We start from the raw sequence: 56,273 nt of genomic DNA, 5'->3' as shown, positions 1-56,273 counted from the left end.
GCCATGATGTCGCGGACGATGCCGCCGACGCCCGTCGCCGCACCCTGGTAGGGCTCGACGTAGGACGGGTGGTTGTGGCTCTCCAGCTTGAAGGTCACGGCCCAGCCGTCACCGATGTCGACCACGCCCGCGTTCTCGCCGATGCCGGCGAGCATCTTGGCGCGCATCTCGTCGGTGGTGGTCTCGCCGAAGTACTTCAGGTGGACCTTGGAGGACTTGTAGGAGCAGTGCTCGCTCCACATGACCGAGTACATCGCCAGCTCGGCCTCGGTGGGCCGGCGGCCGAGGATCTCGCGGATCCGCTGGTACTCGTCGTCCTTGAGCCCCAGCTCGCGGTAGGGCTGGTCGACGTCGGGAGACTTCTCGGCCACCCCGACGGAATCGATCTTGTCGGTCACGCTGCCACCAAAGAATCCAGAACGGACAGGAACATGCCGAGGCCGTCGTCGGTGGGCCCGGTCAGCGGGTCGATCGCGTGCTCGGGGTGCGGCATCATGCCGGCGATCCGCCCGCGCGCGTCGGTGATGCCCGCGATGTCGCGCTGCGATCCGTTCGGGTTCTCCCCGGCGTAGCGGAACAGCACGCGGCCCTCGCCCTCCAGCTGGTCGAGGACGGCCTGGTCGGCCATGTAGTTGCCCTCGCCGTGCTTGATCGGGATGAGCAGCTCGGCACCGGCGTCGTAGCGCGTGGTCCAGGCGCTGGAGTTGTTCTCCACCTTCAGCCACTGGTCGCGGCACACGTAGTGCAGGCCCGCGTTGCGGGTCAGCACGCCGGGCAGCAGCCCGGACTCGCACAGGATCTGGAAGCCGTTGCACACGCCCAGCACCGGCATCCCCTTGCCCGCGGCGATGATGACCTCGGTCATCACGGGGGCGAACTTGGCGATCGCGCCGCAGCGCAGGTAGTCGCCGTAGGAGAAGCCGCCGGGGACGACCACGGCGTCGACGCCCTTGAGGTCGTGGTCGGCGTGCCAGAGCGCGACGGCCTCGCCACCGGCGCGGCGCACCGCCCGGGCGGCGTCGACGTCGTCGAGCGTGCCGGGGAAGGTGATGATCCCGATCTTCACTAGTCCGCCTCTCCGCGATACGCAGTGGTGGTTGCGACCCGCCGAACCTCGCGTGTCGAGGTTTCTCGTGGCCGGTTTGCGTCACGTTCCCCTGAGGTGCGGTGGAGCAGGACTCCAGCTGCCCAAACGCCGATCACGCTTCCACCCGCCGAACCTCGAAGTCCTCGATCACGGGGTTGGCCAGCAGGGTCTCGGCGATGTTGGCGAGGGTGGCGTCGTCGACGTCGTCGGCGACCTCCAGCTCGAACCGCTTCCCCTGGCGGACTTCGGTGATCCCGTCGAACCCGAGACGGGGCAGCGCGTTGGCCACCGCCTGTCCCTGCGGGTCGAGGATCTCCTGCTTGGGCATGACGTCGACAACGACTCGGGCCACGGGTGCTGCTCCCGGTTTCCGTGCAGATCCGCCGGTCCGGCGGATGGCCAGCAGTACCCGCGCAGCGTACCTGAGCTGCGGGTTCACCCGTCCGCGCAGGGGCCCGACGTGCGTCGCAGCTCACCCGCCGATGGTGACGTGGGGCACATGTGGCGGCATTGGTCCGAACCTCCCGGCGGCCCGGGCGTCTTCAGGTCAGCAACAACAACGTTGACCGCTGAGGGGTTTCGCCATGCGCCGCTTCACGACCGTCCTCGCCGGGGCCGCTCTCGCCGGCCTCGCGCTGACCACCGCGCCCGTCGCCAACGCCACCACCGGAGTCCCGGACGCCGGAAGCGCACCGATCACCGCCACCGCGGCGCAGGGCGTCCCGCTGACCGTCGACCGACCTGTGGTGCACCCGGGCGAGCAGCTGAGGATCCACGTCGAGCACGGGCAGGAGGCGCTGAGCTGGGTCTCGTCCGGCGCCTTCGTCCGCGACTCCGACCACCCGATGGGCGCCGACGAGGGCGTGGCCCACCTGGTCCGCGCGTCCGACGGGAGCGCCGACCTGATCGCCACCATCGCCGACGTCGCGCCGGGGCAGTACCAGGTGCACGGCCGCGCGGGCGGCGGCCCGGTTCCGGGCGTCGTGATCACCGTCGAGTGACGACCTGGGACCGGCGGGGCTCGGGGGCTCGCCGGTCCTTCGCGTCGCTGCGGGTGGTGGCAGAGTGGGGCGCGGATTTCGCTCGCCGCTGAGGAGGATTCGCGTGCACATCACCCACTTCGGACACGCGTGCGTGCTGCTGGAGACCGGTTCCGGCCGACTGCTGCTCGACCCGGGCGGGTTCTCGTCCGACTTCGAGGACCTGCGCGACCTGGACGCCGTGCTGATCACCCACCAGCACGCGGACCACCTCGACCTCGACCGGCTCCCGGCGCTGCTGGAGGCCAACCCCGGCGCCCGGCTGGTCGTCGACCCGGGCAGCGCGGCCGCCGTCGCCGAGAAGGGCCTGACCGCGACCACCGCGAAGCCCGGCGACGCCCTGGAGCTGGGCGGATCGTCGATCAACGTCGTCGGCGGGGAGCACGCGGTGATCCACCCGGACATCCCGAACATCGACAACGTCGGCTACCTCGTCGACCACGGCGCCTTCTACCACCCGGGCGACTCGTTCCACGTGCCCGAGCAGCGGATCGACGTCCTCGGCCTGCCGACCGGCGCGCCGTGGCTCAAGCTCTCCGAGGCCGTGGACTTCCTCCGCGCGGTCGCCCCGCGCGCCGCCGTCCCGATCCACGAGGCCGTGCTGGCGATGCCCGCGATGCACTACCGCCGCTTCGAGGAGCTCAGCCCCGCGGAGACCGCGGTCGACGTCCTCCCCCGGGCCACCGCCACCGAGATCTAGGCAAGGGACAGTTTTTCCTCGAATTAACCGGGCAAAACGGACTTCGATCATGGGTGATTCGAGGAAGAACTGTCCTCTCACCAAGCTTCGTGCGGAATCCGCGGCGTCGGGATGCGGTCGGTCTCCGCACGCACGGTCGCGAACGACGCGTAGGTGACCGGCTCCGCGCCGTGGTGCAGCGCGAGGTCGATCGCGTCCAGGATCGCGTGCCGCACAGCGGGTTTCGCCAACGTCCGGGCCTCCAGCGCGAGCCGCACCGCGCGTCCCCGGCGGGCCGCGCGGCCCGCTCCGAGCACCAGCGCCCGGCACCACCACGGCTCGGCGGCCTCACCCGGGCCGAGGATCCGGATCCGGGACCGCAGCACCTGGCCGGTGCCCAGGTCGCGCACCCCCATCGCGTCCGCGCACACCGCGAAGCCGCGCCGCTGAGCGGCGAGGACGGTGCCCGGCGAGGCCAGCCAGCGCGGCGGCACGAAGGTGCGGGTGCGCAGGCCCGCCTGCTCCAGCACAGCCGAGGCGGCCACCAGCCGCAGGCCCGCCTCGTGCGCGGGCAGCCGCGCCGCCGGGGCGAGCCGGGAGCGCAGGCCGGGCGAGACGCGGGCGAAGCCGTGCAGGCTGACCGTGTCCTTCCCGCCCAACCGGTCGGCGACCCAGCGCAGCGTCGGTGACCTGCGGTCACGCGCGTCGAGGTCGGTCGGGCGCGGTGAGATCAGCAGGGACAGCGGGACGGACCGCCGGTCGAGCTCCGCGGCGAAATCCGCGCAGCTGTCCAACGACCGGTGCTCCAGCCCCGACAACGACACCACGAGCGGCGTGCTCACAAACACCCATTCGGCCTGGCGCGGGTGACCGTTACCTGAAAGCCAGGTGTCGCCCCGGCGCAAATCCGGCGAACCTCCACACCGCAACCATCAAACGCGCACGCCAGGCCCACCTCCCGACACGCCGCCGGATCCCGCTACCGGGTGAAGCTCCGAATGCCCAGGTCAGGCGCCCGCCGTCAGGAGCCCTGGGGCCAGTCGGCGAAGGAGCGTCCCGTGATGCGCTCGTAGGCCTCGACGTAGCGGTCCCGCGTGGCCGCGACGATGTGGTCCGGCAGCGCGGGCGGCGGGGTGTCGGAGTGCCGGTCCCAGCCGGAGTCCTCCGAGGTCAGCCAGTTGCGGACGAACTGCTTGTCGAACGACGGCTGCACCTTGCCCGCCTCGTAGCCGTCGGCCGGCCAGTAGCGGGACGAGTCCGGGGTCAGCACCTCGTCGCCGAGCACCAGCTCGCCGGCGGCGTTGAGGCCGAACTCGAACTTCGTGTCGGCCAGGATCACGCCGCGCTCGCGGGCGTGCTCGGCCGCGCGGGCGTAGACGCGCAGGGTGAGGTCGCGCAGCTCGGCGGCGCGCTCCGCGCCCTCCTGCGCGGCGACGGCCTCGAAGCTCACGTTCTCGTCGTGCTCGCCGATCTCGGCCTTGGTGGCCGGGGTGAAGATCGGCTCCGGCAGGCGGGAGGACTCCACCAGCCCGTCCGGCAGCGACACGCCGCACACCGCGCCGGTGCGCTGGTAGTCGATCAGCCCGGAACCGGTCAGGTAGCCGCGGGCGACGCACTCCACCGGCACCATCGTCAGCCGCTTCACCAGCAGCGCGCGGCCGCGCACCTCGGCGGGGATGCGCGGGTCGTCGTGGGCGACCAGGTGGTTCGGCAGCTCGTCGGCCAGCAGCTCGAACCAGAACACGCTCATCGCGGTGAGCACCGCGCCCTTGTCCGGGATCGGCGTGTCCAGCACGTGGTCGTAGGCCGAGATCCGGTCCGAGGCGACCAGCAGCAGGTGTTCGTCATCGACGGCGTGCAGCTGGCGAACCTTGCCTGCCGCGATCTGGGGGTAATCGGCGAGTGCAACCACGACGCGCATTGTCTCCCACCGCAGGTTGGGCGCCCGCACGTGGTGGGATGGGGAACGGGAGAAGGAGGAGATCATGACCGACAACTTCACCGACTGGCTGCGCGAGCGCAGCGAACCGGACTGGACCGCGGTCGTGGAGCACCCGTTCACCGACGCGCTGTTCGACGGGTCGATGCCCGACGAGTACATGAGCTCGTACCTGGTGCAGGACTACCAGTTCGTCGACGACTTCCTGGCGCTGCTCGGCGCCGCCGTCGCTCGGGCCGACCGGTACGAGTCGCGGCTGAAGCTGGCCGGCAGCATCGCGGTGGTCACCAGCGAGGAGAACACCTACTTCCAGCGGTCCTTCGAGGCGCTGGGCATCGTCGAGTCCGACCGGGTCGACCCGGAGCTGGACCCGGCGACGGTGGCGTTCCGCGACCTGATGCGCGACACCAGGGACAACGGCGGCTACGCCGAGATCCTCACGGTGCTCACCGTCGCCGAGTGGACCTACCAGGAGTGGGCGGTGCGGGCCCCGGCGAAGCCGGACAACTTCGTGCACGCCGAGTGGATCGACCTGCACGCCAACCCGGACTTCCAGGAGTGGGTGACCTGGTTGCGCTCCGAGCTCGACCGCATCGGCGCCGACCTCGACGAGCGGGACCGGGCCCGCTGCCTGCGGCTCTTCCAGCAGGCCACGAAGTGCGAGATCGACTTCTTCAACGCCCACTGGGACTGAGCCCCTCGGAGACGCACGATTTCAATGGAAGTCGGGTTCCCGATCTCCATTGAAATCGTGCGACCACCTGGGCGTCAGAGGATGTCGCTCGGGGCGTAGGCCGCGGCCTCGGGGTACTGGGTGGCGACCTTCTCGATGGCCGCGACGACGTCGCCGACCTGGGCCGAGGCCGCGCCGGTGAAGGCGAGGCGGTCGGCCAGCAGGGCCTCCAGCTGGTCGCGGTCGAGCGGCAGGCGCTCGTCGGCGGCGAGGCGGTCGAGCAGGTCGTTGCGCTCGGCGCCCTGCTCGCGCATGTCCAGCGCCACCGCGACGGCGTTCTCCTTGATCGCCTCGTGCGCGACCTCCCGGCCCACGCCCGCGCGCACCGCGCCCATCAGCACCTTCGTGGTGGCCAGGAACGGCAGGTAGCGGTCCAGCTCGCGGGAGATGACGGCCGGGAACGCGCCGAACTCGTCGAGCACCGTCAGGAACGTCTCCAGCAGGCCGTCGAAGGCGAAGAACGCGTCCGGCAGCGCCACCCGGCGCACCACCGAGCAGGACACGTCGCCCTCGTTCCACTGGTCACCGGCCAGCTCCCCGCTCATCGACAGGTAGCCGCGCAGGATCACGGCGAGGCCGTTGACGCGCTCGCAGGAGCGGGTGTTCATCTTGTGCGGCATGGCGCTGGAGCCGACCTGGCCGGGCTTGAAGCCCTCGGTGACCAGCTCGTGCCCGGCCATCAGCCGGATCGTCTTGGCGACGCTGGAGGGCGCGGCGGCCAGCTGCGTCAGCAGGCTCAGCACCTCGAAGTCCAGCGAGCGCGGGTAGACCTGGCCGACGCTGGTCAGCGTGTTGCCGAAGCCCAGGTGACCGGCGACGCGGCGCTCCAGCTCGGCGAGCTTGGCGGTGTCGCCGCCGAGCAGGTCGAGCATGTCCTGCGCGGTGCCGACCGGGCCCTTGATGCCGCGCAGCGGGTACCGGTCGAGGAGCTCCTCGAGGCGCCGGAACGCCACCAGCAGCTCGTCGGCGGCGGTGGCGAAGCGCTTGCCCAGCGTCGTGGCCTGCGCGGCGACGTTGTGCGAACGACCGGCCATGACCAGCTCGGCGTTCTCACCCGCGAGCTTGCCCAGGCGCGCGAGCACGGCGACGGTCCGGTCGCGCACGTGCTCCAGGCTGCGGCGGACCTGCAGCTGCTCGACGTTCTCGGTCAGGTCCCGCGAGGTCATGCCCTTGTGGATCTGCTCGTGACCGGCCAGCGCGTTGAACTCCTCGATCCGCGCCTTCACGTCGTGCCTGGTCACGCGCTCGCGCGCGGCGATGGAGTCGAGGTCGACCTGCTCCAGCACCCGCTCGTAGTCGGCCACGGCCTGCTCCGGGACCTCGATGCCGAGGTCGGCCTGGGCGCGCAGCACGGCCAGCCAGAGGCGCCGCTCAAGAACGATCTTGTGCTGCGGGGACCACAGCTCGACCAGCTCCGGAGAGGCATAACGACCGGCGAGAACATTCGGGATGCTGGGCTTCTCAGTCACGGCCCCAGGATAATTGAACCGAAACCTTCACCCGTTCTGCGTAGCGGTGCGGGTGGGGGAACCTGAGCGGCTCCGCGGACTCCGCGCGCCACTCCTGATGCATGCCGATGCACGGCGTCGCGGCGTGCTCGCCGCGACGCCGCTCAGAACCCCCGGCGGTGCGGGCTGCGAGGGTGGTGGAAGAGAAAGCACCTCCGGTGCTCATGCCCTGGTCAGAGCCCCGAGTCCCAGGCCGGGGAGTCCGCGGGGACGAACTCCGGCGAAACCGGGACGAAGTCGGGGTACTTCTGGCCCGCGCCGGTGTTGAAGAGGACGACCCGGTCGGTGTCGGTGACCGCGCCGGTGTCGCGGAGACGCCGCAGCGCGGCCAGGGTCGCCGCACCTTCGGGCGCCGGGTAGATGCCCTCGGAGGCGGCGAGTTCGCGGGTGGCCTCGCGCATCTCGTCCTCGCTCACCGACACCGCCGTGCCGCCGGAATCGCGGACCGCGTCGAGGATCAGGTAGTCACCGACGGCGACCGGGACCCGCAGGCCGCTGGCGTCGGTGGCGGCGTCCTCCCAGCGCGGCGCGTGCCGTTCGCCCTGGTCGTGGGCCCGGACGATCGGGGCGCACCCCTCGGCCTGGACGACGACCATGCGCGGGCGCTTCTCCCCGATCCAGCCGAGCTCGGTCATCTCGGCGAAGGCCTTCCACATGCCGACCAGCCCGGTGCCGCCGCCGGTCGGGTAGATCACCACGTCCGGCAGCTCCCAGCCCAGCTGCTCGGCGAGCTCGTAGCCCAGCGTCTTCTTGCCCTCCACGCGGTAGGGCTCCTTGAGGGTGGAGACGTCGAACCAGCCGCGCGCCTCCGACGTCGTGCGCACCAGGCGACCCGCGTCGTCGATCAGGCCGTCGACCAGCCACGTGTCCGCGCCCGAGACGACGGCCTCGGCCTGGTTGATGCGCGGGCAGTCCTCGGGCATCACCACCCCGGCGGCGAGCCCGGCGCGAGCGGCGTAGGCGGCCAGCGCGCCCCCGGCGTTGCCGGCCGACGGCGCGGCGACGGCCTTCGCACCCAGCTCGCGGGCCCGGGACACGGCGGCGGACATGCCGCGCGCCTTGAAGCTGCCCGTCGGGTTCTGCCCCTCGTCCTTGATCCGCACGTCGCCGAGGCCCAGCCGCGCCGACAGCCGGGGCGCGGGCAGCAGCGGCGTGAAGCCCTCGCCGAGGGTGACGACGTGGTCGGCGTCCCGGATCGGCAGCACCTCCCGGTACCGCCACATCGACGGCTCCCGGGCGAGCAGGTCCGACGGACGCAGCGCGACCTTCGCCAGGTCGTAGCGCGGGTAGAGCACCTTGCCGCAGTCCGCGCACAGCCGGTGCGGCTCGTCGGCGTCGAAGGTCCGCCCGCAGGCGGTGCACTCGAGGTGGGACAGGGTGCTGCCGGTGGGGTTCGCCATGATCGCATCCTGACCCGCCGCACCCGCCCGGTCCAGCCCGGTTCACCCGCTGGAAATTCGGTCGCCGGGAGTGTTGATCATCGCTAACGTCGGTGCTCGTGACCAGGAACGGCGCGGTGCGCTTCCTCGTCGGCCTGCTCGCCCGGCGTCCCGGCCTGGTGTCGCTGGCGGCCGTGTCCGGCGCGCTGTGGATGCTGCCGACGGCGGTGCTGCCGCTCGTCGTCGGCCGAGCCGTCGACGAGGGGATCCGAGCCGGTGACACCGGTGCCCTGCTGCGCTGGGCGCTGGTCGTGCTGGTGCTCGGCCTGGTCCAGATGCTGGCCGCCACGGCGGTGAACTGGGCGTCGCACACGCTGTGGATCCACGGCACCGCCGACGCCCAGCGGTTCGTGCTGGAGCAGGTGATCCGGCTCGGCGGCGCGCTGCCGCGCAAGGTCAAGGCCGGTGAGGTCGTCACGATGGGCGCCTCGGACGTGTTCAAGATCGGCGAGCTGTTCGAGAACCTGGGCCGCGCGGTCGGCGCGCTGCTGGCCTTCGTCGGCGGGACCGCGCTGGTGCTGTGGATCTCGCCGCCGCTGGGCCTGGTGGTGCTGATCGGCGTGCCGCTGGCGGTGCTGGGCATCGGACCGCTGCTGCGGCCGCTGCACCGCCGCGAGCAGGTGCAGCGCGACGAGCTGGGCGAACTCGGCGCGCAGGCCGCCGACATCGTCTCCGGCCTGCGGATCCTGCGCGGCATCGGCGGTGAGCGGAGGTTCTTCGCGCGCTTCGCCGAGACCGGGCAGCGGGTTCGGGAGGCCGGAGTCGCGACCGGGCGGATCGACGCCTGGCTGGGCGGCGCCGAGGTGCTGCTGCCCGGTCTGGTCACGGTGCTGGTGACCTGGCTGGGAGCCCGGATGGCGCTGGCCGGGTCGATCACCGTCGGCGAGCTGGTGACCTTCTACGGGGTCTCCGCGTTCCTGGTGATCCCGGTGCGCACCGCCACCGAGACCGCCTACGCGTTCGCCTCCGCGCGCATCGCCGCCGGACGCGCCACCGCGCTCGGCCGCGTCGAGGTCGAGCCCGCGCCCCCGGCCGACCCCGTTCCGCTGCCGGAGGGCCCGTTGGGGCTGGTCGACGACGAGGTCGAGGTTCCGGCCGGGCAGCTGGTGGTGATCGACGCCGGGGATCGCGGCGAGGCCGTGGCCGAGCGGCTGGCGGGCTCGGCCCTGGCCAGCGGGGTCCGGTTGGCCGACGTCGACCCGGACGAGCGGCACCGCCGCGTCGTGCTCGCCCACAACCAGGACCTGCTGTTCGCCGGGGACGTGCACTACGCCGTCGACCTGGGCGCCGGGGTCGGGTTCGACACCGCCATCCGCGCGGCCGACGCCTCCGACGTGCTCGCCGCGCTCCCGCCGGACGGACTGCTCGACGAGCGCGCCCGGTTGCTCTCCGGCGGCCAGCGGCAGCGGTTGCTGCTGGCCAGGGCGTTGAGCGCGGACGCCGACGTGCTGGTCCTCGACGACCCGACCTCGGCCGTTGACGCGCACACCGAGGCCCGCATCGCCGACCGAGTCCGCGCGCTGCGCGCCGGGCGCACCACCGTCGTGCTCAGCCAGAGCCCGCTGTGGTCGGCCGTCGCCGACCGGCACCTGATCTTGGCGGACCAGTGATCTTGGGGGAACCGTGAAGCTGCCGCTGGCCGACGGCGCCGCGCTGCGCCGCCACCTGCGCGCGACCGCGCGCGCCCACCGACGGCGGTTCCTGATCACCACGGCGCTGTACGTGCTGGCCACCTCCGTCGGACTGCTCGGGCCGCAGCTGCTCGGCGTGCTCGTCGACTCCGTGCAGGCCGGGGCCGAGGTGCTCCGCATCGACCTGCTGGCCGGGGCGTTCCTGCTGGTCCTGATCGTGCAGGCGCTGCTGGCCCGGGCCGCGCGGCTGCGCGCGATGCTGCTCGGCGAACAGCTGCTGGCCGAGGCCAGGGAGGACGTCGTCGAGCACGCCCTGGCGCTGCCGCTGGGCGCGGTGGAGGCCGCGGGCACCGGTGACCTGCTCAGCAGGGCCACCACCGACGTCGACCGGCTCGACTTCACCATCCGCAACGCGCTGCCGGAGATCTCGGCTGCGCTGATCGCCATCGCGCTCACCACGACCGCGATGGTGCTGTCCTCACCCCTGCTGGCCTGCGGGATGCTCGTCGCCGTGCCGCTGCTGGTGCTGAGCACCCGCTGGTACTACCCGCGCTCGCTGCCGGTCGTGCAGGAGGTCATGGAGCGCTGGTCGGACGTGCAGGCGGGCACGCACGAATCGGTGGAGGGAGCCCGCACGATCGCCGCGCTGCGGCTCGGCGGGCGGCGCACCGCGCGCAACGAGCGCGTGCTGGGCGCGGCGGTCGCCGCGGAGGAGCGGCACCGCTCGCTGCTGACGGTGTGGCTGCCGTGCCTGGAGCTGTCCTACGTGCTGCCGGTCGCCGCGATCCTGCTGCTCGGCGGCTGGGCGCACGCCACCGGCGCGGCCGAGCTGGGCACGATCGTCGCGGTCGTGCTCTACGCCCAGTCGCTGTCGGCGCCGCTGGACGAGCTGTTCATGTGGCTGGAGGAGCTGCAGGTCGGCGGCACGGCGCTGCAACGGGTCCTGGGCGTCTCGCAGGTCCCGGTGGATCGGCCGCGCGACCCGGCACCGCCGTCCGACGGCCGCGACCTGGTGGTGCGCGACCTGCGGTTCTCCTACCGGCCGGAGCGCGAGGTGCTGCACGGCATCGACCTGGTCGTGCCCGCCGGGCAGCGGCTGGCGATCGTGGGCCCGTCCGGCGCGGGCAAGTCCACGCTGGGCCGGTTGATCGCCGGGACCGGCCGCCCGGACTCGGGGTCGGTGGCCTTCGGCGGCACCGAGGTCTCGGCGCTGCCCACCGAGGCGCTGCGCCGCGAGGTGGTGCTGCTGACCCAGGAGCAGCACGTCTTCGCCTGCTCCCTGCGCGACAACCTCGCGCTGCTGGACCGGGACACCGGCGACGCGGAGCTGCTCGACGCGCTCGCCGCCGTCGGCCTGCGCGACTGGGTGCGCGGCCTCGACGAGGGGCTGGACACGCGGCTCGGCGCCGGTGGGCTCGCGGTGCCCGCTGCCCGCGCGCAGCAGCTGGCGCTGGCCCGGGTGCTGCTCGCCGACCCGCACGCGGTGGTGCTCGACGAGGCGACGTCGCTGCTGGACAACAGCACCTCGCGGGATCTGGAGCGCGCGCTGGCCGGGCTGCTGGCGGGCCGCACGGTCATCGCCATCGCGCACCGGTTGCACACCGCGCGCACGGCCGAGCGGATCGCGGTGCTGGACGAGGGCCGGATCGTGGAGCTGGGCGATCACGACGAGCTGATGGCGGCGGGCGGTTCGTACGCGGAGTTGTACCGGGCCGCCCAGATCTGAACCGCCCAGAACCGATCCCATCAGGATCGAACTCGAATGTCGAGGTCAATCGCTCATTCGGCGAATTCGCCTTTTGCGCTCGATCAGGTGTGGGAATCTGGACTGATACAACGGCGCGACCATATCGTTGGCCCAAGCATTCGCGGCTTGTGCACAGGAACGGGAGCGGATGAGCATCAACAGGTTCGCCGAGGACCGGCAGGACGCTTTCTGGATAGTCGGCACTGGTCAGACCCTTCGGCACGCGACGACGATGCGACCAGGCGCGGTATATTCCGGCCAGGTGGTACCGGCGCTCTGCGAGCACGAGGTCAAAATCCCGCAACCCACTCCGCTCGGACGGGAACCGCAGACGAAGAACATCGCCGAGAAATGTCTCGACTGCGAACAACTGATCGCCGACGGGAATTTCGCGGAAATCACCTGGGACTTCTGACGCGAAAGCACGGTCGCGGTTCGCGCGGCGTCCGGTTCAGCGTTCTTGCACGCGCATCAGGACGGCTGGGGATCAGGACAGCTGGGCGCGCAACATCCTGCGCGCGGCGCCCCGCGGGTCCGGGTCCGATTCGATGAGCGCGTTGACCACCGCGCCGTCCACCAGCGCGACCAGCTCGGTGAGCCGCTCCGCTGGGACCTCCATGTCGCTGCGGCGGAAGATCTCCGCGAGCAGCTGCTGCAGCTCGGCGGCCATCTCCCGCATCAGCGGCGTGAGGTACGGGCGGCGCGGCGAACCCACCAGGCGCTCGTAGCGCAGCAGCACCGGTTCGACGCCGCCGTCGCGGGAGTCGACGCCGAGCAGCAGGTCCAGCAGCAGCTCGATCACGGTGTCGGTGCTGCGCGGCTGCGCGGAGAGGTCGGCGAGCCGGGCGTGCCCGGCGGCCAGCTCCTCCCGGCCGTTGTGCTCGACGGCCGCGCTGATCAGGTCTTCCAGCGAGGAGAAGTAGTAGGTCGTCGAGGCCAGCGGGAGCCCGGCGCGCTCGGCCACGGCCCGGTGCCGGACCGCGTCGAACCCGCCCTCGACGAGCAGCTGCGCCGCAGCCGTCACCAACGCCTGCCGCCGCCGCTCTCCCTTGGGTGTGCTGGCCGCTGTCATGACACGCGATCCTATGCCGAGTCCGCATTGTCGCCTTGGCTGCCGCCGCCGCGGATGAGCACGACCCCGGTGACCAGTCAGAACCGGGCGGCGAGGTCGCCCGCGACGTGCGCCAGCCTGGTGCCGAACGGCGCCGCCGGCGAGCCCGCCTCGGGTTCGCTGACCACCACGACGAGCTTGCCGCTGCGCGCCTTGCGCACCGACTGCTGCGCCCCGTCGGAACGCTGCACGTCACCCGGCGCGGACTGGCCCGCCTGCGCGGTGCCCGCCGGGCTGACCAGCACCGTCACCCGGCCCGCCGCGGAACCGTCGCGCAGCGCGAACGCCGCCGCCTTGGCCCCGGTCGGGCACGACAGCACCGAGGTCGGCGTGGTGCCGCCCGCCTCGGGCAACGTCACCTCGACGGCCTCGACCAGACCCGGGTCGGGCTTGCAGCCCCCCGAACGCGGCGTGATCCCGGTGGACTCGATCTGCGGCCCCGGCGCCGCCGTCAGCGGTGCCGCCGTTGGCGGGCTCGCCGCGGTGTCCGTCGACGACGTGAACCAGCCGGAGCCCACGCCGATCCCGCCGACCAGCACGGCGGCGGCCACCGCCGTACCGCCGACGGTGGCGGTCACCCGGCGCCGGGCCGTGATCCGGCGCGACGCGGTCGCGACATCACCTTCGTCGAACGACGCCGGCGGAACGGTTCGCACCGAGTCACGGAAAAGCTCTTCGAGCTTGCGCTCGTCCAACCCGCACCCCCTTCACGCGGACCTCAGATCCCCGAGCTCGTCTCCCAGCGCCTCCCGCAACGTCGCCAACCCCCGGGCGCACTGACTCTTCACGGTTCCTTCGCTGCAGCGCATGACGGCCGCGACCCCTGCCACGTCCAGCCCCTCCAGGAAGCGCAGGACCAGCACGGCGCGCTGCTTCGGCGGCACCTGGCGCAGACCGGCTATCAGGGTCTGCCTGGTGGACACCGAGTCGTCCACGTCCGGGTCGTCGACCGGACTGTCGGGCAGAGTCTCGGCGGCCCTCTCCCGTCGCCAGGGCCGCCGCGACTCGTCGATCACCGCGCGGGTGAGGGTCCGGCGCACGTAGGCGTCGAGCGCGCCCTTGTCCCGGACCTTCCGCCAGTGACGGTGCAGGGCGATGAACGCGGTCTGGGCGAGATCGTCCGCGCGGTGCCAGTCGCCGCACATCATGTACGCCATCCGACGCACCGCCTCCCGCCGAGCCACGAAGTACTCCGCGAACTCCTGCTCTTCGCGCTGGTCCACGCGGAACTCTCCGCTCGTTCGTTGCCTGCACTGCTATGACGGGATCGCGTGCCCCGACCGTTGCACGCCCGCGGGGACGGATCCACCTGTGATTGATACCGCAGCGGTGAATTCACGTCTCACAGGGCCATTGCCCAGACCCCCCGCAGGTGTGATGTGATCGGTTCGTGACCACTCCGGCGCCCATCGACCTCCGCTCCGACACGGTGACTCGTCCCGACGAGCAGATGCTGGCCGCCATGGCCACCGCCGACGTCGGCGATGACGTACTCGACCACGATCCCACCATGCGCGCGCTCGAGGAACGGGTGGCCCAGCTGCTCGGCACGTCGTCGGCGCTGTGGGTCCCCAGCGGGACGATGGGCAACCTGATCGCGCTGATGCTGCACCTCAAGCGGGGCGACCGGTTCCTGGCGCCGCGCGGTGCGCACGTGCTCAACCACGAGCTGGGCTCGGCGGCCTGGCTGGCCGGGGGCATGCCGGACCCGCTGGACTGGGATGCCGGACCGGGCAGGCCGACCGCCGAGGCGGTCCGCGCCCAGGCCAACCTGACGATGGCCTACGACGCCCTGCACACCACGCTGCTGTGCCTGGAGAACACGCACAACGGCGCGGGTGGCGCGGTCGTCCCGCCGCACGAGCACGCCCGGCTGGCGGCCGCGGCGAAGGAGCTCGGGCTCAAGGTGCACCTCGACGGCGCCCGGCTGTGGAACGCCTCGGTGGCGCTCGGCGTGCCGCCCGCGGCCCTGACGGTGGGCGTGGACAGCGTGCAGGTGTGCCTGAGCAAGGGGCTGGGCGCGCCGGTCGGATCGGTGCTGGCCGGTGAGGCGGAGTTCATCAAGGCCGGGCGGCGGATCCGCAAGATGCTCGGCGGCGGTGTCCGGCAGGGCGGCGTGCTGGCGGCGGCCGGGCTGGTCGCGCTGGACCGGCTCGACGCGCTGGGGGATGATCACGACAACGCCCGGCTCCTCGCCGACGGCCTCGTCGAGCAGGGCTGGCAGGTCACGACCCCGCAGACGAACATGCTGCTGGCGGCGGTGCCGGACGTGCAGTTGACGTTGCAGCGACTGCGTTCGGTGGGTGTGCTGGCGGTGCCGATGAACGGCCAGGTCCGGTTCGTCACGCACCGGAACGTGTCGAAGTCGGACGTGGAAGAGGCGTTGCGCCGGATCGCCGGCACCGGGGCCTGACCCGGTCGGGATCGGGCGTCCGAGCAGCGGAGGTGCCCGTGCTGCGGTGGATCGTGTTCGACTACGGCGAGGTGATCAGCCGCCGCATCACGGCGCTGCCCCAGCTGGCCGCGCTGCTGAGCAGCACCCCGGAAGCCTTCGAGCCGGCCTACTGGAGCGAACGCGGCGCCTACGACGCCGGGCTGTCGGACGCCGACTACTGGCGCGCGGTGGCCGCCCGGCTGGACCGCGAGGTCGACGACTCGCTGATCCAGCGGCTGACCAGCGTCGACGTCGACGGCTGGATGTCCACCGACCCGGAGACGCTGGCGCTGCTGGAGGACCTGCACCGGCGCGGCGCGCACCTGGCGCTGCTGTCCAACGCCTCCACCACGTTCGCCCGCGCCGCGGAGAGCAAGCCGTGGGCGCGGTACTTCGAGCACCTGCTGTTCTCCGGCGACCTGCGGGTCATCAAGCCCGACGCGGAGATCTGGCGGATCCTGCTGGACACCCTCGGAGCGCGCCCCGAGGAGTGCCTGTTCTTCGACGACCGCGAGGAGAACATCGCGGGCGCCCGCCGCGCGGGCCTGCACGCCGAGCGCTGGACCTCGGCCGTCCGCGCGCGAGACCTCCTCCAGGACCAGCTGGCCGCCTGAGCCGAGGGGGCGTTCCAGGTTCGGGGCTCAGCCCGCACCGCCGCGCGGAGCCACCACGACGGCCGGCTTCAGGGCTTGATCTGCTTCTTGTCCTTGGACCAGCCGATGGCCGCGGTGGCGAGGAACAGGACGCCGCCGATCACGGCGAGCCAGAACAGGCCCTTGATCAGGAATCCGGCCACGGACATCACCAGCCACAGGGCCAGCAGCCCGCCGAGGATCTTCCACCACATCGCGACCACCTCTCGCCGGGACCTTCCCGCAGCTCCAGCCTGCCAGACAGAACCCCTGAAACGGCAGGTCGCGAGACCCGGACCCGGGAAACATCAGGGTCTCCCCGAGTCCCGCCCGCCCCGTGCCCGACCCGATTTCAGTGGAAGTCGGGTTCCTGATCTCCGTTGAAATCGGGTCACCGCGTCGGGACCCGAGGTCTACAGCCAGGCGCCCAGGCGCTGCACCGCCTCGGTGATGACCCCCGGGTCGCCCGCGAAGGAGAGGCGCAGGTAGTGGTGGCCGCGCTGCGGGTCGAAGTCCACGCCCGGGACGAGCGCGACCCCGGTGTCGTCGAGGAGGCGGCGGCAGAACGACGTCGCGTCGTCGGTGTGCTCGCCGATGTCCGCCCACGCGTAGAACGCGCCGTCGGCCGGGGCGACCTCGGTGATGCCCGCCTTCGCCAGTCCGTCGAGCAGCAGCGCCCGGTTCTCCCGGTAGCGCTCCACGTGCGCCTCGACCTCGTCGTAGGCCTCCGGGCTGAACGCCGCGACGGACGCCTGCTGCGACAGCGCGGGCGGGCACAGGGTGAAGTTGCCGGTCAGCGAGTCGACGGCGCGCAGCAGCCGCGGCGGCACCAGCATCCAGCCGAGCCGCCAGCCGGTCATCGACCAGAACTTGGAGAAGCTGTTCACCACGATCGCCTCGGCGGAGAACTCGCGCGCCGTGTGCAGCGGTTCGCCGTAGCTGAGCCCGTGGTAGATCTCGTCGCTGATCAGCTGCACCCCGTTGGCCTCGCACCAGCCCGCGAGCTCGGCGAGCTCGTCGCGGGAGAGCACGGTGCCGGTCGGGTTGTTGGGGCTGGCCACGATGAGCCCGCGCACCGGCTCGTCGAGGTCCTCCAGCATCGCCACCGTCGGCTGGAACCGGGTGGAGGCGTCGCAGGGCAGCTCCACGACCTCGCAGCCCAGCGCGGACAGGATGTTGCGGTAGGCGGGGTAGCCGGGGCTGGCCAGCGCGACCCGGTCACCGGCGTCGAAGGCGCTGAGGAACGCGAGCAGGAACGCGCCCGACGCACCCGTGGTGACCACGACCTCGTCCACCGGAACCGAGCGGCCGTAGGCCTTCTCGCAGTGCCCGGCGATGGCCTCCCGCAGCTCCAGGACGCCCAGCTGCTCGGTGTAGCCCAGCGCGTTGCCCTCCAGGGCGCGCGCGGCGGCCTCCCGCACGGCCTTCGGTGCCGGGGTGGACGGCTGCCCGGCGGCCAGGGACACGACGTCACCGAGCTCCCGCTGCCGCTTCGCAGCAGCCGAGAGAACCTCCATGACCTGGAACGGAGCCACATCGGCTCGCGCCGCGACGGCGAGCGCGGGGTGCTGACCACTCATGGGTGCAAGCCTGCCAGGGCGAACGCGTCAGGTCAGGCGCGGGGGACGGTGATCTCGCCGTCGGCGGCGCGGCGGGCGATGTCGGTGCGCCAGTGCGCGCCGGGCAGGTGCACCCGCTCGACCCGCTTGTAGACCTCGTCGCGCGCGGCCGTCAGGTCGGGACCGGTGGCCACCACCGAGAGGACGCGACCGCCCGAGGACAGCACCGCGCCGTCCTCGCGGCGCCGGGTGCCCGAGTGCAGCACTCCCTGCATGTCCGAGCCCTGGATGACGTCGTCGACGCGCGGACGGCCCGGGTAGCCCTCGGCGGCCAGCACGACCGTCACCGCCGAACCCGGCTCCCACTCCAGCGGCGGCTGGTCGGCGAGCTCGCCGTTGGCGACGGCGTGGAACAGCCGCGCCAGCGGGGTGTGCAGCAGGGCCAGCACGGCCTGGGTCTCGGGGTCGCCGAAGCGGCAGTTGAACTCGATGACCTGCGGGCCGTTCGAGGTCAGCGCCAGACCCGCGTAGAGCAGGCCGGAGAACGGGGTGCCTCGGCGGTCGAGCTCGTCGACGGTGGGCTGCACGACCGTGCGCACCACCTCGTCGACCAGTCCGTCCGGGGCCCACGGCAGCGGCGCGTAGGCGCCCATGCCGCCGGTGTTGGGCCCGGCGTCCTCGTCACCGACGCGCTTGAAGTCCTGCGCGGGCAGCAGCGGGACCACGGTGGTGCCGTCGACCAGGCAGAACAGCGAGGCCTCGGGGCCGTCGAGGAACGACTCCAGCAGCACCGGGTGGCCGCCGTCGAGCAGCTTCATGGCGTGCGCGCGGGCCGCGTCGAAGTCGCTGGTGACCAGCACGCCCTTGCCTGCCGCCAGACCGTCGTCCTTGACCACCCAGGTGGGTCCGAAACCGGACAGCGCGGCGTCGAGCTTGGCGGGGTTGTCCACGATCTCGCTGCGCGCGGTGGGCACGCCCGCCGACACCATGACGTCCTTGGCGAATGCCTTGGAACCCTCGATGCGGGCCGCCGCCTTGGACGGGCCGAAGCACGGGATGCCCGCCGCGCGAACCGCGTCGGAGGCGCCCGCGACCAGCGGGGTCTCCGGGCCGAAGACGACCAGGTCGGCCTTCCAGCGGGTGGCCAGCGCGGCCACCTCGTCGGGCTTGGCGACGTCGACGGCGTAGGACTCGGCGAGCGCAGCGGTACCGGCGTTGCCGGGCGCGCAGGCGAGTGCCGTCACGGAGGGGTCACGGGAGAGGGCCAGCACGATCGCGTGCTCCCGGCCGCCACCGCCGATCACGAGGATTCGCACAAACCGCAGCGTAGAGCGTGCGGTGAGCCACTCGCCCGCTGCCCCCGGGAAGTGCTGCGTCCGGATGGCGCACCGCAGGTCGCGCGGGGTTGGTCCGTCGGTCGGCGTTCACCCTCCGGTCGCACAGGTGTGCCTCGCGCGTCGGTTGCGGCAAGTTGAGTGGGCCCGCCACAGTCACAGCGAGGAGTGCACATGACGATTCGGGGACGGTTGATCGCGTTGTCCGTCGCGGGAGCTGCCGCACTGGGGGTGATCGCCACCGGTCCGGCCACCACCGCCGAGTCGGCGCCGGGAGCGGAGCAGATCGAGGTGTTCGGCCACCGCGGCGCGTCCGGCTACCGGCCGGAGCACACGCTGGCCTCCTACGAGCTGGCCGCCCGGATGGGCGCCGACTTCATCGAGCCGGACCTGGTGCCCACCAAGGACGGCGTGCTCGTCGCCCGGCACGAGCCGGAGATCGGCGGCACCACCGACGTCGCCGAGCACCCGGAGTTCGCCTCCCGCAAGACCACCAAGGTCATCGACGGCACCGAGATGACCGGCTGGTTCACCGAGGACTTCACCCTCGCGGAGCTCAAGACGCTGCGCGCGAAGGAGCGCATCCCGGAGATCCGGCAGCACAACACGGTCTACGACGGCCTCTACGAGGTGCCGACGTTCCAGGAGGTGCTGGACCTGCGGGCCCGGCTGTCGGAGGAGCTCGGCCGCGACATCGGCGTGGCCCCGGAGACCAAGCACCCCAGCTACTTCCGGCAGATCGGCCTGCCGGTCGAGCCGGGCCTGGTCGAGACGCTCGACGGCAACGGGCTCAACGAGGAGGACTCGAAGGTCGTCGTCCAGTCCTTCGAGGTCGGCAACCTCAAGGAGCTGCGCGACGAGCTCCGGGTGCGGCTGGTGCAGCTGATCAGCAACACGGGCGCCCCGCAGGACTTCATCGAGGCCGGCGACCCGCGCACCTACGCCGACATGGTCACGCCGGAGGGCTTGAAGGAGATCGCCACCTACGCCGACGTCATCGGCCCCGACACGAAGGTGATCCTCCCGGTCGACGGCTCCAACCACCTCACCGAGCCGACCGCGGTCGTCGCCGACGCCCACGCCGCCGGCCTCCAGGTCGTCCCCTACACGGTCCGCGCCGAGAACACCTTCCTCCCGGCGGACTTCCAGTCCTCCGCGGACCCGGCTCAGTGGGGCGACGTCCTCGCCTTCTTCCACGCCCTCTACGCCCAGAACGTCGACGGCATCTTCAGCGACATGCCCGACCTCGCCCTCACCGCCCGCGACCAGCACTGACCCGCCGGGGGTGACCCGATTTCAATGGAAGTCGGGAACCCGATTTCCATTGAGATCGGAACCCTGAGTTCCATTGAAATCGGGTTCCCCGCGAGGTGAGTGAGACCGTCGTCCCCTTTCGGGGGCGGCGGTTTCGTCGTTTCGGGTGATCGGCGGAGTGCGCACCTAAGGTGTCCACCGTGGACGGAGGTGTGCGGTGGTTCAGCTGATCCTGGTGCTGATCGGGGCGTTGCTCGTCACGGCGCTGGCTCGGAGCCGGGAGATCGCCTCGCCGCTGCTGCTGGTCGCCGTCGGGATGGCCGTGTCGCTGGTGCCCGGCCTCGACCCGCTGCGGATCGAGCCGGAACTGCTGCTCACCGCGGTCCTCCCACCGCTGCTGTACGCGGCGGCGCTGGACAGCTCGTTCACCAACTTCCGGGCGCGGATCCGCCCGATCGTGCACCACGGCGTGCTGCAGGTGATCGTCACGTCGTTCGTGCTCGGCTGGATCGCGTTCACGCTGATCCCGGACCTGCCGCTGGCCTCGGCGATCGTGCTGGGCGCGGTGATCGCGCCGCCGGACGCGGTGACGGCGGCGGCGATCGGCCGCCAGCTGAAGCTGCCGCGCGGCGTGATGACGGTGCTCGGCGGTGAGAGCCTGATCAACGACGCGGCGGCGCTGACGATCTACCGGATGGCGATCACCGCCGTCGTGGGCACGACGCCGTCGCTCGCCCACGGGCTCGGCGTGTTCGCGCTGGCCGTGGTGGTCGGCGTGGTGCTGGGGCTGGGCTTCGGGATGCTCGCCCAGCTGGCCCGCCAGCACGTCCCGGACGTGCAGGTGGCGACGCTGCTGGGCGTGCTGGTGCCGTTCATCGCCTACCTGACCGCCGAGGAGCTGCAGGGCTCCGGTGTTCTCGCGGTGGTCACCGCCGGGCTGTACGTGGGGCACAACCTGCCGCGGGCGCGCGCCGCCGGGCGGCTGCAGGAGCACACGGTGTGGGGTGCGATCAACCTGCTGCTGGAGAGCCTGGTGTTCGCCTACATCGGTCTGCAGCTGAAGTCGGTGGTCGGCGACGTCGTGGGGTCCGGCCGCCCGGTGAGCGGGATCCTGCTGGCCACGCTGCTGATCCTGGCGTCGGCGATCGCGTTCCGGGTGCTGTGGATGTTCGCCTCGAACTACCTGCCCGGCGTGTCACACCTGATCATGAGCGGGCGGCGCGGCGGCCGGTGGCGCCGGACCGCGGTGCTGTCCTGGGCGGGGATGCGCGGGGTGGTGACGCTGGCGGCGGCGGGCGCGATCCCGTTCACCACCGAGGCCGGTGCTCCGCTGCCCGGTCGCGAGGTGATCCAGTTCGTCGCCGCGGTGGTCACGGTCGCCACGATCTTGATCCAGGGCACCACGCTGCCGCCGCTGATCCGCCGTCTGGGCGTCACCGACCCGGAGGAGGCGCGCAGCGACGACCAGGCCGAGGCGGAGGCGCGGCGGATCGCCACGAACGCGGCGCTGGCCTACCTGGACGGGCTCACCCCGGGCGAGGCGCGCTGCGAGCGCTCGGCGCTGAACCGGATGGTGAGCCGGATGCGGGACGTGGTCGAGCACCAGGGCTTGGCGGCGGCCGAGCAGGTGGGGCGCACTCCCGCCGAGCGCGCCGACACGGCGACGCGGACGTTCGCGGAGCTGCGCCGCGGCACCATCGAGGTGCAGCGCTCGGCCATCGCCGACGAACGCGACGCGGGCCACCTCGACGACGAGGTCCTCCGCCGCGTTTTCAGGGAGCTCGACCTGCAGGAAGCAGCGGTCGAGGGCTCCTGGCGGAACCGCTGACACCTCGGTTCCTGGGAGGGCGCAGTTTTCATGAAAACTTCCCTCCACCCAATCGGGAACCGAGGGATCCGAGGGAACCGACGTCCCGTGGGTGGTGGGGAAGTTTTCATGAAAACTTCCCCACCACCGAAAGGATCACGCCATGGTGTGACGCACGATCGTCTGGTCGCGGCCGGGGCCGACGCCGATCGCCGAGACGCGGGCTCCGGAGAGCTCCTCGATGCGCTCGATGTAGGCGCGGGCGTTGGCCGGCAGGTCCTCGAAGGTGCGGCAGTCGCTGAGGTCCTCCCACCAGCCAGGCATCTCCTCGTACACCGGAACCGCGTGGTGCACGCCGGTCTGCGTCATCGGCATCTCCTCGACCCGCTCGCCGTCGACGTCGTAGGCGACGCAGATCGGGATGGTCTCCAGGCCGGAGAGCACGTCGAGCTTGGTCAGGAAGTAGTCGGTGATGCCGTTGACGCGGGTCGCGTAGCGGGCGATCACCGCGTCGAACCAGCCGGTCCGCCGCGAGCGACCGGTGGTGACGCCGAACTCGCCGCCCTGCTTGCGCAGGTTCTCGCCGGCCTCGTCGGTCAGCTCGGTCGGGAACGGGCCCGCGCCGACCCGCGTCGTGTAGGCCTTGAGGATGCCGATCACGGCGCTGATCTTGGTCGGGCCGACGCCGGAACCGGCCGAAGCACCACCGGAGGTCGGGTTCGACGAGGTCACGAACGGGTAGGTGCCGTGGTCGACGTCGAGCAGGGTGCCCTGCGAACCCTCCAGCAGCACCGTCTCGCCGCGCTCCAGCGCCTGGTTGATCTTCAGCTTGGTGTCGGAGATGCGGTTGGCGAACTTCTCCGCCTGCTCCAGCACCGTGTCGACGACCTCTTCGGCGTCGATCGCCCGCCGGTTGTAGACCTTGACCAGGATCTGGTTCTTGATGTCGAGGGCGGCCTCGACCTTCTGGCGCAGGATCTTCTCGTCGAGCAGGTCCTGCATCCGCACCCCGACGCGAGCGATCTTGTCCTGGTAGCAGGGGCCGATGCCGCGGCCGGTGGTGCCGATCTGCTTCTTGCCCAGGTACCGCTCGGTGACGCGGTCGATGGCCACGTGGTACGGCATGATCAGGTGCGCGTCGGCGGACAGCAGCAGCCGCGAGGTGTCGACCCCGCGCTCCTCCAGCCCCGCGAGCTCCTCCAGCAGGACTCCCGGGTCGACGACGACGCCGTTGCCGATCACGTTCGTCACGCCGGGGGTGAGGATCCCCGACGGGATGAGGTGCAGCGCGAAGTCCTGCCCGTCCGGGAGCACGACGGTGTGTCCCGCGTTGTTGCCGCCCTGGTAACGCACGACCCACTGCGCCTGCTCGCCGAGCAGGTCGGTCGCCTTACCCTTGCCTTCGTCGCCCCACTGGGCGCCGATCAGCACGATCGCCGGCATGTGAAACTCCAACCTGGACTGGGTGGTCGCCAGCGTGACCGCACGCTTCGCCCGCTCCCACCACGGGGTATGCCGGTCGATCAGGGTAAACCAGGAGCGAAACGTGAGTACCACCGCATTGTCCTGCGGAAACGTTGGTGGCGCAGTGCGTCCGTCCGGTGACGGTGCGCAATGGCACGAGGTTTCGGCCGCGCCGGGCCGCAACGAGGTCGATCCGCTGCTGGCGGAAGCCACCGATCGTGTGGTGGTGCGCGGCACGGACATGGACCTGGCGGCGGTCGTGCTGCGGCTGCTGCGCAAGGAGCGGCTCACCGAGCTGACCGTCGGCTACGTGCCGGTCGCCGACTCGCCGGTGGCCCGGCTGTGGGGGCTGGCCGTCGACGACGTCGAGCGGGCGCTGACCGCCGAGCCGCGCCCGGTGCCGCTGATCAGGGACGACTCGGGCGGGGTGCTGCTGGGCGAGGGCGTGATCGCGCCGATCACCGGGCAGGCCTACTGCGACGACGAGCAGGTCCTCAACGGTCCCGCGCAGAGCCTGGTGGTCTCGCCGGACCCGGACGCCGAGCCGCTGCCGGACCCGACGGCCGATCCGATGAACCACACGATCGATCCCCCGATGGACGGCCTGCGGGTCACCGTCGCCCGGCGCGGGTTGCTGCGCCGCAAGGAGCACGTGGCGCGCGGACGGGCGTTCCAGGCGTCGTTCCGGTCGGCGACCGTGCGGCACGACGGGACCGATCACCCGCGTCCGATGGAGAAGTGGGTCTGGTACCGGCACACCGAGGACCTGAACCTGGCCCGCTGATCATCGGGTGTGTGGAATTCACATTTGCGCCCCCTGATCGGTGGCGACTTCACGCCATGTCACCTTCCGGTCACTCCGCGGCATTGAATCGTCCACTCACGTGGGCAATCGTCATCCCCGAGCAGGCGATGCACGCCCACCGCGGAGGAAGCCATGACACGTTCACTGCGCACCACCCTCGCCGCGCTGCCCCTGGCCGGCCTGATCGGGCTCGGACTGGCCGTGCCGGCCGGAGCCGAGCCGCCGGGCATCCCGGACCCGGCCACCGCCCAGACCCAGCTCGGCGAGCTGACCGTCGCCGCCGAGGGCTCGATGGACGGCTACGACCGGGAGAAGTTCCCGCACTGGAACGAGGGTTCCGACGGCTGCAGCACCCGCGAGTCGGTGCTCAAGCGCGACGGTGACGGCGTCGAGGTCGGCTCCGACTGCTACCCGACCTCGGGCAGCTGGGTGAGCCCCTACGACGGCGAGACCTGGACCCAGCCGTCCGACCTGGACATCGACCACGTGGTGCCGCTGGCCGCCGCGTGGCGCTCCGGCGCTGCCGAGTGGACGCAGGAGCAGCGCCAGGCCTTCGCCAACGACCTGGAGGGCCCGCAGCTCATCGCGGTCACCGACAACGTCAACCAGGAGAAGGGCGACCAGACCCCGGACGCCTGGATGCCGCCGTCGACCGACTACCACTGCACCTACGCCTCGATGTGGGTCGGCACCAAGCACAAGTACCAGCTGACCGTCACCGAGGCCGAGAAGGGCGCGCTGCAGGCCGCCCTGGACGGCTGCTGAAGCGGCGCAGCCGCTTTCCCTCGCACCACTTGAGCGACCGGCACCGCTGCGGGTTCTGAGGTGGTTCTCCGGTGAGGACGCGTCGGCATGCACGAGTCGGCGCGCCCGGAGCAGGAGGACCACCTCGGGTTCCGCCACCGGCACCGCCGAGCAAGGCGACCGCGGACGACTCCGAGAAGGCATACTGCGCGCATGGCTGAGTTGCGCACGACGGTGACGGCGCCTCCGGGTGGGGTGATGACCGACGAGGTCGGCGTGATCACCGGCGACCTGGAGCTGGCGACGGCCTGCGAGGACGGCGCCGTGAAGGTGTGGATCCGCTACGACGGCGCCGAGGAGTGGTACCGCCTCTCCGCCGCCGACTGCGACCTGCACGACCCGCGCGACCACGAGCCGCTGCACGCCTCCCTGGCGGCGGTGCTGAACCGGCCCTAGTCCTCGTCCGGGTGCAGGGTCGGGAGGGCCGCCACGGCCTCGTTGCGGGTGAGGCCGGACGCCTGCAGCAGGTCGACGGCGATGGAGCGGACCTGCAGGACCACGACCTGCATCGAGAAGTCGCCCTCGCCCAGCAGTTCCACGGTGGACTTCTTGGCCACCGAGCGCGCGGCCTCCCTGGCCTGCAGCGGGTCCTTGCCGCTGGCGAGCTCGTCGCGCAGCAGCACGACGGTTCCGGCGAGCTCTTCGAGCATGCCCGGCAGCGGGCGCGGGACGGGTTCGCCGTCGCGCAGCGCCGCCAGGGCGCGCCGGGCCAGCACGCGGGTGTTGCGCAGCGCTCGGTCGACGGGCGTGGCCGCGGTTTCGTAGCGTTCGAGGTCGCGACGCCTGCGCCAGCGGATGGGCGCGAACCGGGCGATCTCGGCCCCGGCCTCCAGTGCGGTGCGGAGCTCCTCGACGGACTTGTGGCTCTTGCGGGCCTTGGCCAGCACGTCGGCGGCCATCGAGACGTCCCGGTGCGCGACCGCGCTGGCGACCCCGCGCAGCGCGTCGGCCAGCTCGCCGAGCACGACGCGCCCGTTGCGGTGCGCCACCGACAGCGGGTTGGCGGGCAGCAGCGCGGCGACGGCGAAGCCGACGAGACCGCCGACGACGGCGTCGAGCATCCGCGTCAGCCCGCCGGAGGTTGCGGGCGGCAGCAACGTCGCGACCAGCACCGATGAGGACGCCGCTTGCAGGACGATCACGCCGCCGCTGTCCAGCAGGACCGCCGTGGACATCGCCAGCGCCACGACCAGCGCGATCTGCCAGGGGCCGGAGCCGATCACCGAGATCAGCACGTCGCCGACGCCGATGCCGATGCTCACGCCGACGACGAGCTCCAGCGCCCGCCGCATCCGCTGGCCGAGCGACACGCCCAGCGAGATCACCGCGGCGATGGGCGCGAAGAACGGCGCGGCGTGCCCGACCAGGTCGTGCGCCAGGAACCACGCCACCCCGGCCGCCACCGCGCACTGCACGATCGGCACCCCGGTCCGCAACAACCGCCGGAGCCGCCGGCTCAACTCCTCACGCACACGCCCCACGGCACCATCCTCCGCCACCGAACACCCGGGCACGCACCAGACCCGACCCCCACCCCGATCACTGCCGTACTCGGTCACCGGATCACGGCGGTGTTCGGTCACCGGATCACGGCCGCAACCCGCGCACCCGAGTCCCGGCCGGGGCCGGGGCCAGGGCCGGGGACCGGAATACGGCAGTAATCCGTCCCCCGAATACCGCCGTAATCCGTCCCCCGAATACCGCCGTAATCCGGGTCCCCGTGGAGGACGGCTGCGGCCGGAGACGGAATACCGCCGTAATCCGTTGCCTGAATACCGCCGTAATCGGGGGACCGAATACTGCCGTAATCGGGTCCCCCGATGTCGGGGAGTGGTGGAGGGGTGGGGCGTCAGGCCAGGTCGTTGGCTTCGAGGGAGGCGGGGTCGCTGTCCTCCAGGAGCTGGCGGCAGCGGTCGAACTCCTCGGTCTCGCCGATGGCGCGGGCGGCCTTGGCCAGGGCGGCGACCGAGCGGAGGACGCCGCGGTTGGGCTCGTGGTGCCACGGGACCGGGCCGAAGCCCTTCCAGCCCGCGCGGCGCAGGGCGTCGAGGCCCCGGTGGTAGCCGGTGCGGGCGTAGGCGTAGGCGGCGATGTTCTCGCCGGCGTTCAGCGCGTTGTCGGCGAGCGCGGCCCAGGCGGCGCTGAACGCGGGGTGCTGCGCGGCGACCTCGGCGGGGTCGGTGCCGGCGTCGAGGGCGCCCTGCGCCTCGGGGCTCTCCGGCAGCAGCGTCTCCGGCGGCTCCAACAGATTCCTCGTCATGCCCCAATCCTCGCACTACCGCCTCGACGACGATGGCCCGTCCACCCAGCGGGCGGACGGGCCATCGACACTCTCAAGCGGACCACGTCGGCGACGGACTAGCGGCGCAGCCGCTTTCTCCTGCACCACCCGAGCAGCTCGCACCGCCGCGGGTCCAGACGGCGTGTCAGGTTCCGCTACCCGCACCGCCGAGCAGCGCGAGCACCGAAAATGTTCTGTCAGCCGGCGATCATGCGGCCGGTCGACTTGAGGACCTCGCAGCCCTGGGCGACCCGGGCGGCCATGGCCTGCTCGGCGACCTTGAGGTAGCTGCGGGGGTCGTAGGTCTTCTTGTTGCCGACCTCGCCGTCGATCTTCAGCACACCGTCGTAGTTCTTCATCATGTGGTCGGCGATGGGCCGGGTGAAGGCGTACTGGGTGTCGGTGTCGATGTTCATCTTGATCACGCCGTAGGAGACCGCCTCGTGGATCTCCTCCAGCAGCGAACCGGAACCACCGTGGAAGACCAGGTCGAACGGCTTCGAGCCGGCGGGCAGGCCCAGCTTCTCGGAGACGACGTCCTGACCCTGCTTGAGGATCTCCGGGCGGAGCTTGACGTTGCCCGGCTTGTAGACGCCGTGCACGTTGCCGAAGGTCGCGGCCAGCAGGTAGCGGCCCTTCTCGCCGGTGCCCAGCGCGTCGACGGTCTTGATGTAGTCGCCGGGAGCGGTGTAGAGCTTGTCGTTGATGTCGTTGGCGACGCCGTCCTCCTCGCCGCCGACGACGCCGACCTCCAGCTCCAGGACGATCTTGGCCTTGGCCGACAGCTCCAGCAGCTCCTGCGCGATCTGCAGGTTCTCGTCGAGGTCGATCGCCGAGCCGTCCCACATGTGCGACTGGAACAGCGGGTTCTCGCCGCGGTTGACGCGCTCCTGGCTGATCTGGATCAGCGGCTTGACGTAGCCGTCGAGCTTGTCCTTCGGGCAGTGGTCGGTGTGCAGCGCGATGTTCACCGGGTACTTGGCGGCGACGACGTGCGCGTACTCGGCGAGCGCGGTGGCGCCCGTGACCATGTCCTTGACCTTGGTGCCGGAGGCGAACTCGGCGCCACCGGTCGACACCTGGATGATGCCGTCACTCTCGGCCTCGGCGAACCCGCGCAGCGCCGCGTTGAGCGTCTCCGACGAGGTCACGTTGATCGCTGGGTAGGCGAACTCACCGGTCTTCGCCCGGTCCAGCATCTCCGTGTAGACCTCGGGGGTCGCGATGGGCATCGGTCATCCTCCTCAGATGGAGTTCGGTCGTCAGTGACGCGAGAATCGCGCAGCATCCTAAGAACCCGCGAGCGCCCTCAACGGCGCGTCGGGGCAGGTACCACTCTTTCGCGCGTCACAGTGCCCCAGCGGTGTGGTTTTGAAAAGTTGGTGCAAGGATTCAGAAAACGATCCTGTGCACATAGTCACACGCCGGGGCACTCGCCGACTACACCCAAGCGCCGGTGACGACCTCCCACTGGCGGATGGTGGTCGAGGCGATCACGCCGGCCTCGGTGTACGGGTCGGCGGCCAGGACCTCGTTCAGCTCGGCCTCGTCGGCGACCTCGTAGATGATCTGCGCGCCCTTGCCGTCGGTGTAGGGCCCGCCCGCCAGCAGCACGCCCTTGTCGGCCAGGCCCCGCGAGTACTCGCGGTGATCCGGCCGGACGGCCAGCCGCTTGTCCTCGTCCGGGCCGTAGACCAGCTCGACAACGAACCTCGCCATGTCGTCCTCCATCGCGGCGAATTCAACGATCGCGATGACGCTAACCCGAACCCGCCCCGCGAACCCATCCTCGCCCGGTAAGTTCTTCGATCATGGGCGGTGATTCGGAAGGGATCGAGCGGAGCGTCGAGAAGACGTTCGGCACGTTGCGCAAGCTCGACGGCGCCCACCGCGAGACGCAGCAGCCGCTCTCCCTGGAGGACATCTACAAGCAGCAGCGGATGCGCATGGTCCGCTTGGCGATCCTGCTGGTCGACGACATCAGCAGCGCCGAGGACGTGGTGCAGGAGGCGTTCACCGGCCTCTACCGCAACTGGGCGAACCTGCGCGACGCCAACGCCGCGGTCGGCTACCTGCGGACCGCGGTGGTCAACGGGTCCCGCTCGATGCTGCGCCGCCGGAAGACGGCCCGCGAGTACCAGCCGCCGCACCAGGCCAACGCGCGCTCCGCGGAGTCGCTGGCGATGCTCACCGCCGAGCACCAGGCCGTGGTGGACGCGCTGAGCAAGCTGCCGCGCCGCCAGCGCGAGGTGCTGGTGCTGCGCTACTACGGCAACCTGTCGGAAGCGGAGATCGCCGAGGCCACCGGGGTGTCCAAGGGGACGGTGAAGTCGACGGCGAGCCGGGCCCTGGAGGCGCTGCAGAAGCACATCGACGGCTGACGGCCCGAGCGTGGACGGCCCGCGTCCGGGGGACTGAGCCGCACACCACCGATTTTGGTGTAGACCACTGCTCTCGTTTGGCGGAGGATCGTAAGCGTGAACACTGCCGAGCAGATCCTCACCGGCGCGCGGGTCGTCACCCCGGGCGGAGTCGCACAACCGGGCTGGGTGCGGGTGTCCGGGGGCACGATCGCCGCCGTCGGCGACGGCGCCGTGGGCGACCGGGCCGGGGCCGAGCGGGCCGTTCCGCGGGGACCGGCGATCGAGCTGTCCGGGAGCTGGCTGGTCCCCGGCTTCGTGGACATCCACTGCCACGGCGGGGGCGGCGGCTCGTTCACCTCCCTCGACCCCGATCAGACGCAGGCCGCCGTCGGTCACCACCGCGCGCACGGCACCACGACGATGCTGGCCAGCCTGGTGTCCGCGCCGATCCCCGAGCTGGTCAAGCAGATCACCGCGCTCACCGAGCTCACCGCCGAAGGACTCCTGGCCGGGGTGCACCTGGAGGGGCCGTTCCTGTCGCACGCGCGCTGCGGCGCGCACGCGCCCGAGGCGCTGCGGGCGCCGGAGCGCGACGACGTGCGGCAGCTGCTCGAAGCCGGGCGCGGCGCGGTCCGGATGGTCACCCTCGCGCCCGAGCTGCCCGGCGCGCAGGAGGCGGTCCGGCAGCTGGTCGACGGCGGCGCGATCGCGGCCGTCGGGCACACCGACGCCGACGCCGATCAGGTGCTGGCGGCCGTGGACGCCGGGGCGACCGTGGCCACGCACCTGTTCAACGGCATGCGTCCGCTGCACCACCGCGAACCAGGACCGGTCGGGGCGCTGCTGGACGACGGGCGGGTCGACGTCGAGCTGATCTGCGACCTCGTGCACCTGCACCCGACGATCGCCCGGATCGCGGCCACCCACGCCGGTGCGGACCGGACGATCCTGGTCACCGACGCGATCAGCGCCACCGGCGCGGGCGACGGCACCTACGAGCTGGGGGCGCTGCCGGTGACCGTGGTCGACGGTGAGCCGCGGCTCGCGGACGGGTCGCTGGCCGGCAGCACGCTCACGATGGACGCCGCGTTCCGCAACCTGGTCCGCGACTGCGGGCTGTCCGTGCCCGCGGCGGTCGCGGCCACCTCGACGAACCCGGCGCGGCGGCTCGGCCTGACCGAGGTGGGCGAGATCCGGCCGGGCGCGGCCGCCGACCTGGTCGTGCTCGACGACGACCTGGTGGTCCAGGGCGTCATGCGGCGCGGCCGGTGGCTCGCCGATCCCCGCTGACCTGGTCTTTCCCCGATCCACCCCGATCCGGGCGACCGGCTGGTTAAGGTCGGGGCATGACAGGCCGGAACACCGAGGACGCGCTGTCCGCCGCGCTGCGGGCGCGGGCGGTCGGCCGTTCCGGTCCACCGCAGCGCAACCGGCGTCCGGGGCCCGGTGGAGTGCTGCTCTTCGTGATCGTTTTGGGACTCCTCGCGGGGCTGCTCGCGGCGGGCGTCACAGTCCTTTACCCGATCGGGTGATCGCGGGTGTGCGCTGCGTGTATGTCCGGTTGCTCTCCCGGAATCCGGACAGCGCGGCGCCACGGTACCGTTGGCAAGCGTGACGTCCGAATTCGCCGCCGCGGCACAGCCCGCGCTCGCTCTGCTTCCGGATTGGCTGAATCCGGAGAACATCGTCTCTGGTCTGGGCCCGTTCGCGCTGATCGGCGTCTGCCTGATCATCTTCGCCGAATGCGGTCTGCTCATCGGCTTCTTCCTGCCCGGTGACTCGCTGCTGTTCGTGACCGGCATGTTCGTGGCCATCGGCGCGATCAACACGCCGATCTGGCTGACCTGCGTGCTGCTCGCGGTGTGCGCCTTCGTCGGCAACGTGACCGGGTACTGGATCGGCCGCAAGGTCGGTCCGGCCATGTTCAACAAGCCCGACTCGAAGCTGTTCAAGCGCGAGCACGTCGACAAGACGCACGCGTTCTTCGAGAAGTACGGCGCCCGCGCGATCATCCTGGCCCGCTTCGTGCCGATCGTCCGCACGTTCATCACGGCGGTCGCCGGCATCGGTCAGATGGACCAGAAGAAGTTCTTCAGCTACTCGGCCATCGGCGGCATCGCCTGGACCCTGAGCATGACGCTGCTCGGGTACTTCCTCGGCAACATCCCGTGGATCCGGAACAACATCGAGGCCATGGCCATCGTCATCGTCGTGATCTCGATCGTCCCGATCATCATCGAGTACATCAAGGGCCGCCGCGAGAAGGCCCGCGAAGCGGCCTGACGCAGTCCCCCCGCGAAGAGCCGGAGCCCGCTCGGGTTCCGGCTCTTCGCTTGCGAGGGGACGGTTCTAGCCATAATCACCCATGATCAATGTCCGTTTTGCCCGGACGATTATGGCTAGAACCGTCCCCTGCCTCACCACGCCCGCATGAGGTCGGCGTGCTGCTGGACCCAGGTGTGCATGACGATGCCCGCAGCGACGCCGGCGTTGATGGACCGGGTGGAGCCGAACTGCGCGATGGAGACCACCAGGTCCGCCTCGCGGCGGGACTCCTCGTGCAACCCCGGGCCCTCCTGGCCGAAGAGCAGGACGCAGCGGCGCGGCAGCTCCGCGCGCTCCACCGGAACCGCTCCCGGCGTGTTGTCCACCGCCACCACCGCCAGGCCCTCGTCCCGCGCCCACGCGGTCAACGAGCCCACGTCCGGGTGGTGGTGAACGTGCTGGTAGCGGTCGGTGACCATCGCGCCGCGCCGGTTCCAGCGGCGACGACCCACTACGTGCACGCCGCGCGCCAGGAACGCGTTGGCCGTGCGCACCACCGTGCCGATGTTGTGGTCGTGCTGGAAGTTCTCGATGGCCACGTGGAAGTCGTGCCGCCGCAGGTCCAGGTCGGCGACGATCGCCTCCCGCCGCCAGTAGCGGTAGTGGTCGACGACGTTGCGCCGGTCACCGTGCTCCAGCAGCTCGGGGTCGTAGCGCTCGTCCTCGGGCCACGGGCCCTCCCACGGACCGACGCCGACGCTGGTGCCCCACTCGGTGGGCCCGACGTCCTCGCTCACGCCAGCCCGAGGTCGGCCAGCCCCAGCAGCGTGCGGTAGGGCAGGCCCGCTTCCTCGATGGCCTCCCGCGCGCCGGTGTCCCGGTCGACCACGGTGGCCACGCCGACGACCTCGGCCCCGACCTGGCGCAGCGCCTCGACCGCGGTGAGCACGCTGCCGCCGGTCGTGGAGGTGTCCTCCACCGCGAGCACCCGCTTGCCGACGACGTCCGGCCCCTCGATCTGCCGCTGCATGCCGTGGGCCTTGGCGGACTTGCGCACCACGAAGCTGTCCAGCGCGGGACCGTCGGCGTGCATCATGGCCGCCGCGACCGGGTCCGCGCCCAGGGTGAGACCGCCGACGGCGGTGTAGTCCCAGTCAGCGGTGATCTGCCGGAGCAGACTCCCGATCAGCGGAGCCGCCTGGTGCTGCAGGGTCGCCCGGCGCAGGTCCACGTAGTAGTCGGCCTCCTTGCCGGAGGACAACGTGACCTTGCCGTGCACCACCGCGAGGTCGGTGACCAGACGGGCCAGTTCGGAGCGCTGCTTCTCGTTCACCACGAGGTCTGAGGATAGTTCTCAGGTCCGGCCGGGAACGGTTCGGGTGACCACCATGCGCTGCAGCTTCTTCGGGATGAGCCGCCCGACCGCGACCAGCGCCTTGTACTGGGCGCCCGGGATGGACACCGCCTTGCCCGCGCGCAGGTCAGTCAGCGACTCGTGCACGACCTGGTCGGCCTGCAGCCAGAACGCGCGCGGCAGCCTGCTCATCTCCAGGCCCGCGCGCTCGTGGAACTCGGTCTGGGTGAAGCCGGGGCACAGCGCCATGACCCGCACGCCGGTGCCCGCCAGCGAGGTCGCCAGGCCCTCGGAGAGGGCGATCACGTAGGCCTTGGTGGCCGCGTAGGTGGAACCGGAGACGGTGAAGAACCCGGCGACGCTGCCGACGTTGATCACATCGCCGCGCCCGCGCTCGCGCATCCCGCGGACCGCGGCGTGGGTGAGCTCCAGGACCGCCGCGACGTTGACGTCGAGCTGCTCGCGCAACACGTCGCCGGGCAGGTCCCAGAAGGCGCCGCCGGTGCCGAACCCGGCGTTGTTGACCAGCACGTCGACCGGCTTGGCCGCGTCGCCGACGCGCGCGGCGACCTCGGCCCGCTGCGCGGCGTCGGCCAGGTCGGCGGTGAGCACCTCGACCCGCACGTTGTGCCGCGTCTGCAACCGGTCGGCGAGCTCCTCCAGCCGAGCCGTGTCGCGCGCGACCAGGACCATGTCGTGACCTTCGGCGGCCAGCCGGCGAGCGTAAGCGCGGCCGATGCCCGCGGTGGCACCGGTGACGAGTGCGGTAGGCATATCCCGAACCTACCGGTCTCGGAAAACTGAGGGTGTTGTGGTCACCCTGCTCAGCGGCGCCGGTAGCGGAACCCGAGGCGGTCCTCCTGCTACGGGCGCGCCGACTCGTGCATGCCGACGCGTCCTCACCGGAGAACCACCTCAGAACCCGCAGCGGTGCCAGTTGCTCAGGTGGTGGAAGGCTACGCCTCTCGTCGACCTACTGAAGGTGCTCCGAGGGCTCCTCGACCTGTTCTTCGGCGTCGTCCTCGGTGCTGTTGGGGTCCTTGGTCGTGTTGGGGTCGCTGTCGAACGGGTCGACCAGGTCGGCGAGGTCGCCGAGGTCGCGGAGCAGCCGCTCCAGGCGCGCCGGGTCGGCGTCGGCCGGGTGCATGGCGGCCAGCACCCAGTCGTTCTCCAGCCACACCACGGTGACGTCCTGGCCGATCTCCTCGGTGGCGTCCACCAGGTCCTCGGTCACCAGCGGGCGAGCCGCGGCGACCTCGGTGACGAAGGCGTAGCGCGAGCCGACCGGGCCCAGCAGGTCCAGGCCCGAGTCCTGCGGCACCGGCACGTCCGGCAGCCACAGCTCGATGGTGGCCGGGGCGGTGCGGCGGCAGCGGATGCCGACCAGCACGGCGACGTTCTTGCCCCCGGCCTCCAGGTCCAGCACGTAGACCTGGCGGCGGCCGTCGGCGGTGAAGGTCGAGCCCGCCACCACGTCGACCGCGGTCGTCGCGCCGTACTGCGCGAGCACGCCGCGCTCCCACCGCGTCGGCAGGACGCGATCCGCTTCGGCGAACTGCCAACCCCGCAGCGCCGCCCAGCGGCGCCGCTCCCGGTTGTTGGAGGTGCGCTGCGATCGGTCGGAGATCAGCAGCGCGACGCCGGCGACGATCGCGACGACGGCGACGAGGAACCAGAGCCACGCAGGTATGCCCACACGGGGCAGGGTAGTCCGAACATCGCGGATCTCGAAGATCACCTGGGCATCCGAATCCGAACCCCTCGATCGACTGATCTTGACGTGCGAAAACGCCGGAACGCCGGGCCTGTCGGGCGGGTCAGGCCTCGACCCCTCGGGCTTCGACCCCTCAGGCTTCGACGTTGTCGCAGAGGGCGCGCCACTCGGCCGTGTCGGGGGCCGGGCCGCGCAGGGCCGAGCCCTCCGAGCGCATGCCCTCCAGGACCAGGCCGAGGTAGCGGGCCCGGAGCTCGGCGCGGCGGTGCTCGCCGGTCGGCAGCGTCGGGTTGAGGTGCTTGAACAGCAGCAGGACGTCGGTCCAGTCGATGTCGGCGCGCAGCTCGCCCGCCAACTTGGCGTCCTCGACGAGCGCCTCGATCACCTCGGCCACCTGCTGCTGCAGGATGCGGAACTCCGCCGAGAACGCGTGGTGCTTCTCCAGCGGCGGCAGCACCGTGCCGATGCCGGAGCCCTCGCGCAGGCAGCGGTGCATGAAGCGGCTCAACGCCCGCCACGGGTCGGACTCCTCGGCGCGCGCCGCCTGCGCCTCGGCGATGACCAGCCGGAACCCGGCGATGCGGACCTGCTCGACGAGCTCGGCCTTGCTCGGGTACCGGCGGTAGATGCTGGCCACGCCGACACCGGCGCGCTTGGCCACCTCCGCCATCGGGGCCGACATGCCCTGCTCGGCGAAGACCTCCCGCGCGGCGCGGATCACCGCGTCGTCGTGCTCGGCCGTCGCTGCTGTGGTCATGCGCACAGCCTACGCCCGCGCGGAATGGTCCGTTCCGCTCAGAGGTTGTCGTGCACCGGACCCGCCCACCGACTCGAAGAGGAAGCGCATGACCACCGAACTGGTCCGGCCCCGCGTCCAGCCCGCACGGGGCCTGTCGCGTTCCGGCTCGTTCTGGTTCATCGGCGGCATCTACGCCCTGTTCCTGATGGCCTCCACGGCCCCGTCCCCGATGTACTCGCTCTACCAGCAGCGATGGGGCTTCACCAACACCGTGCTGACCGAGGTGTTCGCCTCCTACTCGGTGGCGATCCTGCTGGCGCTGCTGCTGTGCGGATCGCTGTCGGACCACATCGGGCGGCGTCCGGTGCTCGTGGGAGCGCTGGTGCTGGAGATCGCGGCCGTGCTGGTGCTGGCGCTGGCGCCCGGCGTCGGCTGGCTGTTCGCGGGCCGCGTCCTGCAGGGCCTGGCCACCGGTGCCGCCACCAGCGCGATCAGCGGTGCGCTGCTGGACTTCCAGCGGCCCGGTTCCAATCGGGGTTCGCTGGTCAACGGGGTTGCCGCAGCGCTGGGCATGGCGGGCGGTTCGCTGCTGGCGGGCGTGCTGGTGCAGTTCCTGCCCGGCCCGACGCTGACCACCTTCCTGCTGCTGGCGGCCGGTTTCGCGGTCGCGATCCCGGTCGTGCTGGCGATGCCCGAACCGGTCACGCAGCTCAGCCCGCTGCGCGAGGCGCTGCGGCCCCGGCGGCCGATCGTGCCCGCCGGGCAGGGCGGCCGGTTCGCGCTGATGTCGACGATGGTGCTGGCCTCGTGGACCGTCGGGGGCATGTTCATGTCGCTGGCCCCGTCGGTGGTCAAGGGCATGGTGCACAGCTACCCGAGCCTGATCAGCGGCCTGCCGGTGGCGGTGCTCGCCGGGCTCGGCGGGCTCACGCAGCTGGTGCTGTCCCGCTGGGCGGCGACCCGCGCGGTGCGCGTCGGCGCGGTGCTGATGATCTCGGCCCTGACCGGGGTCGCGGCGGCCGAGCTCGACGCCTCCCCGGTGGTGTTCTTCCTGGCAGCGGCCGTGCTCGGGGTGGGGTGGGGCCTGATGTTCATGGGCGCGTTCCGGATGCTCACCGGGCTCGCCGCCCCGCACCAGCGCGCGGGCACCGCAGCGATGATCTACGTCGTCGCCTACCTCTCGGCCACGGTCCCGAGCGTCGCCCTCGGCTACCTCAGCACCCTCACCGACCTGCGCACGGCCACCCTCGCCTTCACCGCGGCAGCGGCCGTCTTCGCCGCCCTCGCGGCCCTCTCCACCCTCCGCCCCCAACCCTGACCCCAGTCCGTTCCGTGGTGGGTGGGGGGAAGTTTTCATGAAAACCTCCCCCCACCCTCGACCGCGAAGTTTTCATGAAAACTTCCCCCTCTACACACGACGGACATTCCTCCGGAACCTCGTGACCTGGGAACGGTTGGTGTTCTCGGGGGAACTCGCGTGGGTGGGTGGTGGGGGAGGTTTTCATGAAAACTTCCCCCACCATCCGCACGATGGGGTTGTTTTCGGGAGTGGGGGACGAAACCCCGTTCGGGGAACGGGGTTTCGCTGTGGTCGGTCAGTTCTGCGGGGCCACGGTGAGGGACTCGTTGTCGTCGGTGACGTCGATGCGGACCTTGTCGCCCTCGCGGATATCGCCCGCCAGCAGCTTGCGGGCCAGCTGGTCGCCGATGGCCGACTGGACCAGGCGGCGGAGCGGGCGGGCGCCGTAGACCGGGTCGAAACCGTTGAGCGCCAACCAGTCCCGGGCCGCGGGCTGCACGTCGAGGGTGAGCCGCCGCTGCGCGAGGCGCTTGGCCAGCCGGTCCACCTGGATGTCCACGATGGACGTGAGCTCCTCGGTGCTGAGCTGGTGGAACACCACGACGTCGTCGAGCCGGTTGAGGAACTCGGGCTTGAAGTGCCCGCGCACCACCGACATCACGGCCTCGTCCCGGCCCCGCTCGTCGAGCGTGGGGTCGGCGATGGCCTGCGAACCCAGGTTGGAGGTCAGCACCAGGATGGTGTTGCGGAAGTCGACCGTGCGTCCCTGGCCGTCGGTGAGCCGCCCGTCGTCGAGGACCTGCAGCAGCACGTCGAAGACGTCCGAGTGGGCCTTCTCGACCTCGTCGAACAGCACCACCGAGTAGGGCCGCCGCCGCACCGACTCGGTGAGCTGCCCGCCCTGGTCGTGGCCGACGTAGCCGGGCGGGGCGCCGACGAGCCGGGCCACCGAGTGCTTCTCGGAGTACTCGCTCATGTCGATGCGGATCATCGACCGCTCGTCGTCGAACAGGAACCCGGCCAGCGCCTTGGCCAGCTCGGTCTTGCCGACACCGGTCGGCCCGAGGAACAGGAACGAGCCGGTCGGCCGGTCCGGGTCGGCCACGCCGGCGCGGGTGCGCCGGACGGCGTCGGAGACCGCGCGCACCGCCTCCTCCTGGCCGACGACCTGGGCGCCCAGCGCCTCCTCCATGCGCAGCAGCTTGGCGGTCTCGCCCTCCATCAGGCGTCCGGCGGGGATGCCGGTCCAGGCGCTGACCACCCCGGCGACGTCGTCGGCGGTGACCTCCTCCTGCAGCATCGCCTTGCGCTCGCTCTGCGCCTGGGTGGCCGCCTCCAGCTCCTTCTCCAGCGCGGGGATCCGGCCGTAGCGGAGCTCGGCGGCCTTGCCGAGGTCGCCGTCGCGCTCGGCCCGCTCGGACTCGCCGCGCACCTGCTCCAGCTGGGTCTTGAGGTCGCGGACCTTGTCGATGGACTCCTTCTCCTGCTGCCAGCGCGCGGTGAGCTCGGAGAGCTTCTCGCGCTTGTCGGCGAGCTCGGCGCGCAGCGCGGCGAGCCGCTCGACGGAGGCCGGGTCGGACTCCTTGGCCAGCGCCATCTCCTCGATCTCCAGCCGCCGCACGGCGCGCTCGACCTCGTCGATCTCCACCGGCCGCGAGTCGATCTCCATGCGGAGCCGGGACGCGGCCTCGTCGACCAGGTCGATCGCCTTGTCCGGCAGGAACCGGGCGGTGATGTAGCGGTCGGACAGCGTCGCGGCGGCCACCAGCGCGCCGTCGGTGATGCGGACGCCGTGGTGGACCTCGTAGCGCTCCTTGAGGCCGCGCAGGATCGCCACCGCGTCCTCCGTGCTCGGCTCGCCGACCAGCACCTGCTGGAAGCGGCGTTCCAGCGCGGCGTCGGTCTCGATGTGCTCGCGGTACTCGTCGAGCGTGGTCGCGCCGACCATGCGCAGCTCGCCGCGCGCCAGCATCGGCTTGATCATGTTGCCCGCGTCCATCGCCCCCTCGCCGGCGGCCCCGGCGCCGACGATGGTGTGCAGCTCGTCGATGAAGGTGATCACCTGACCCGCGGAGTCGGTGATCTCCTTGAGCACGGCCTTGAGCCGCTCCTCGAACTCGCCGCGGTACTTGGCGCCCGCGACCATCGAGCCGAGGTCGAGCGCGACGACCCGCTTGCCGCGCAGCGATTCGGGCACGTCGCCGGCGATGATGCGCTGGGCGAGGCCCTCGACGATGGCGGTCTTGCCGACGCCGGGCTCGCCGATGAGCACCGGGTTGTTCTTGGTCCGCCGGGACAGCACCTGCACGACGCGGCGGATCTCGGCGTCGCGGCCGATGACCGGGTCGAGCTCGCCCGCCCTCGCGCGCTCGGTGAGGTCCTGGCCGTACTTCTCCAGCGCCTGGTAGGTGCCCTCGGGATCGGGGCTGGTCACGCGCGCGGAGCCGCGCACCTTGCCGAATGCCTCGCGCAGCGCGTCGGGGGTGCCGCCGTGCCTGCGCAGCAGGTCGGCGACGCGGCCGCCCTCGGCGGCCAGGCCGACCAGCAGGTGTTCGGTGGAGACGTACTCGTCGCCCATCTCGGTGGCCAGCCGCTGCGCGCTGGTGAGGGCCTTGACGGCGGCACCGGAGAGCTGCGGAGCTCCGACGGTGCTGCCGGTGGCGGCGGGCAGCGAGTTCATCAGGGATTCGAGTTCGCGGCGCACGTCGGCGACCTCGGCGCCAACGGCGGTGAGCAGCGGGGCGGTCAGCCCGTCCCCCTGGGCGAGCAGGGCGCCGAGCAGGTGCGCGGGTCCGACGTCCGGGTTGCCCGCCACGGTGGCGGCCTGCACCGCGGAGGAGATCGCCTGCTGGGTCTTCGTCGTCGGGTTGAACGCGTCCATTCCCTCACCTCGTGCCGGATTCGTGCTGCGTGCCGGATCGTTCCTGGTCATCCCGGTTGTCGGCGACCGGACTTCACACTTCCAACGTAACAAAGGTTGAGCGTGTTCCGCTCAAGTCCAGTTTCACACTAATTTTCTTTTTTCACAGCGCGTAAACAATAGGTCTGACCAATCGGACCAACCTTCTGCAGATTGTTACGCACAGTGCTTGTGTTCGGGGTTTTCGCCCGCTTTGCTATTGCGCCATGACCTACACCTTGGCGACCGCCTCCTTGGCGACCGAGCCGCCGGACGGCGAACTCGTCCTGGCGGCCGACGCCGGTCCACTCGCCGGCATCGAGGACACCATCAACAACGTCTTCACGCCGATCTCGGAGGGCTTCTCCGGGTTCGTGTTCGGTGAGATCACCGTCTTCGGCGTGACCTTCCCGTGGATCGTGGCCTGGCTCGTGATCGCCGCGACGGTGTTCACCCTGGTCTTCGGCTTCGTGCAGATCCGGAACTTCAAGCTCGCCACCGACCTGGTGCGCGGCAAGTACACCAGTTCCGACGAACCGGGCGAGATCAACCACTTCCAAGCGCTCGCCTCGGCGCTGTCCGGAACCGTCGGCCTCGGCAACATCGCCGGTGTCGGCGTCGCGGTGACGGTCGGCGGCGCGGGCGCCACCTTCTGGATGATCCTGTGCGGCCTGCTCGGCATGGCCACCAAGTTCGTCGAGTGCACGCTGGGCGTGAAGTACCGCGAGATCGACGCCAACGGCAACGTGCACGGCGGCCCGATGCACTACCTGCGCAAGGGCATCGCCGAGCGCATCCCGAACGCCTTCGGACGCGGCCTGGGCAAGACGCTGGCCGTGCTGGCCGCGATCATGATCCTGCTGTTCGGCGTCGGCGGCGGCAACATGTTCCAGGCCAACCAGACCTTCGCGCAGCTGCGCGACGTCACCGGTGGCGACGAGGGCCTGCTCGGCTCGGACGGTGCCGCGCTGATCTTCGGCATCATCCTGGCGATCATCGTCGGTTCGGTGGTCGTCGGCGGCATCAAGTCCATCGGCGCGGTGACCAGCAAGCTCGTCCCGGCGATGGCGATCATCTACGTCGTGGCGTCGCTGACGGTCATCGGCGTCAACATCACCGCCGTGCCGGACGCGGCCGTCGCCATCATCAAGGGCGCGTTCACCCCGGAGGCCGGTTTCGGCGGTCTCATCGGTGTGCTCATCGTCGGCTTCCAGCGCGCCGCGTTCTCCAACGAGGCCGGTCTGGGATCGGCGCCGATCGCGCACTCCGCGGTCCGCACCGAGCACCCCGCCACCGAGGGACTGGTGGCGCTGCTGGAGCCGTTCATCGACACCGTCATCATCTGCACCATGACCGCGCTGACCATCGTCATCGCGCAGCCGCAGCTGTGGATCGAGGGGCAGAAGGCGGTCCTGGCAGGCGGTGAGGAGCCGGACGGCGTCACCGTCACCTCGCAGGCGTTCGCCGAGGTCCTGCCCTGGTTCCCGTACGTGCTGACCGTGGCGGTCGTGCTCTTCGCCGTCTCCACGATCATCACCTGGGGCTACTACGGCCAGCGGGCGTGGCTGTTCCTTTTCGGCAACACCTCGGTGAGCCGCAACATCTACAACGTGGTGTTCTGCCTGTTCGTGATCGTCGGCTCGGTGCTGAGCCTGAGCAGCGTCATGGACTTCACCGACGCGGTGCTGTTCCTGCTGGCCCTGTTCAACATCATCGGCCTGTACATCATGATCCCGGTGGTCAAGAAGGAGCTGGCCGAGTACAAGGCCAAGATCCGCTCCGGCGAGATCCGCAAGATCGACAAGAAGAAGGCCGACGCCTGACGACGAGCCGACGGAGTGCGGCCGCGATCGGGCCCCGGCCACGGCCGCACTCCCGTCCACCGGCATCGGAACCCGGAATACCGCCGTAATCGGCTGACGGAATACCGCCGTAATCGGGTTCCGGAATACCGGAGTAATCCGGGACCCGAATACCGCCGGAATCCGTCCGCGAACGCGAAGGAGCCGTGCGCACCCCCGACGTGCGCACGGCTCCTTCTTCGGCGGAGCGGTCGAGCCAGCCACAGCGAACCGCTCCTGGTCTACCCCTCTTCCAGCACCGCCTGGATGTCGATCTGGACGCGCAGGGTCATGCCGACCGCGGCGATGCCGGAGGCCAGCGACTGGCTGAAGCGCACCGCGAAGTCGTCGCGGCGCAGCTGCGCGACCGCCGAGGCCGAGGCGCGGGTGCCGCCCCACTGGTCGGGTCCGACGCCGTCGAAGCGGGTGTCGAGCAGGACGGGCTTGGTCACGCCGAGCATGGTGAGCTCGCCCTGCAGGTCCCACTTGTCGCCGCCGCGCGGGCGCAGCCCGGTGGAGCGGAACGCGATCTCCGGGAACCGGTCGACGTTGAGGAAGTCCTCGGTGCGCAGGTGGTCGTCGCGCATCGTGTTGCCGGTGTCGATGGTGCGGGCGTTGATCCGGGCCTCCACCAGCGACTGCTCGATCGGGGCGCCGATGCGCACCTCGCCGGAGAACTCGTTGAACCGGCCGTGGATGCTGCTCAGGCCCAGGTGCTTGGCGGTGACCTGGATGGAGGAGTGCACGGGGTCGATCCGCCACAGCCCGGGGGCCGGCAGGTCGGCACCGCCGATGCGGCGGACCTCCACACCGCCGAGGTTGGCGGTGGCGCCCTCGTGCACGAGGGTGGTGCGGGCGACCGGCTCGTGGCCGATCGCGGTGATGATCGCGGTGTAGGCGCCGGCGGCGAGCCCGGAGGCGAGCACCGAGCCCTTGCCGTCGCCCTGAGCTCGGGCGACCTGCGCGCCGCCGGAGTCGATGAGGGTCAGCACCGCCTCCGGCACCGGCCAGCCGTCGCTGCCGAGCACCGACGCGGTCACCGCTCCGGAACCGGGAGCGGAACCGGTCTGACCGTTGCCCGACGCGGCCTGCGGTTGGCCGAGATCCATGGTGAAAACACTCCTTTGAAGAGCTCGATCATGATCCTGCTGTGCGGGCGGGCCCGGAGTCCAGCCGAACCCGCCCGCCGCAGCGCGACCGTGACCTGCGGGTGGTGCGAGCGCGACCGTCAGGCTTCCGGGTAGCCCAGGTCGACGTCGTGCGACGACTCCTGGCCCGTCAGCCGCAGCGAGCTGGCCACCGGCGGGTACCCGCTGGCGATGACCGTGTACTCACCGTCGGGCAGGTCGGTGAAGTGGTAGTTGCCGTCGATGTCGGTGGTGCCCGCGGCGACCACCGCGCCCGAGGCGTCGAGCAGCGTCACCCGCGCGTCGGGCACCGGCACGCCGAGGTTGGCCGAGCGGATCACGCCGTGCAGCTGCGCCCCGGTCTGCAGGGCGACGTCGAGCCGCACCCGCTCCCCGTCGGTGACCACGATCGGGTGCGCGACCGGGCGGTAGCCGTCCGCGGTGACGGTCAGCGCGTACGAGCCACCGACCAGGTCGGAGAAGCCGTACTCGCCGTCGCCGTCGGTGGCGTTGGTGGCCACGACCTCGCCGCGCACGTCGGTGAGCACCACCATCGCTCCCGGGACGCCTACCCCGCCGACGTGCACCAGACCGCTGAGCTCACCGGCGCCGAGCAGCTGCACGTCGTGCCGCACCGGCCGGTCGGAGACCACGACCATCGAGGCGGTCGGCTGGTAGCTGCCGCCGGAGGCGATCAGCACGAAGGTGCCGTCGTTGTCGACGTCGAAGTGGAACCGCCCGTCGTTGTCGGTGCGGGCCCGCTCCACCTGGCGCCCGTTGGCGTCGGTCAGCGTCAGGACGACGCCGGAGACCGGGGTGCCGATGGAGTCGTGGACGACGCCGTGCACGGAACGCCGCTGGAGCTCGTGGCCCTCGGCGAACCGGCCGGTCAGCGCCGCGCCGTTGGAGGCGAAGGACGGGATCGACGGCTCGGTCCACGGGTTGGAGCGCTCGGAGTTCACCTGCGCACCGTTGGTCCTGCCGCTGTCGAGGCCCTCGTCGTGTGCCGACACTGAAGCCGTCTCCCTTTCCTCGTTGCTCTCGATCGTCGTCCGCAACGGCTTCTCGCGGATGAACAGCACCGCGATGAAGGTGACCACGGAGATGCAGGCCGAGATGAGGAAGATGTCGCCGATGGCATCCCCGTAGGCCGCGCGGACGATGGTCTGGATCGGCCCGGGCAGGTGTCCCACGTCCAGCGATCCGGTGCCGCCGCCTGCGGCCGCGGCCTGCGCCGCGCCGGGGATCTTCGCCAGGCCTTCCACGATGTAGTCCTGCACGCGGGTGGCCAGCACCGCACCGAGCACCGACACGCCAGCCGAACCTCCCAGGGTGCGGAAGAAGGTGACGACGGAGGTCGTCGAGCCCATGTCCTTGGCGCTGGTGGCGTTCTGCACGGCCAGCACCAGGTTCTGCATGAGCATGCCCACTCCGCTTCCCATCAGGAAGAGGTAGACCCCCATGAGCACCAGGTTCGTTTCGTGATCGACGGTGCTCAGTAGCCCCATCGCAACCATCATCACGATCGAGCCGATGATCAGGAACGGTTTGGTCTTGCCGGTGACCCGGGAGATGATCTGGCCGCTGACGGTGGAGGAGATGAACAGCCCGCCGACCATCGGCAGCGTCATCAGGCCCGCGATGGTCGGGCTGAAGCTGCGCGCGATCTGGAAGTACTGGCCGAGGAACACCGCGCCGCCGAACATCGCGGTGCCGACCGCGACGGTGCCGATGGTGGCCAGCGTGACCGTGGGGTTGCGGAACATCCGCAGCGGCACGATCGGTTCGCTGTGGTTGGCCTCGATGATCACGGCGATGATCAGCGCGAGGACGCCGCCGCCGACGAAGTAGCCCGTCTCGGGCGAGAGCCAGTCGAAGTTCTTGCCGGCCAGCGAGACCCAGATCAGCAGCAGCGAAACGCCGCCGACCAGGAACAGCGCCCCGAACCAGTCGATCTTGACCTCGCGCTTGACGACCGGCAGCTTGAGCACCCGGCCGAGCACGATGAAGGCGATGACGGCGATCGGCACGGTGACCCAGAAGCACCAGCGCCACCCCAGCCACGGGGTGTCGACGATGACGCCGCCGACGAGCGGGCCGCTGACGGTGGCCACCGCGAAGGTGGCACCGATGTATCCGCTGTAGCGGCCCCGTTCGCGCGGCGAGACCATCGCCGCGATCACGACCTGGATCAGCGCCTGCAGACCGCCCATGCCGATGCCCTGCAGCGCGCGGAACCCGATCAGGGTCTCCATCGACTGCGCGAAACCACCGGCCACGGAGCCGACGGTGAAGATGGTGATGGCGATCTGGTACAGCAGCTTCTTGCTGAACAGGTCGGAGAGCTTGCCCCACAGCGGGGTGGAGGCGGTGGAGGTCAGCAGCATCGCCGTGACGACCCAGGTGTACTGGCCCTGGGTTCCGTGCAGGTCGGCGATGATCCTCGGCAGCGCGTTCGACACGATGGTCGAGCTGAGGATGGCGACCAACAGCGCCAACATCAGGCCGGACATGGCCTCCAGGATCTGGCGGTGCGACATCGCCGGTTCCTGAGCCGACTCGTGCGGCGCGCTCGGTTGAGTCGACACCTCGGGCGCCGTCTCCGTCGAGCTGGTCATCGAGTTCCTTCCCTCATCCGGGGGGCCGAGAGGTCCCCCTGGTCAATCGTGTGCCCGTGGTCGGGCGCATGACCGTCGTCGATCGTGTGGCGGCGGATGTCGGACATCGCGTCGCCGAGCAACCGGGCCAGCTCGCGGACCTTGCCGTCGTCCCAGTCGACCAGCGCCTCGCTGATCCACTCCTGCTTCTTGCGTTCGAGGTCGGTGACGACCTGCTCACCGTCGGCGGTGGCGCGGAGCAGCGACACCCGCCGGTCGGCGGGGTCGGGGCGGCGCGTGATCAGTTCGGCCTGTTCGAGCTGGTTCACCTGACGGCTCACCACGGACGCATCGACGATGCGGTGGTGGGCGAGGTCGGAGACCCGGCTTTCGCCGCGGTGCACGAGCTCGGTGAGCAGTCCGGCCGCCGCGTAGGGAACCTGGTCGGAGAGCTGCAATCCCCGTTGCAGCGCGACCTGCTTGAGGCCCATCAAGGCGCGGAGTGGGCGGAGCAGCTCACCACAGGTCTCGGGTGTTGGTCCCATGTGAGCCCATCCTTTTAGTTGCTAAAGGCAACAATACGACCACTTGGTTGCAGCACGCAACTGAAATGGGGGTGACGCGCGACACCGGCCGATTTTGGCCGTTTTGCCTGATAGGCGACGATTCAGCCGGGGGACGTTCCAGCTGGGGACGATCCAGCCGGGGCGGGGTCAGCTGGTCTGGTTCAGCTTGCCCAGCAGGCGGGCGAGATCCGCGAGGTCCTGGGTGCTCCAGCTGGCGAACTGGCCGTGCAGGTGCTTGCGCCGCTCGGCGCGCACCCGCTCCAGCCGCTCGGAGCCGAGGTCGGAGAGCTGGATGCGGCGAGCGCGGCCGTCGTCCGGGTCGGGGGCGCGCTCCAGCAGGCCGAGGTCGACGAGGGTCGCGATCTGCCGGGAGACGGTCGACTTGTCCAGGCCGGTCCGGCCGGCCAGGTCCATGCCGCGCAGCGGTCCCTCGTTGGCGACCATGAGCAGCAGCGTGTACGAGGCGGGGTCGAGGTCCGGGTGGACCAGCGCGGCGACGTGGGTCGAGAGGTTCCGGGCGTTGCGGAACATCATCACGAGCTCGCGTTCGACCTCCTCGGCGGCCTCCCGGCGCGCGGGGTCCTCCACGAACTCGGCGTCCTGCTCGCTCACTTCGCTCCCTGCGTTCCGACCGTTTCGCCCCACTCTAGGGACGCCCACTCTAGGGAGCGCACCTGAGCGGCGGTGCACCAGGCCGGAACTCGGCAGGTCAGCCGCCCGCGGTCACCTCGTGCCAGGGGCGCGGCATGCCCTTGGCCCCGAAGTAGTCGCCGCCCTTGCGCTTGACGTCGTCGGTGCCCCAGGTCCGCTCCCGCAGCACCGGCATCATCCGGGGGATGTGCTTGCGGCAGTGGATGTAGGCCTCCTCGACCTGCACCACCACCCACCGCTCGGGCGTGCGGCCGCGGTCGAACTCCGAGGGCAGCGCCGGGTAGATGCCGCGCAGGTCGGCGTCCTCGACGATGCGGGCCTTGCCGTTGACGTGCAGGCCGATCAGGTCGGTCACGAAGTCCACCAGCAGGATCCCGACGTGCGGGTTCTCGCTGATGTTGCCGAGGCTCGCCATCACGCCGTTGCCCCGGTACTCCGGGTAGCAGACGTGCTGGTCGTCGAGGACCTCGATGAAGCCGGGCGGACCCGCCCGGAGGCTGGAGTCGCACTCGCCGCGCGCGTCGGAGGTGGCCACGAAGGCCAGCTCCATGCGCCCGATGAACTCCTTCATCTCGGCGTTGAGGCGGTCCAGCACCTGGTCGTCGTAGAAGCGGCGGGCCCGCTTCTCGGTGCCGTAGGCGCTCTGCAGGAGGTGCTCGCCCGCCGAGCCCGGCAGAGTCGGGGATTCCTGCCGGAACGGGTCGTTGAGCTGGGACTCCACCAGAGCGGAGATCGGGGTCGGGATCGGGACGGGGGGTGCTGCCGGGTCGGATAACTCGAGGTCCAGCATGGCTTCGGGAGCCACGCCGACCGGGTTGATGTGATCGGGGGTCACAGCGGGCCACAGTGTCACGTCGCCCCCTTCGGTAACAGGTTGCCCACTAGCTTTCCCCCGACCGATTGATGGATTATCTACGCGAGGTAGTTAAAAAGCACTCAAAAGTGCCATCAAGGCAGACGTCCTTGCGATCAGCGGTTAGGGTCGCCCCTGATGTCGGGGGACGTTTGCAGGTAGCGGTTGCGCCCGCCCCAGGTGACTGCCGCCAACGTGGAGAAGACTGCGCCCGAAACGATGACGAACGCCGTACTGAGCCCCGGTCCGCCCCCGAACAACGAGCCGTCCAACTCCGGCGTGAGCAAGATGGTTCGACTCATCCGCGAGAGCTTCGCGGTGGTCGAGCCGCACTCAGACGAGGTGGCCAAGTTCTTCTACGGCACCTTGTTCAGCATCGCGCCGCAAACCCGCGAGCTGTTCGCCGCCAACATGGAGGTGCAGCGAAGCCGCCTGCTGAGGGCGCTCGTGCACGTCATCCAGATGGTCGACAAGCCCGACGAGCTGCTGCCCTTCCTGCAGCAGCTGGGCCGCGACCACCGCAAGTTCGGCGTCGTGACGCAGCACTACGAAGCGGTCGGCACCGCGCTGCTGGCCTCCATCAAGCGCTTCGCCGGTGACGCCTGGACCGACCAGGTCGAGCGCGCCTGGGCGGAGGCCTACACCGTCATGGCCTCGGCGATGACCGAGGCGGCGGCCGCCGACGACGGTCCCGCCTGGTACACCGGCCAGGTCCTGCACCACGAGCGGCTGAGCTGGGATCTCGCGGTGATCCGGGTGCAGACCGACCACCCGGTGCCCTACCAGCCCGGTCAGTACGTCAGCGTCGAGGTCCCGCAGCGGCCGCGGCTGTGGCGCTACCTGTCCCCGGCCAACGCGCCCAGCGAGGACGGCGTCATGGAGTTCCACGTCCGCTCCGTCGAGGGCGGCTGGGTCAGCCGCGCGCTGGTCGGGCACGCCCGGCCCGGCGACCAGTGGCGGATCGGCTCGCCGATGGGGCGGCTGACCGTGGACCGGGAGAACTCGCCGGACATCCTCATGATCGGCGGCGGCACCGGTGTCACGCCGCTGCGCGCGATCATCGACGACCTCGCCCAGTACGGCGAGAACCCGCGCGTCCAGCTCTTCTACGGCGGGCGCACCCGCGACGACCTCTACGACCTGGACAACCTGCGCCGCATCGCGATGCAGAACCCGTGGCTCACGGTCACCGGCGTGCTGGAGAACGACCCGAACGTCGACGGGGTCGAGCACGGCACCATCGCCGACGTCGTCTCCCGCTACGGCGCCTGGGAGGACTGGGACGTCCTGGTCTCCGGCTCCCCGGCCATGATCCGAGCCACCGTCTCGAAGATGCTGGTCGCGGGCACCACCCTCGACCACATCCGCTACGACCCCTTTACGTTGGACTGAGGTTCGTCCGTCACCCGCGGACAGTTTTAGTGAGAACTGTCCGGACAAAACGGACCTTGATCATGCGTGATTCGAGGAAAAACCGTCCCCGGCCATGACGAAGGGCGCCTCCCCGAAGTCGGGAAGGCGCCCTTCGCGCTGAGACTCTTCGCGGCTGAGGACCTTCGCTGAGGTCAGCGCTTGCGGTTGGGCTTCCAGACCACCAGCGCGGTCTCCTGGCGGACCGGGACGAGGTCCCGGCGGTAGGAGGCGTGGACCTGCGCCGCCGCCGACTCCGCCGCGGCGTAGGCCGCCGCGACCTCCTCGGTCAGCTCGGCGACCTTGGACTGCAGCGCGTCCACCTGGTTCTCCAGGTCGATGATGCGCTTGATCCCGGCCAGGTTGACGCCCTCCTCCTGGGAGAGCCGCTGGACCTCGCGCAGCAGCGCGATGTCGCGCAGCGAGTAGCGCCGGCCGCCGGCCGCGGTGCGCCCCGGCGAGACCAGGCCAAGCCGGTCGTAGCTGCGCAGCGTCTGCGCGTGCAGACCGGACAGCTGCGCCGCCACCGAGATCACGAACATCGGGGTGTCCTCGTTGGAACCGGGCGGGAACGCGAATCCCATCTCCGGTCCGATCCCTCCGGGACCCGTCATGCGGCCGGCCATGCCTACCTCCCGAGCAACTCGTTCAGCTCGCTGCGCGGGTCGTGGTCAGCCGTGGCCTCGGCGTACTCCTGCAACGCCCGCGTCGCCGCGTCGTCGAGCTTCGACGGCACCGCGACCTGCAGCGTCACCAGGAGATCCCCGTTGCCACCGGCCTTCTTGCCCACGCCCTTGCCACGCACCCGGAAGGTCCGCCCGCTGCTGGTCCCCTCGGGAACCTTCAGCGAGACCTTCCCGTCCAGGGTCGGCACCGTCAACGTAGTGCCCAGCGCGAGTTCCGGGAAGGTGACCGGAACCGTGATCGTCAGATCATCACCGGATCGTCCGAACACCTTGTTCGCGTTGACGTGCACGACGACGAAGAGATCACCCGCGGTCGCTCCCTGGCGGCCCGGCTCGCCCTGCCCGGCCAGCCTGATCCGCTGCCCGTCGTCCACACCCGGGGGGATGCGCACGGTCAGCGTCCGGCTGCGGGTGCTGACGCCCTCGCCCGCGCAGTCCTCGCACGGCGTGTCGATGATCTGGCCGCGGCCGCGGCAGTCCGGGCACGGCTCGCTGAACGCGAACGCGCCCTGGTTGCGGGTGACCAGGCCGGATCCACCGCAGGTGGAGCAGCCGCGCGGCCGGGTCCCGGGCTTGGCGCCCGAACCCCGGCAGGTCTGGCAGGTCGCCGGGCTCGACAGCCGCAGCGGCACCGTGGCACCGCGCACCGCCTCGTAGAAATCGATGCGCACCTCGGTCTCGACGTCGGCGCCGCGGCGCGGCCGGTTGGCCGTGCCCGCGCCCGCTCCGGCGCCGCTGCCGGGACGCCGGTTGCCGAACAACCCGCCGAACAGGTCGCCCAGGCCACCGGCCCCCTGCTGACCGCCGAAGAGGTCGCCGAGGTCGAAGCCGCCACCGGCACCACCCGGTCCGCCGAAACCGCCCGGGGCGCCGAAACCGCCGCCCCCGCCGCCGAAGCCGCCGGATCCGAAGAGCCGGCGGGCCTCGTCGTACTGCTTGCGCTTGTCGGGATCGGACAGCACCCCGTAGGCCTCGGAGACCGCCTTGAACTTGGCCTCCGCCCGGGAGTTGCCGGGGTTGGCGTCGGGGTGGTTCTCCCGCGCCAACTTCCGGTACGCCTTCTTGATGTCGTCCGACGAAGCATCGGAGGAAACGCCCAGTTCAGCGTAGAAATCCTTGTCGAGCCATTCCCTGGCACTCACCGGACGCTCCTCCTTCCGCTCCTGATCACTCTTGTTCGCTGGACTCGGCGGCCTCGGCGGGACTCTCGTCCGCCTCGTAGTCGGTCACCGCGACCATCGCCGGGCGCAGCACCCGCTCACCGAACCGGTAACCCCGACGCATCACCGTGGTGACGGTCGGCCCGGACACCTCCGAGGAGGTGGTGTGCTGGACGGCCTCGTGCACCGACGGGTCGAACTCGTCGCCCTCGGCACCGAACGCCTCCAGACCCGCGGAGTTCAGCGCGCCGACGAGCTTGTCGGCCACCGACTTGAACGCGCCGTTGAGGTCGCCGTGCGCCTCGGCCCGCTCCAGGTCGTCGAGCACGGTCAGCAGGTCGCCCGCGACCGACGCCTTGGCGGCGGCGATCACCGACTCGCGGTCGCGTTCCACCCGCTTGCGGTAGTTCGCGTACTCGGCGGTGACCCGCTTGAGGTCCGCGGTGAGCTCGTCGACCTGCTTCTGCAGGCCACCGGACTCCCCGGCCTCCGGGGCAGCACCGTCGACGGACTGCTCGGTCTGCTCGTCGGCCTGGCCGAGCTCCTCGTCGAGGGTGCCGGAGATGCTTTCGGACACCTGAGCCTCGTCTCCGTTCGGAGCGGGGGTCCGGCGCTCGCCGGTCTCGGGGTCGATGCGACGCCGATCCCGGACGATCACCGGCTCCTGCTCGCCTTCGTTGCGCGACATCTCGGGGCTGTCCGAAGTCACTTCTTCTTCTCGTCCTCGTCGTCGACGATCTCGGCGTCCACCACGTCGTCGTCCTTGGCCGACGAACCGGCACCGGCCTCGCCCGCGGCGTCACCGGCACCCGCGTCGCCCGCGGCGGCGGCACCGGCGTCGGCGTAGAGGGCCTGGCCCAGCGCCTGCGACTCGGTGGCCAGCTTCTCGACGGCGCTGGAGATGGCGTCGACGTCCTCGCCCTTCAGGGCCTCGTTGACCTCGTCGATCGCGCCCTTGACCTTGGTCTTGGTCTCCTCGGGCAGCTTCTCGTCGTTCTCCTTGAGGACCTTCTCGGTCTGGTAGACGAGGGTCTCGGCCTGGTTGCGGGCCTCGGCCTCCTCGCGACGCTTCTTGTCCTCGTCGGCGTGGGCCTCGGCGTCGGAGACCATCCGCTCGATGTCCTCCTTCGGCAGCGCCGAGCCGCCGGTGATGGTCATCGACTGCTCCTTGCCGGTGCCGAGGTCCTTGGCGGAGACGTGCACGATGCCGTTGGCGTCGATGTCGAAGGTGACCTCGATCTGCGGGACGCCGCGCGGCGCCGGCGGCAGGCCGGTCAGCTCGAACATGCCGAGCTTCTTGTTGTGCGCGGCGATCTCGCGCTCGCCCTGGAAGACCTGGATCTGCACCGACGGCTGGTTGTCGTCGGCGGTGGTGAAGGTCTCGGAGCGCTTGGTCGGGATCGTGGTGTTGCGCTCGATCAGCTTGGTCATGATGCCGCCCTTGGTCTCGATGCCCAGGGACAGCGGGGTGACGTCGAGCAGCAGGACGTCCTTGACCTCACCGCGCAGCACACCGGCCTGCAGGCTGGCGCCGACGGCGACGACCTCGTCCGGGTTCACGCCCTTGTTCGGCTCGCGACCACCGGTCAGGTCCTTGACCAGCTCGGACACGGCCGGCATGCGGGTGGAACCACCCACGAGCACGACGTGGTCGATCTCGGAGAGCTTGATGCCGGCGTCGCGGATGACGGCCTCGAACGGCTTGCGGCAGCGCTCCAGCAGGTCGGAGGTGATGCGCTGGAACTCGGCTCGCGACAGCGTCTCGTCGAGGAACAGCGGGTTCTTGTCGCCGTCGACGGTGATGTAGGGCAGGTTGATGCCCGCGGTCGAGGAGGACGACAGCTCGATCTTGGCCTTCTCGGCGGCTTCCTTGATCCGCTGCATGGCCATGCGGTCCTTGGTCAGGTCGATCCCGTTGGACGACTTGAACTTCTCGACCAGCCACTCGACGATGCGCTCGTCCCAGTCGTCACCACCGAGGTGGTTGTCACCGGAGGTGGCGCGGACCTCGACGACGCCCTCGCCGATCTCCAGCAGCGAGACGTCGAAGGTGCCGCCACCGAGGTCGAAGACGAGGATCGTCTGCTCGGACTCGCCCTTGTCGAGGCCGTAGGCCAGGGCCGCGGCGGTCGGCTCGTTGACGATGCGCAGCACGTTGAGGCCGGCGATCTGGCCGGCTTCCTTGGTGGCCTGGCGCTGGGCGTCCTCGAAGTAGGCGGGGACGGTGATGACCGCGTCGGTCACGTCCTCGCCCAGGTACGCCTCGGCGTCGCGCTTGAGCTTCATCAGGACTCGCGCTGAGATCTCCTGCGGCGTGTAGTCCTTGTCGTCGATGCCGACCTTCCAGTCGGTGCCCATGTGCCGCTTGACCGACCGGATGGTGCGGTCCACGTTGGTGACGGCCTGGTTCTTCGCGGGCTGACCGGTGAGGATCTCGCCGTTCTTCGCGAAGGCCACGATGGACGGCGTGGTCCGCGAGCCCTCGGAGTTGGCGATCACCGTCGCTTCACCGCCCTCCAGGACGGAAACGACGGAGTTGGTCGTCCCCAGGTCGATGCCGACCGCTCGCGCCATGGGTGGTTCCTCCAGTACTTAGTCCAGTCCGCCCAAGCGCCGTCGCGGGCCCTTGAGCCTTGCTAGCTCAAGTTTTACCCACGGTCCCAACGCACGTCAAACGGGTTGAGCAAGGCTCACTCAAGCTTTCTGCCTGCCCAACGCCCCACCAGCGCTTTCAGTTCCCGACCACCCCACCAGGTGACCCACCCGACACGCCGGACCGGCCACCACCGGACGCGGGTCGACCCGATTTCGATGGAAGTCGGGCGCCCGATCTCCCTTGAGATCGTGGATCCGACTTCCATCGAAGTCCGGTCGACCCCGCCTCCGGCCGCAGCGGACGAGGTCATGCCGGGGAAGAGGGCACACCCAGGTAGTCGTAGGGATGCATCAGGAAGCGGAGGACGGGTTCGAGGTCGTCGACCGACGGGGGTTCGTCGGCGATGAGCGCCTGGATGAGGAGGCCGTCCATGCCCGCGATGAAGGCGCTGATGACCGGGTCCCCGCCGTCGTCGCCGTCGTTGATGTTGCCGCGGATGAGGTCGAGCCAGCGGCGGGCGGCGGGCCGGAGGGCGGGACGCCGGGCGGCGAGGAGGTAGAGCTCGTACTCGCCGATGGTGCGCTCGCGCTGCTCGGTGATCATGCGGACGAGCAGTTCTGCGATGGCGCGCGGCCACTGGGTGTTGTCGGTGACCTCCTCGCGCACGGCGGTGATCTGCTCGACCAGCGCTTCGCACCCGTCGAGCAGGCTGGCGACCAGCAGGTCGTCGATGCCGTCGAAGTAGTAGGCGATCGACGCGGGCGGCACGCCGGCCTCGCGCGCGACGTTGCGGTGGCTGACCGCCCCGACGCCCTCGCGGGCCACGACCCGCAGCGCCGCGTCGACGATCGCCCGGCGGCGACGCTCGCCCTTGAGCCGTCGCCCGTCGGTCACCTCGGCCCCCGAGCCCGAGGTCAATGCGGTTCCCGAGGTCAATGCGCGCCTCCCAGTTCCAGTGCCACGACCCCGCCGATGATGAGCGCGATGCCGCCGATCTGCACCGCGGTGATCGACTCGCCGAGGAACACCGCCCCGATGATGGCGACCAGCGCGACCCCGGCCCCGGCCCAGATGGCGTAGACGACGCCGACCGGCAGGCCGAGCTTGAGCACCGCGCTCATGGCGGTGAACGCGACCGCGTAGGCCACCACGACCACCACCGACGGCGCAAGCTTGCTGAAGCCCTCGGACAGCTTCAGCGAGACGGTTCCGACGACTTCGCTGCAGATCGCCAGCACCAGCAGCACGTAGGCCACGAAATCCCTCCTGAGAATCATGGGCGATCGCCCAACTTTGTTTGGACACGTCCGCCCGGGCCAGGAGGACGCGAGAGGTCAGTCGCGCTTCTTCTTCCCCGACCCCTCGATCGAGGTCGCGAGGATCACGGCCGCCCAGATCACGAGCGGGATGGCGGGCCAGAACGCGATCAGATCACCGGAGACGACCGAGGTCACGCCCCAGATCGCGATCATGATGACCGCGCCGCCCGCCCAGTCCCGCCACTCCTTGGCCATCTTCGCCCTGTGCTCCTCGCGCTCGGCGAGCTCGGCGGAGGGCTTCGACTCCGGCAGATCGCGGGTCAGCGGTTCGAGCTCGCCGAACGTCGTGGCGGCGAAGGCCTGCTGTAGCCGCTCGTCGTACTCGGCGACGGTCAGCCGCCCCTCGTCGAGCGCCACCCGCAGCCGCTGCGCGACCTGCTCGCGGTCGGCGTCGGACGCCCGCATACCGCCGTCGCTGGGATCCACCATCGCCCTTACCCCCAGGTGTGGATTGACCGAACGCGAGGCTCACTCGATCAATTACGTGGCGAAAATCGCACATCTACTCGTCAGTTTGCCTTGATCGACACCGCCCCGGTGGTGAACCGGCGAGATGTTCTCCGCACGCCTCGGGCGTTCAGCAGCGACAACTCCCGAAACACCCGTTACCCCCGGACACCGATCGGCGGTCGTGCCCACTGCGAAAATACCAGAAAACTGAACGACCGCCCAAGTAGTTTTTCGACCTGGGGTCTCGCAGAATCACCGACTGTTCCCGAATTCACGCCCCAGCCCCCGTGGTTACCAGCGGGTAACAGGGCGTACGCTCCCCAAACGGACAACCCCCGAAACAGGAGGCCACGAGCATGGGTGCTGTGCAGATCACGCTTGGCGCGATCTCAGTCGCGCTCGGCGTCGTCGCGTGGAGCATGTTCGCCATGACCATCGCCCGATTCGTGCGGATCATCCGCCTCGGGCAACCCGACGGCACCCGGAACGGTCCGGCTCTGGCACGTCTGGCCACGCTGGTCAAGGAGTTCGCCGCGCACACCCGGATGAACAAGTTCCGCCACGTCGGCGTGTGGCACTGGCTGGTCATGTGGGGCTTCCTGCTCGGCTCCCTTGCCCTGTTCGAGGCCTACGGCGAGGTCTTCGTCCCTACCTGGGGCTGGCCGATCCTCGACGACCTGGCGATCTTCCACTTCCTCATGGAGGTCCTGGGCGTCGGCACGATCGTCGGCATCCTGGTGCTGATGGCGATCCGCCAGGCCAACCACCCGCGTCGCGCGGGCCGCGTCTCGCGGTTCCAGGGCTCCAACTTCGCCTGGGCCTACTTCATCGAGGCCGTCGTGCTGGTCGAGGGCATCGGCATCATCGGTGTCCGCGCCGCCAAGACCGCGCTGGGCGTGCACGAGATGCCGCTGTGGGCGGAGTTCGTCTCCGGCCCGATCGGTCACCTGCTGCCCGCCAGCGAGAACCTGGTCTCGGTGTTCGCCTTCATCAAGCTGATGAGCGCCACCGTCTGGCTGATCGTCGTCGCCCGCACCATGACGATGGGTGTGGCCTGGCACCGGTTCTCGGCGTTCTTCAACATCTACTTCAAGC

The 56,273-nt window shown here is 70.7% G+C and carries 56 protein-coding genes and 1 pseudogene (1 of these 57 running past the window's edge); 21 read left to right on the top strand and 36 right to left on the bottom strand.

Annotated elements, in window-relative coordinates:
- From purL to purS, 3 genes are all read right to left on the bottom strand, one after another.
- Nucleotides 1-398 carry the 5' end (the start) of a phosphoribosylformylglycinamidine synthase subunit PurL gene (purL, locus tag QFW96_RS27385; protein WP_281458620.1) on the bottom strand. It extends 1,885 nt beyond the left edge of the window, so the window shows 398 of its 2,283 coding nt (coding positions 1-398); its start codon is at nt 396-398; its stop codon lies off the left edge, out of view.
- Entirely contained in the window at nt 395-1,066 is a 672-nt protein-coding gene (gene purQ / locus QFW96_RS27380) for a phosphoribosylformylglycinamidine synthase subunit PurQ (protein ID WP_281458619.1), read from the bottom strand. The genes purL and purQ overlap by 4 nt, the downstream gene beginning before the upstream one ends.
- Nucleotides 1,067-1,199: 133 nt before the next feature.
- Nucleotides 1,200-1,439: a phosphoribosylformylglycinamidine synthase subunit PurS gene (gene purS / locus QFW96_RS27375; RefSeq protein WP_093419957.1), complete on the bottom strand. Its 240-nt coding sequence runs from the start codon at nt 1,437-1,439 to the stop codon at nt 1,200-1,202.
- A 232-nt stretch (nt 1,440-1,671) separates the two neighbouring features.
- On the opposite strand from purS, the gene QFW96_RS27370 reads away from it, so the two are divergent.
- The gene (locus QFW96_RS27370; RefSeq protein ID WP_281458618.1) at nt 1,672-2,088 is read left to right on the top strand and encodes a hypothetical protein; all 417 of its coding nucleotides are present in this window, start codon (nt 1,672-1,674) and stop codon (nt 2,086-2,088) included.
- A gap of 103 nt (nt 2,089-2,191) precedes the next feature.
- Nucleotides 2,192-2,827, top strand: a complete 636-nt coding sequence (locus tag QFW96_RS27365) for an MBL fold metallo-hydrolase (protein ID WP_281458617.1) — start codon at nt 2,192-2,194, stop codon at nt 2,825-2,827.
- Between the two features lie 77 nt (nt 2,828-2,904).
- On the opposite strand, the gene QFW96_RS27360 is transcribed toward QFW96_RS27365, so the two are convergent.
- The gene (locus QFW96_RS27360) at nt 2,905-3,648 is read right to left on the bottom strand and encodes a DUF2334 domain-containing protein (protein WP_281458616.1); all 744 of its coding nucleotides are present in this window, start codon (nt 3,646-3,648) and stop codon (nt 2,905-2,907) included.
- A gap of 179 nt (nt 3,649-3,827) precedes the next feature.
- Nucleotides 3,828-4,718: a phosphoribosylaminoimidazolesuccinocarboxamide synthase gene (locus QFW96_RS27355; RefSeq protein WP_281458615.1), complete on the bottom strand. Its 891-nt coding sequence runs from the start codon at nt 4,716-4,718 to the stop codon at nt 3,828-3,830.
- A 73-nt stretch (nt 4,719-4,791) separates the two neighbouring features.
- Here QFW96_RS27355 and QFW96_RS27350 point away from each other — a divergent pair, with 73 nt between their 5' ends.
- Nucleotides 4,792-5,439, top strand: coding sequence for a TenA family protein (locus QFW96_RS27350; protein WP_281458614.1), 648 nt, complete (start codon nt 4,792-4,794; stop codon nt 5,437-5,439).
- Between the two features lie 74 nt (nt 5,440-5,513).
- Here QFW96_RS27350 and purB read toward each other — a convergent pair whose 3' ends face one another.
- Both purB and QFW96_RS27340 read right to left on the bottom strand, forming a co-directional pair.
- Nucleotides 5,514-6,947, bottom strand: coding sequence for an adenylosuccinate lyase (purB, locus tag QFW96_RS27345; RefSeq protein ID WP_281458613.1), 1,434 nt, complete (start codon nt 6,945-6,947; stop codon nt 5,514-5,516).
- A 212-nt stretch (nt 6,948-7,159) separates the two neighbouring features.
- Nucleotides 7,160-8,386, bottom strand: a complete 1,227-nt coding sequence (locus QFW96_RS27340) for a threonine synthase (RefSeq protein WP_281458612.1) — start codon at nt 8,384-8,386, stop codon at nt 7,160-7,162.
- 98 nt (nt 8,387-8,484) lie between these two features.
- On the opposite strand from QFW96_RS27340, the gene QFW96_RS27335 reads away from it, so the two are divergent.
- The 3 genes from QFW96_RS27335 (at nt 8,485) to QFW96_RS27325 (ending at nt 12,218) form a co-directional block, all read left to right on the top strand.
- Nucleotides 8,485-10,035, top strand: a complete 1,551-nt coding sequence (locus tag QFW96_RS27335; protein WP_281458611.1) for an ABC transporter transmembrane domain-containing protein — start codon at nt 8,485-8,487, stop codon at nt 10,033-10,035.
- A gap of 13 nt (nt 10,036-10,048) precedes the next feature.
- Nucleotides 10,049-11,782: an ABC transporter ATP-binding protein gene (locus QFW96_RS27330; RefSeq protein ID WP_281458610.1), complete on the top strand. Its 1,734-nt coding sequence runs from the start codon at nt 10,049-10,051 to the stop codon at nt 11,780-11,782.
- A gap of 169 nt (nt 11,783-11,951) precedes the next feature.
- Nucleotides 11,952-12,218: a hypothetical protein gene (locus QFW96_RS27325; RefSeq protein WP_281458609.1), complete on the top strand. Its 267-nt coding sequence runs from the start codon at nt 11,952-11,954 to the stop codon at nt 12,216-12,218.
- Nucleotides 12,219-12,290: 72 nt separating this feature from the next.
- Here the strand turns inward: QFW96_RS27325 and QFW96_RS27320 are convergent, their stop codons facing one another.
- The 3 genes from QFW96_RS27320 to QFW96_RS27310 form a co-directional block, all read right to left on the bottom strand.
- Nucleotides 12,291-12,875 (bottom strand): TetR/AcrR family transcriptional regulator, encoded by a 585-nt coding sequence (locus QFW96_RS27320; protein WP_281458608.1) that lies wholly within the window; start codon nt 12,873-12,875, stop codon nt 12,291-12,293.
- A 77-nt stretch (nt 12,876-12,952) separates the two neighbouring features.
- Nucleotides 12,953-13,570, bottom strand: a complete 618-nt coding sequence (locus QFW96_RS27315) for a hypothetical protein (RefSeq protein WP_281458607.1) — start codon at nt 13,568-13,570, stop codon at nt 12,953-12,955.
- A gap of 51 nt (nt 13,571-13,621) precedes the next feature.
- Nucleotides 13,622-14,137 (bottom strand): SigE family RNA polymerase sigma factor, encoded by a 516-nt coding sequence (locus QFW96_RS27310; RefSeq protein ID WP_093419930.1) that lies wholly within the window; start codon nt 14,135-14,137, stop codon nt 13,622-13,624.
- Between the two features lie 167 nt (nt 14,138-14,304).
- Here QFW96_RS27310 and QFW96_RS27305 point away from each other — a divergent pair, with 167 nt between their 5' ends.
- Nucleotides 14,305-15,327, top strand: a complete 1,023-nt coding sequence (locus tag QFW96_RS27305) for a threonine aldolase family protein (RefSeq protein ID WP_281458606.1) — start codon at nt 14,305-14,307, stop codon at nt 15,325-15,327.
- A gap of 41 nt (nt 15,328-15,368) precedes the next feature.
- Nucleotides 15,369-15,962: an HAD family hydrolase gene (locus QFW96_RS27300; protein ID WP_281458636.1), complete on the top strand. Its 594-nt coding sequence runs from the start codon at nt 15,369-15,371 to the stop codon at nt 15,960-15,962.
- 68 nt (nt 15,963-16,030) lie between these two features.
- On the opposite strand, the gene QFW96_RS27295 is transcribed toward QFW96_RS27300, so the two are convergent.
- The 3 genes from QFW96_RS27295 to purD form a co-directional block, all read right to left on the bottom strand.
- Nucleotides 16,031-16,195, bottom strand: coding sequence for a hypothetical protein (locus QFW96_RS27295; protein WP_175548164.1), 165 nt, complete (start codon nt 16,193-16,195; stop codon nt 16,031-16,033).
- Between the two features lie 198 nt (nt 16,196-16,393).
- Nucleotides 16,394-17,560, bottom strand: coding sequence for a pyridoxal phosphate-dependent aminotransferase (locus QFW96_RS27290; protein ID WP_281458605.1), 1,167 nt, complete (start codon nt 17,558-17,560; stop codon nt 16,394-16,396).
- A gap of 32 nt (nt 17,561-17,592) precedes the next feature.
- Nucleotides 17,593-18,855, bottom strand: coding sequence for a phosphoribosylamine--glycine ligase (gene purD, locus QFW96_RS27285; RefSeq protein WP_281458604.1), 1,263 nt, complete (start codon nt 18,853-18,855; stop codon nt 17,593-17,595).
- A 192-nt stretch (nt 18,856-19,047) separates the two neighbouring features.
- Here purD and QFW96_RS27280 point away from each other — a divergent pair, with 192 nt between their 5' ends.
- Together QFW96_RS27280 and QFW96_RS27275 are read left to right on the top strand one after the other, a co-directional pair.
- Nucleotides 19,048-20,148 carry a glycerophosphodiester phosphodiesterase gene (locus tag QFW96_RS27280; protein WP_281458603.1) on the top strand — a complete coding sequence of 367 codons (1,101 nt, stop codon included), beginning with the start codon at nt 19,048-19,050 and terminating at the stop codon, nt 20,146-20,148.
- Between the two features lie 196 nt (nt 20,149-20,344).
- Nucleotides 20,345-21,955, top strand: coding sequence for a Na+/H+ antiporter (locus tag QFW96_RS27275; RefSeq protein WP_281458602.1), 1,611 nt, complete (start codon nt 20,345-20,347; stop codon nt 21,953-21,955).
- A gap of 135 nt (nt 21,956-22,090) precedes the next feature.
- On the opposite strand, the gene QFW96_RS27270 is transcribed toward QFW96_RS27275, so the two are convergent.
- The gene (locus QFW96_RS27270) at nt 22,091-23,377 is read right to left on the bottom strand and encodes an adenylosuccinate synthase (RefSeq protein ID WP_281458601.1); all 1,287 of its coding nucleotides are present in this window, start codon (nt 23,375-23,377) and stop codon (nt 22,091-22,093) included.
- A gap of 145 nt (nt 23,378-23,522) precedes the next feature.
- Between QFW96_RS27270 and QFW96_RS27265 the strand changes: the two genes are divergently transcribed.
- The 3 genes from QFW96_RS27265 (at nt 23,523) to QFW96_RS27255 (ending at nt 25,403) form a co-directional block, all read left to right on the top strand.
- A complete protein-coding gene (locus QFW96_RS27265) occupies nt 23,523-24,182 on the top strand; it encodes a hypothetical protein (RefSeq protein ID WP_281458600.1) in 660 nt (219 codons plus the stop codon).
- Nucleotides 24,183-24,335: 153 nt separating this feature from the next.
- Nucleotides 24,336-24,968, top strand: coding sequence for an HNH endonuclease family protein (locus tag QFW96_RS27260; RefSeq protein WP_281458599.1), 633 nt, complete (start codon nt 24,336-24,338; stop codon nt 24,966-24,968).
- 192 nt (nt 24,969-25,160) lie between these two features.
- Complete coding sequence (locus tag QFW96_RS27255) at nt 25,161-25,403, top strand: hypothetical protein (protein WP_281458598.1); 243 nt, start codon at nt 25,161-25,163, stop codon at nt 25,401-25,403.
- On the opposite strand, the gene QFW96_RS27250 is transcribed toward QFW96_RS27255, so the two are convergent.
- From QFW96_RS27250 to QFW96_RS27235, 4 genes are all read right to left on the bottom strand, one after another.
- On the bottom strand, nt 25,400-26,488 hold the full coding sequence (locus tag QFW96_RS27250) for an FUSC family protein (RefSeq protein ID WP_281458597.1): 1,089 nt from the start codon (nt 26,486-26,488) through the stop codon (nt 25,400-25,402). The genes QFW96_RS27255 and QFW96_RS27250 overlap by 4 nt on opposite strands.
- Nucleotides 26,489-26,856: 368 nt before the next feature.
- Entirely contained in the window at nt 26,857-27,267 is a 411-nt protein-coding gene (locus QFW96_RS27245) for a DUF3151 domain-containing protein (protein WP_281458596.1), read from the bottom strand.
- A gap of 218 nt (nt 27,268-27,485) precedes the next feature.
- Entirely contained in the window at nt 27,486-28,520 is a 1,035-nt protein-coding gene (fbaA, locus tag QFW96_RS27240) for a class II fructose-bisphosphate aldolase (RefSeq protein ID WP_281458595.1), read from the bottom strand.
- 208 nt (nt 28,521-28,728) lie between these two features.
- A complete protein-coding gene (locus QFW96_RS27235; RefSeq protein WP_281458594.1) occupies nt 28,729-29,007 on the bottom strand; it encodes a YciI family protein in 279 nt (92 codons plus the stop codon).
- A gap of 92 nt (nt 29,008-29,099) precedes the next feature.
- Here QFW96_RS27235 and QFW96_RS27230 point away from each other — a divergent pair, with 92 nt between their 5' ends.
- The 4 genes from QFW96_RS27230 to QFW96_RS27215 all read left to right on the top strand — a co-directional run bounded on the left by QFW96_RS27230 (nt 29,100) and on the right by QFW96_RS27215 (nt 31,934).
- Entirely contained in the window at nt 29,100-29,669 is a 570-nt protein-coding gene (locus QFW96_RS27230; RefSeq protein WP_281458593.1) for a SigE family RNA polymerase sigma factor, read from the top strand.
- A gap of 87 nt (nt 29,670-29,756) precedes the next feature.
- On the top strand, nt 29,757-30,941 hold the full coding sequence (nagA, locus tag QFW96_RS27225) for an N-acetylglucosamine-6-phosphate deacetylase (RefSeq protein ID WP_425524805.1): 1,185 nt from the start codon (nt 29,757-29,759) through the stop codon (nt 30,939-30,941).
- A gap of 56 nt (nt 30,942-30,997) precedes the next feature.
- Entirely contained in the window at nt 30,998-31,183 is a 186-nt protein-coding gene (locus tag QFW96_RS27220; protein ID WP_281458591.1) for a hypothetical protein, read from the top strand.
- Nucleotides 31,184-31,262: 79 nt separating this feature from the next.
- The gene (locus tag QFW96_RS27215; RefSeq protein WP_281458590.1) at nt 31,263-31,934 is read left to right on the top strand and encodes a DedA family protein; all 672 of its coding nucleotides are present in this window, start codon (nt 31,263-31,265) and stop codon (nt 31,932-31,934) included.
- A 134-nt stretch (nt 31,935-32,068) separates the two neighbouring features.
- Here QFW96_RS27215 and QFW96_RS27210 read toward each other — a convergent pair whose 3' ends face one another.
- From QFW96_RS27210 to QFW96_RS27190, 5 genes are all read right to left on the bottom strand, one after another.
- Nucleotides 32,069-32,713 (bottom strand): TrmH family RNA methyltransferase, encoded by a 645-nt coding sequence (locus tag QFW96_RS27210; RefSeq protein WP_281458589.1) that lies wholly within the window; start codon nt 32,711-32,713, stop codon nt 32,069-32,071.
- A complete protein-coding gene (gene pyrE, locus QFW96_RS27205; protein ID WP_281458588.1) occupies nt 32,710-33,252 on the bottom strand; it encodes an orotate phosphoribosyltransferase in 543 nt (180 codons plus the stop codon). Before pyrE ends, QFW96_RS27210 begins: the two co-directional genes overlap by 4 nt.
- 18 nt (nt 33,253-33,270) lie before the next feature.
- Nucleotides 33,271-34,044 carry an SDR family NAD(P)-dependent oxidoreductase gene (locus QFW96_RS27200; protein WP_281458587.1) on the bottom strand — a complete coding sequence of 258 codons (774 nt, stop codon included), beginning with the start codon at nt 34,042-34,044 and terminating at the stop codon, nt 33,271-33,273.
- 199 nt (nt 34,045-34,243) lie between these two features.
- Complete coding sequence (locus QFW96_RS27195; RefSeq protein WP_343231410.1) at nt 34,244-34,966, bottom strand: type III secretion system chaperone family protein; 723 nt, start codon at nt 34,964-34,966, stop codon at nt 34,244-34,246.
- 151 nt (nt 34,967-35,117) lie between these two features.
- A complete protein-coding gene (locus tag QFW96_RS27190; RefSeq protein WP_281458586.1) occupies nt 35,118-35,741 on the bottom strand; it encodes a TetR/AcrR family transcriptional regulator in 624 nt (207 codons plus the stop codon).
- A gap of 88 nt (nt 35,742-35,829) precedes the next feature.
- On the opposite strand from QFW96_RS27190, the gene QFW96_RS27185 reads away from it, so the two are divergent.
- A complete protein-coding gene (locus tag QFW96_RS27185; RefSeq protein WP_281458585.1) occupies nt 35,830-37,041 on the top strand; it encodes an MFS transporter in 1,212 nt (403 codons plus the stop codon).
- A gap of 277 nt (nt 37,042-37,318) precedes the next feature.
- Here QFW96_RS27185 and clpB read toward each other — a convergent pair whose 3' ends face one another.
- Entirely contained in the window at nt 37,319-39,904 is a 2,586-nt protein-coding gene (gene clpB, locus QFW96_RS27180) for an ATP-dependent chaperone ClpB (protein WP_281458584.1), read from the bottom strand.
- Between the two features lie 245 nt (nt 39,905-40,149).
- On the opposite strand from clpB, the gene QFW96_RS27175 reads away from it, so the two are divergent.
- Nucleotides 40,150-41,745, top strand: a complete 1,596-nt coding sequence (locus QFW96_RS27175; RefSeq protein WP_281458583.1) for an alanine/glycine:cation symporter family protein — start codon at nt 40,150-40,152, stop codon at nt 41,743-41,745.
- Between the two features lie 260 nt (nt 41,746-42,005).
- On the opposite strand, the gene QFW96_RS27170 is transcribed toward QFW96_RS27175, so the two are convergent.
- The 5 genes from QFW96_RS27170 to QFW96_RS27150 all read right to left on the bottom strand — a co-directional run bounded on the left by QFW96_RS27170 (nt 42,006) and on the right by QFW96_RS27150 (nt 47,494).
- Nucleotides 42,006-42,872, bottom strand: a complete 867-nt coding sequence (locus QFW96_RS27170; protein ID WP_281458582.1) for a YceI family protein — start codon at nt 42,870-42,872, stop codon at nt 42,006-42,008.
- A gap of 119 nt (nt 42,873-42,991) precedes the next feature.
- A complete protein-coding gene (locus QFW96_RS27165; RefSeq protein WP_425524803.1) occupies nt 42,992-45,508 on the bottom strand; it encodes an MFS transporter in 2,517 nt (838 codons plus the stop codon).
- Nucleotides 45,505-46,032 (bottom strand): MarR family winged helix-turn-helix transcriptional regulator, encoded by a 528-nt coding sequence (locus QFW96_RS27160; RefSeq protein ID WP_281458581.1) that lies wholly within the window; start codon nt 46,030-46,032, stop codon nt 45,505-45,507. Before QFW96_RS27160 ends, QFW96_RS27165 begins: the two co-directional genes overlap by 4 nt.
- Before the next feature lie 168 nt (nt 46,033-46,200).
- Nucleotides 46,201-46,665: a MarR family winged helix-turn-helix transcriptional regulator gene (locus tag QFW96_RS27155; RefSeq protein ID WP_281458580.1), complete on the bottom strand. Its 465-nt coding sequence runs from the start codon at nt 46,663-46,665 to the stop codon at nt 46,201-46,203.
- A 97-nt stretch (nt 46,666-46,762) separates the two neighbouring features.
- Entirely contained in the window at nt 46,763-47,494 is a 732-nt protein-coding gene (locus QFW96_RS27150; RefSeq protein ID WP_281458633.1) for a pyridoxamine 5'-phosphate oxidase family protein, read from the bottom strand.
- A gap of 282 nt (nt 47,495-47,776) precedes the next feature.
- On the opposite strand from QFW96_RS27150, the gene QFW96_RS27145 reads away from it, so the two are divergent.
- On the top strand, nt 47,777-48,949 hold the full coding sequence (locus QFW96_RS27145; protein WP_425524802.1) for an FAD-binding oxidoreductase: 1,173 nt from the start codon (nt 47,777-47,779) through the stop codon (nt 48,947-48,949).
- Between the two features lie 173 nt (nt 48,950-49,122).
- On the opposite strand, the gene QFW96_RS27140 is transcribed toward QFW96_RS27145, so the two are convergent.
- From QFW96_RS27140 to QFW96_RS27110, 7 genes are all read right to left on the bottom strand, one after another.
- On the bottom strand, nt 49,123-49,551 hold the full coding sequence (locus QFW96_RS27140; protein WP_281458631.1) for a heat shock protein transcriptional repressor HspR: 429 nt from the start codon (nt 49,549-49,551) through the stop codon (nt 49,123-49,125).
- A gap of 44 nt (nt 49,552-49,595) precedes the next feature.
- Nucleotides 49,596-50,795 carry a molecular chaperone DnaJ gene (dnaJ, locus tag QFW96_RS27135; protein WP_281458579.1) on the bottom strand — a complete coding sequence of 400 codons (1,200 nt, stop codon included), beginning with the start codon at nt 50,793-50,795 and terminating at the stop codon, nt 49,596-49,598.
- Nucleotides 50,796-50,820: 25 nt separating this feature from the next.
- Nucleotides 50,821-51,501, bottom strand: a complete 681-nt coding sequence (grpE, locus tag QFW96_RS27130) for a nucleotide exchange factor GrpE (RefSeq protein ID WP_281458630.1) — start codon at nt 51,499-51,501, stop codon at nt 50,821-50,823.
- A 17-nt stretch (nt 51,502-51,518) separates the two neighbouring features.
- Nucleotides 51,519-53,387, bottom strand: a complete 1,869-nt coding sequence (gene dnaK, locus QFW96_RS27125; RefSeq protein WP_281458578.1) for a molecular chaperone DnaK — start codon at nt 53,385-53,387, stop codon at nt 51,519-51,521.
- Nucleotides 53,388-53,715: 328 nt separating this feature from the next.
- Nucleotides 53,716-54,345, bottom strand: coding sequence for a TetR/AcrR family transcriptional regulator (locus tag QFW96_RS27120; RefSeq protein ID WP_281458577.1), 630 nt, complete (start codon nt 54,343-54,345; stop codon nt 53,716-53,718).
- On the bottom strand, nt 54,342-54,665 hold the full coding sequence (locus QFW96_RS27115; protein WP_281458576.1) for a DMT family transporter: 324 nt from the start codon (nt 54,663-54,665) through the stop codon (nt 54,342-54,344). Before QFW96_RS27115 ends, QFW96_RS27120 begins: the two co-directional genes overlap by 4 nt.
- Nucleotides 54,666-54,743: 78 nt before the next feature.
- Nucleotides 54,744-55,157, bottom strand: coding sequence for a DUF1707 SHOCT-like domain-containing protein (locus tag QFW96_RS27110; protein WP_281458575.1), 414 nt, complete (start codon nt 55,155-55,157; stop codon nt 54,744-54,746).
- Between the two features lie 377 nt (nt 55,158-55,534).
- Here QFW96_RS27110 and QFW96_RS27105 point away from each other — a divergent pair.
- A pseudogene (locus QFW96_RS27105) lies at nt 55,535-56,273 on the top strand (Fe-S oxidoreductase); the annotation flags it as partial.

This window comes from Saccharopolyspora ipomoeae, from assembly GCF_029952525.1.
GTDB lineage: Bacteria > Actinomycetota > Actinomycetes > Mycobacteriales > Pseudonocardiaceae > Saccharopolyspora > Saccharopolyspora ipomoeae.
This window is presented reverse-complemented; position numbering and strand designations above follow the sequence as displayed.

What these genes read in the sequence shown, in the direction of transcription:
- QFW96_RS27190 (WP_281458586.1), bottom strand. Translation starts at nt 35,741, where the DNA reads ATGACCACAGCAGCGACGGCCGAGCACGACGACGCGGTGATCCGCGCC.
- dnaK (WP_281458578.1), bottom strand. Translation starts at nt 53,387, where the DNA reads ATGGCGCGAGCGGTCGGCATCGACCTGGGGACGACCAACTCCGTCGTT.
- QFW96_RS27340 (WP_281458612.1), bottom strand. Translation starts at nt 8,386, where the DNA reads ATGGCGAACCCCACCGGCAGCACCCTGTCCCACCTCGAGTGCACCGCC.
- QFW96_RS27220 (WP_281458591.1), top strand. Translation starts at nt 30,998, where the DNA reads ATGACAGGCCGGAACACCGAGGACGCGCTGTCCGCCGCGCTGCGGGCG.
- clpB (WP_281458584.1), bottom strand. Translation starts at nt 39,904, where the DNA reads ATGGACGCGTTCAACCCGACGACGAAGACCCAGCAGGCGATCTCCTCC.
- QFW96_RS27150 (WP_281458633.1), bottom strand. Translation starts at nt 47,494, where the DNA reads ATGCTGGACCTCGAGTTATCCGACCCGGCAGCACCCCCCGTCCCGATC.
- QFW96_RS27165 (WP_425524803.1), bottom strand. Translation starts at nt 45,508, where the DNA reads ATGACCAGCTCGACGGAGACGGCGCCCGAGGTGTCGACTCAACCGAGC.
- QFW96_RS27325 (WP_281458609.1), top strand. Translation starts at nt 11,952, where the DNA reads ATGAGCATCAACAGGTTCGCCGAGGACCGGCAGGACGCTTTCTGGATA.
- QFW96_RS27185 (WP_281458585.1), top strand. Translation starts at nt 35,830, where the DNA reads ATGACCACCGAACTGGTCCGGCCCCGCGTCCAGCCCGCACGGGGCCTG.
- QFW96_RS27370 (WP_281458618.1), top strand. Translation starts at nt 1,672, where the DNA reads ATGCGCCGCTTCACGACCGTCCTCGCCGGGGCCGCTCTCGCCGGCCTC.
- QFW96_RS27170 (WP_281458582.1), bottom strand. Translation starts at nt 42,872, where the DNA reads ATGGATCTCGGCCAACCGCAGGCCGCGTCGGGCAACGGTCAGACCGGT.
- grpE (WP_281458630.1), bottom strand. Translation starts at nt 51,501, where the DNA reads ATGTCGCGCAACGAAGGCGAGCAGGAGCCGGTGATCGTCCGGGATCGG.
- QFW96_RS27110 (WP_281458575.1), bottom strand. Translation starts at nt 55,157, where the DNA reads ATGGTGGATCCCAGCGACGGCGGTATGCGGGCGTCCGACGCCGACCGC.
- QFW96_RS27255 (WP_281458598.1), top strand. Translation starts at nt 25,161, where the DNA reads ATGGCTGAGTTGCGCACGACGGTGACGGCGCCTCCGGGTGGGGTGATG.
- QFW96_RS27160 (WP_281458581.1), bottom strand. Translation starts at nt 46,032, where the DNA reads ATGGGACCAACACCCGAGACCTGTGGTGAGCTGCTCCGCCCACTCCGC.
- QFW96_RS27350 (WP_281458614.1), top strand. Translation starts at nt 4,792, where the DNA reads ATGACCGACAACTTCACCGACTGGCTGCGCGAGCGCAGCGAACCGGAC.
- QFW96_RS27145 (WP_425524802.1), top strand. Translation starts at nt 47,777, where the DNA reads ATGACGAACGCCGTACTGAGCCCCGGTCCGCCCCCGAACAACGAGCCG.
- QFW96_RS27200 (WP_281458587.1), bottom strand. Translation starts at nt 34,044, where the DNA reads ATGCCTACCGCACTCGTCACCGGTGCCACCGCGGGCATCGGCCGCGCT.
- QFW96_RS27175 (WP_281458583.1), top strand. Translation starts at nt 40,150, where the DNA reads ATGACCTACACCTTGGCGACCGCCTCCTTGGCGACCGAGCCGCCGGAC.
- QFW96_RS27320 (WP_281458608.1), bottom strand. Translation starts at nt 12,875, where the DNA reads ATGACAGCGGCCAGCACACCCAAGGGAGAGCGGCGGCGGCAGGCGTTG.
- QFW96_RS27260 (WP_281458599.1), top strand. Translation starts at nt 24,336, where the DNA reads ATGACACGTTCACTGCGCACCACCCTCGCCGCGCTGCCCCTGGCCGGC.
- QFW96_RS27140 (WP_281458631.1), bottom strand. Translation starts at nt 49,551, where the DNA reads ATGGGATTCGCGTTCCCGCCCGGTTCCAACGAGGACACCCCGATGTTC.
- QFW96_RS27280 (WP_281458603.1), top strand. Translation starts at nt 19,048, where the DNA reads ATGACGATTCGGGGACGGTTGATCGCGTTGTCCGTCGCGGGAGCTGCC.
- QFW96_RS27235 (WP_281458594.1), bottom strand. Translation starts at nt 29,007, where the DNA reads ATGGCGAGGTTCGTTGTCGAGCTGGTCTACGGCCCGGACGAGGACAAG.
- QFW96_RS27230 (WP_281458593.1), top strand. Translation starts at nt 29,100, where the DNA reads ATGGGCGGTGATTCGGAAGGGATCGAGCGGAGCGTCGAGAAGACGTTC.
- QFW96_RS27270 (WP_281458601.1), bottom strand. Translation starts at nt 23,377, where the DNA reads ATGCCGGCGATCGTGCTGATCGGCGCCCAGTGGGGCGACGAAGGCAAG.
- fbaA (WP_281458595.1), bottom strand. Translation starts at nt 28,520, where the DNA reads ATGCCCATCGCGACCCCCGAGGTCTACACGGAGATGCTGGACCGGGCG.
- QFW96_RS27290 (WP_281458605.1), bottom strand. Translation starts at nt 17,560, where the DNA reads ATGAGTGGTCAGCACCCCGCGCTCGCCGTCGCGGCGCGAGCCGATGTG.
- QFW96_RS27295 (WP_175548164.1), bottom strand. Translation starts at nt 16,195, where the DNA reads ATGTGGTGGAAGATCCTCGGCGGGCTGCTGGCCCTGTGGCTGGTGATG.
- QFW96_RS27245 (WP_281458596.1), bottom strand. Translation starts at nt 27,267, where the DNA reads ATGACGAGGAATCTGTTGGAGCCGCCGGAGACGCTGCTGCCGGAGAGC.